The following is a 57671-nucleotide window of genomic DNA, read 5'->3' on the forward strand; positions in this document are numbered from 1 at the left end:
TAAAATGACGACCAGGTAGTGTTACCCATGTCTCTAGACATGTGTTACCTATGTCTCTGTGCTATACACACCCCGTGCCCACCATGTAGGTGGCCCGCGTGCAATCGTGGGCACGGAGTGCCCACCCTACGAATCAGCGGCGGCCGAACATCATCAGTTCCGCCAGCAGCATCCTTGCGGGCTTGACCGTATCCAGCGCCGCCAGCGCCAGCCCGAACAGCGGCTGCAGCGGGCCTTTGTCGGCGAACACGCGCGCCATCGTGTCGGTGGCGCGGATCACCATGCCGCGGTCGCCTTCGCGTTCGCTCGCGAAGCGGTCGATGGCGGCCGGCGTCATCTCGCGCGCCAGCAGTCTGGCCAGCACGGCCGCATCGCGCAGGCCCAGGTTCAGGCCCTGGCCCGCCACCGGGTGCAGGGTCTGGGCCGCGTTTCCGATCGCCACCGTGCGGCTGCTTGCGCGCGGGTCGGCGTTCAGGCCGAGCGGGAAGGCGAGGCGCGGCGACACTTTCGTGAAACGTCCCAGGCGCTCGCCGAAGGCCTCGCCCAGTTCGTGCAGGAAGGCGTCCTCGCCCAGCTCCAGCAGGTGCTGGGCGCGTTCGGGCTGCACGCACCACACCAGCGCATATTGGTGGCCGTCGGCGCCATCCTGCGGCAGCAGGGCCAGCGGGCCTTCGTCCGTGAAGCGTTCGAAGGCGCGGTGCGCGAGCGGGCTGCTTGCGGAGACGCGGGCAATGACCGCGGTCTGGCCGTAGTCGCGCGTGGTGGTCTTGTCGGCCTGTTCGCCGAACACGCCGCCTTCGGCCTGCACGGCGACTTGCGCGTGCACGCTGCGGCCGTCGTCGAGCTGCAGCTGCACGCCGTCGGCGCGCTCGATCATGTCCGTCACGCGCAGCGGGCGCAGCACCTGCACGCCGGCGCGCTCGCAGGCGCGGGCGAGGGCGTCGACCACGTCGCCGTAGCGCGCCACATGGCCCAGCGCTTCCAGGCCGTGTTCGGCGCGGTCCATCATGCTGCGGCCAAGGTGGCCGCGGCGCGAGACGTGGATCTGGTGGATGGCGGTGGCCGGCAGCGGCCAGGCTTTCACCTCTTCCAGCAGCAGGCGGCTGCCCCAGGCCAGCGCGATCGAGCGCGGGTCGGAGATGGCCTGGCCCAGCGACTTGCCGTCGATGAGGACAATGCGCTTGCCTGCTACGCCACGCCGCGCCAGCAGGGCGGCCAGCGCCATGCCCACCGGGCCGGCGCCGCAGATGGCGACGTCGGCTTCCAGCGTTTCTTCCCTCTTCGGCACCTCGCTCATACGCCCTTTCCAACCAATGCTTCGATCTCGTCCACCGTCTTCGGTGCGCTGGACGTCAGGAGCCGGTAGCCGTCTTCGGTGACGACCACGTCGTCCTCGATGCGGATGCCGATGTGCCAGTATGCTTCCGGCACCCCTTCCGCCGGGCGCACGTAGATGCCCGGTTCCACCGTCAGCACCATCCCCGGCTGCAGCGCACGCGAAGGTTTGTCAAGCTGCGTCAGGTCGCGGTAGGCGCCGACGTCGTGCACGTCCATCCCGAGCCAGTGGCCGGTGCCGTGCATGTAGAAGGGCACATGGGCTTTCGCGGCGATGGCGTCCTCGACATCGGCGTACCGGCCGGCCGGGATCAGGCCGAGGTCCAGCATTCCTTGCACCAGCACGCGCAGGGCCGCTTCGTGGAAGGCGCTGTAGGGACGTCCCGGGGCGATGGCTTCGAGCGCCGCTTCCTGGGCCGCCAGCACCAGTTCATACAGGCTGCGCTGGGGCGGCGTAAAGCGGCCGTTCACCGGAAAGGTGCGGGTGATGTCGGAGGCGTAGCCATCGAGCTCGCAGCCGGCGTCGATCAGCACCAGGTCACCGTCCTGCATGACGCGGTCGTTGACGTTGTAGTGCAGGACGCAGGCGTTCGGGCCGGAAGCGACGATGGGCGTGTAGGCCGGGAACTGCGCGCCCTTGCGGCGGAAGTCGTAGAGCAGCTCCGCTTCCAGCGCGTATTCGTGCAGGCCGGGACGGGCGGCGCGCATCGCGCGGGCGTGGGCGTTACCGGAGATCTCGCCGGCGCGCAGCATGGTCGCCTGTTCGCTTTCGTCCTTGATCAGGCGCATCTCGTCCAGCAGCGGCAGCAGGTCAACGAACGTGGAAGGCGCCGTCACACCGCTGCGCGAACGGGCGCGCACGGCCTTGATCCAGCGTTGCACTTGCGCGTCCAGCACGGCATTCGAGGCGGTGGCGTAGTACAGCGCCGGCGCATCGGCCAGCAGGTCCGGCAGGCGGGTATCGAGTTCGGAGACAGGCCAGGCTTCGTCCACGCCGAAGGCTGAACGCGCGGCTTCGGGGCCGTAGCGGTAGCCGTCCCAGATTTCGCGCTCGGGGTTTTTCTCGCGGCAGAACAGGATCGAACGGGCCGGCCGCTCACCGTTGGCGGCGTATAGAACCAGCATGCTTTCCGGCTCCGTGAAGCCGCTCAGATAATAAAAATAGCTGTCGTGCCGGTAGGGATAGTCGCTGTCGCCGTTGCGCGCGGCTTCCGGCGCCGTAGGCAGCACGGCCACCGCGCCCGGCAGCATCTGCGCGGCCAGGCGCGCACGGCGTGCTGCAAAATTGCTCATGATTTCACTTTGGCTTTGGCGCCGTAAGGGGCGTTGAGTTCTTCGAGCTGGCCGATGGTGCCGACGTTGACCCACTCGCCGTCGTAGATTTCGCCGCCGACCCGGCCTTCATCGATGAACTTGCGCATGAGTGGGCCGAATTTCAGGAACTCGCCGGCCTTGATGCCGTCGAACATTTCAGGACGGTAGACGCCGATGCCCGCGAAATTCCACTTCGGCGAACCTTCGTTCGTCAGCGTGTACATGGTCAGGCCGAAGTCGCCTTCCGGGTTGTGCCAGGGGTTGGGCGTCAGGTACAGCCAGGCGATGTCGCGCTTGTCGGTGGGTATCTTACGGCCAACGGCGTCATTGTCCGGCAGCGCGTCCAGCACCTGCTCGAAGTCGAAGTAGGGCGCGTAGATGTCGCCGGACACCGCCAGGAAGGGTTCGTCGCCCAGCAGGTGCAGGGCGTTGGCGATGCCGCCGGCGGTTTCCAGCGGGGTCGGCTCGTGCGAGTAGACGATGCGCGCGCCATAGCGGCTGCCGTCGCCCAGCTCCGCCTCGATCATGTGGCCGAGGTGGGAGTGGTTGATGACGATGTCCCTGATGCCGGCGCGGACCAGGTTCATCACGTGGTAGGTGATGAGCGGGCGGCCGCGTACCTTGAGCAGGGGCTTGGGGCAGGCGTCCGTCAGCGGACGCATACGTTCGCCGCGGCCGGCGGCGAAGATCATGGCTTTCATGCGTTCGGTCCGGGAATCAGAAGGTGTAGCCGACCGAAGGCGCCTTGTCCTCGAAGGCATCGAGGAGGCGCAGCAGCGGTTTGAGTTCGGTGTAGCGGTTGGCGGTCTTGCGCACGTAGTCCATCACGGTCGGCAGGTCGCCCAGGTAGTTCGGCTTGCCGTCGCGGTAGTTCAGGCGGCAGAAGATGCCGAGGATCTTCAGGTGGCGCTGCAGGGCCATGTATTCGAAGTCGCGATAGAAGGCGTCGATGTCCGGGTTGACCGGCAGGCCGACCTGCTTGGCGCTTTGCCAGTAGCGCACCACCCAGTCGAGCACGAATTCCTCGTCCCACTGGATATAGGCGTCGCGCATCAGCGAGCCCAGGTCGTAGGTGATCGGGCCGTACACGGCGTCCTGGAAGTCCAGCACGCCCGGGTTGCCCTGATCGAGGAACATCAGGTTGCGGGAATGGAAATCGCGGTGCATGAACACCTGCTGCTGGGCCAGCACGTTGGCGCAGATGGCCTCGAACACTTTATCGAGCTGGGCCTGCTGCTTGTCGTCCATCGTGACGCCCAGGTGGCGGCCGATGAACCATTCCGGGAACAGGTTCAGTTCGCGCAGCACGAAGGCGCGGTCGAACTCGGGCAGCACGCCGGGCTGGCTGGAGAGCTGGAACTTGATCAGGGCGTCGACGGCGTCCGAATACATGAAGGAGGCGTTGTCGGCGTTCAGGCGCTGCAGGTAGGTGGTGGTGCCGAGGTCGGACAGCAGCAGGAAGCCGTCCTCGACCTTGCGGGCGACGATGGCCGGCACGGTCACGCCGGCGTCGAACAGCAGGCCGTCCACGTGAATGTAGGCCGGCACGTTTTCGCGCTCCGGCGGGGCGTCCATGGCGACCAGGGTGTCGCCCAGTTTGGCGCGTAGCGCCGGCACAACATCGAGCCGGAAGTAGCGGCGGAAGCTGGCATCGGCGGAGGCCGGGCGCATGCTCCCGACGTCGACGATGTCGAGACTGCCCAGCCATGCGGTCAGCTGGGCCAGGCGGGCATCCTTGTCGATGGGGGCGGGAGTTTGTTGATGCAGAGAAGACATGAAGCGTCCCGGTGAATCCGGTTGAGGTAAGGAATTCCCATATAATAAGGGATTCAGTGCGACACGTAGTCGCTAATTTGCCGCTCTGCGGCACGCAAGTCAAAGTAGTTCATACCGCAAACATGCGCTAAGTCCTTGATTTTCAGAGGATGTTAGCGTGGGCTGTATAGGTTCGTCCAACGAATTCGATACTTCCCGGCCTTCAAGCACCCAACCAAACAATTCTAGATCGGCAAAGATCGCGTACAGGTCATCCCTGTTTCGTGAGCTTTATTGCATCTAAATTGGCTTCACAAACGGTCAAGTGTTGTCGAACAACAACGAACGAGAAAGTTTCCTCGTGAGTCCACGATTGGCAAGCCCATCAGGGCAATGAAGATGAACTATCAGACCCGAGCGCAAGCTCTCAGATGTCTTGTCGTACCCGCAATTTTGGTGCTACGACCGGACGTACGACCGTCCGTCACCTACTTGGACATGCGTCACTGGCAACGGTGGGGTGTGAAGCTCCAATGACAATGTACCCCTGCGTTCGCAGCGTCGGCGCCACGCGAGTGGTCCAGCGGAAGATCTCAGCAGAAGGGATCGAGGGGCTAGGTGAGTGCTGCAAGGGTAACGGAAGTGAACCGTCGGGTGAACCCTCGTAAATATTGACAGGCCAAATCTGCTGACAGGCCTCAACCAAAAGGTAACGTGGTCGGATATCCCTGTTGAATCTGGGGATACGTCGTCACTAAGACCACCGGGGGATAGACGGACCCTAACCAGCTAAGTGTAATGCAGTCAGTTGCATTGGCATCTGAGGGAACGTGGTAAGCCTGATTTCTCGCCCATGATTAAGCGGCATCGGTCATGGGCAGGTAACTCGTGAGGGGAACTGATGGGGAAGCAGGTATGGGAGGATGGAAAAAGCGAAGGCCCCACTGTAATGGCGGGGATAGGGATTCAGAATTTGTCCTACCGTGAAAGCGGGCAGACTTCCATCTGGTGAAATAGTCGCCAAACGGCCGCATAGACAACAACGCCTCGAAGGGACGTAGCCTACCCCTTCGGGGGCAAGTTGCGTCCTCGACGGGAACAATCTGACGAGGTTCAGCAATGATAGAAACCAAGCAACACGGTTCTGCGTCCTCGCACCTTCCTGACGAATGGAGCGCCATCAACTGGCGTCAAGTTCACAAGAATGTGAGAGTCATGCAGCATCGTATAGCGAAGGCAACAATGGACGGCGACTGGCGCAGAGTGAAATCTCTGCAAAGGTGGCTGACCCGCTCGTTCTGCGCCAAAGCACTGGCCGTAAGACGGGTGACGGAAAACGAAGGCAAACGCACGTCAGGGGTGGACCGGCAACTATGGGACTCCCCGCAACTGAAACACGCGGCTATAGCCGGCCTCAAGAAACAACGGTATCGACCTCTGCCATTAAGGAGAGTAAATATCCCCAAACCGAATGGAAAGATGCGCCCGTTGGGCATCCCAACCATGAAGGACAGGGCCATGCAGGCACTTCACCTGCTGGCACTTGACCCGGTCTTGGAGACGGTCAGCGACCATAACTCTTACGGGTTCCGGAAAAGTCGCTGTACTGCCGACGCGATGCAACAGCTATTCATAAGGCTGTCCCGCCAGGGATCGGCTACGTGGGTGCTGGATGCGGACATCGAGGGGTTTTTCGACAACATCAACCATAACTGGATGATCGACAAAGTCATGATGGACAAGTCGATACTAAAGAAGTGGCTGAAGTCTGGTGTGGTCGAGGGCAAGCAACTGCAGGCAACCAAGGCCGGAACGCCGCAGGGTGGCATCATCAGCCCTGCGTTGGCAAACTGGACGCTGAACGGGCTCGAAGCCGAACTCATAGCGCATCTCGATGCCAAATGGGGAGTGGCCAAAGCAAAGAAACTGAAAGTCGGGGTTGTGCGGTACGCGGACGACTTCGTCATAACAGGAGCCTCGAAAGAGATCTTGTGCGACGAGATCCAACCGTGGGTGGAAGCATTCCTTGCAGAGAGGGGGCTGAAACTGGCCAGTGCCAAAACCAAGATCGTTCACATCGACGAGGGTTTCGACTTCCTTGGGTGGAACTTCCGAAAGTACGTAGCAAAGGACTCTAGGAAACTGCTCATCAAGCCAAGTAAGAAGAATGTGAAAACGTTCTATGAAAAGCTCAGGAATGTCATCAGCGACAACCTCACGGTGACTCAGGAGGAACTGATCCGCATGCTGAACCCGATGTTGGGGGGATGGGCGCGGTATCACACCTCAGCCGTGGCAAAGCAAACGTTCTCGCGCATGGACTCGCTGCTGTACTGGCGGTTGATGCGCTGGGCCAAGCGCAGGCATCCAAACAAGAACGCCAGCTGGGTCAGCCAGAAGTACTGGCGGTCAAGTGGCGATCGAACTTGGGTGTTCGCATGTGACGTTGCAAAGGAGGATGGTACAAAGGGCACGAGGGCGTTGTACTCGCTTGCGAGCACAGCCATCGAACGGCACATCAAGATCAAGGGGGAATTCAATCCCTACGATCCAGTCTGGGAGAAGTACGGAGAGTCCTTACGTCAGGGACGCATGAAGAAAAACATGCGCTACCGGAAGGAGTGGACTCGTCTTTACGCCGACCAAGGCGGCAAGTGTGCACTGTGCGGAATCGAGATGGACCTCGACACTGGCTGGCACGACCACCATATAGAGTACCGTATGGTTGGCGGATCAGATAGCTTGGGAAATCGAGTATTATTGCACCCTGTTTGCCATGCTCAAGTGCATAGCCGAAAGTTACAAGTAGTTAAGCCGGTTCCTGAATAGGAACTTTTATTTTGCTCGAGCCGTGTGCGGTGAAAGTCGCACGCACGGTTCCAAGGGGAGGGGGTTTCAGTAATGGAACCTCCTTACCCTCCATCCAAAAAATCGCCTTCTATGGTGCAACGCGTTCTTTCATGAGCTGGATTACGGCCCTTCCTTTCCCGCCGCGGCGCGCCGCTGCCTTCTCCGCCCTCGTCGCCGTGGCCGCGGGGCCGTTGTATGCGCAGACCGCGCCCGCCGGCTCGCGCGTGGACGACCAGGACCAGCCCACGACCATGAGCGCCGAGGAATTCACCGGCCGCCCCGACCGTGAGCTGAACATGTTCCGCAAGGTGGAAGTCACACGCGGCGCCACCGGCATCACCGCCGACACCGCCTGCTACCGCCAGGTCGAAGACGAAGTCACGGCCCAGGGGCACATCACGATGTGGCGCTTCGGCGACCGCTACAAGGGCGACGCCCTGCAGCTGAACCTGGAAACCGGCAAGGGCTGGGTGCTGAACCCGGCCTACCATTTGCAGATGAATAATGGCCAGGGCAAGGCCAGGCGCATCGATTTCCTGGGCGAGAACCAGGCCCTGGTGCTGGACGGCACCTACAGCACCTGCGAAGGCCCGGACCCGGACTGGTACCTGAAATCCAGCACCCTGAACCTGGACAGCGGGCGCGACGTCGGCACCGCCGGCAAGACGATCATCTACTTCAAGGACGTGCCCATCCTCGGTACCCCGGCGCTGTCGTTCTCGCTGTCCGGCGCGCGCCGTTCGGGCTGGCTGCCGCCGTCGATCGGCACCGGCTCCAAGGGCGCGGCCGAAATCATGGTGCCGTACTACGTCAACATCGCGCCGAACCGCGACCTGACCCTGTACCCGCGCTATATCTTCAACCGCGGCCTGCAGATGGGCGCGACCGGCCGCTACCTCGGCGAGACCTCGCGCGGCCCCTACAGCGGCGAGACCCACCTCGAGGTGCTGCCGAACGACCGCGTGGCCAAGCGCGACCGCTGGTGGGTCGACACCCTGCACAGCCAGGTGCTGGCGCCGGGCTGGAGCTTCGGCTGGAACGCGCATGCGGCCTCCGACAACGAATACCCGTCCGACTTTTCGCGCACGGTGGCGGCCAGCGCCGAGCGCCAGCTGCTGCGCGAGCTGCGCACCGATTATTCCGGCCACTACTGGAGCCTGAACGCGCGCGTCCAGAGCTACCAGGTGCTGCAGGACCCGGCGTCGCAGGACCCGAACAACCCGAACGCGGCCCTGCTGACGGTGGCGCGTCCCTACGACCGCCTGCCGCAGATTAACTTCCACGCCGGCCGCTACGACGTGCTGGGCGGTTTCGACTGGGCCGTGGATGCCGAGCTGGTGCGCTTCTCGCACCCGAACGAGACCTTCGTGCAGGGCAACCGCGCCAACCTGGTGGGCCAGGTGAGTTACCCCGTGGTGCGCCCGGGCTGGTTCGTCACGCCCAAGGCGATCCTGCATGCGACCCAGTACGACCTCGACAACAACATCGATCCGGCGACGAACCTGCAGCGCAACAAGATCTCGCGCGTGCTGCCGACCGTGTCCCTGGACAGCGGCCTGATCTTCGAGCGCGCCAGCTCCCTGTTCGGCGGGAATTCGACCCAGACCCTGGAGCCGCGCCTGTTCTACGTGCGCACGCCGTACAAGGACCAGGGCGCGATCCCGAACTTCGACACCGCGGTGGCTGGCTTCAACTACGCCCAGCTGTTCACGGAAAACCGCTTCGTCGGCGCCGACCGGGTGTCGGACGCCAACCAGCTGACGGCGGCCGTGGTCTCGCGCTTCATCGAGTCCAACGGCGCCGAGCGCCTGCGCCTGGTGGTGGGCAGCCGCTACTACTTCAGCGACCCGCAGGTCGACCCGCGCGTGCGCCTGAACCCCTCGGAAGCGCCGGAAGTGACCCGCTCGGACGCGCTGTTGGCCGCCTCCGGCCGCATTTCCGAGACCTGGGCCTTCGACAGCGGCGTACAATACGATGCGCAGAGCCGCAGCCTGTACAGCATGAACTACGGAGTGCAGTGGAATCCGGCGCCGATGAAGGTGCTGAATCTCGAGTACCGTTACCAGCGCGACGCCCTCGGCTTTGCCAGCGGTTTCCGGAATGCCGACGTGTCGGGCCAGTGGCCGCTGTCGCGCCGCTGGTATGGGGTGGCGCGGGCCAGCTATTCGGTGCGCGACCGCAAGCTGCTCGAGGGCCTCGTCGGCCTCGAGTACAAGGCGGATTGCTGGATCTTCCGGCTGGGCGCGCAGCGCTTCGTGACCGCGCTGCAGACCACCTCGACGCCGATCTTCTTCCAGCTCGAGCTGAACGGCCTGTCGCGACTGGGCTTCGGCAACCCGCTGGAAACCTTTAACAAGAGCATCCCGGGCTACACCCGGCTGAACACCAACGTCGGACGCCCTTGAGCGGTCTGGCCATGGACAACTAGAAACCCTGAAATGAGTGCTTCCCTGAATATGCGTACTACCCGTTTGCATCAAGTCAAGCTGGCCGCAGTGCTCCTGTGCGCCATCGCAGCCGGCGACGTCCTGGCCCAACGGTCCGGCGATCCGGCCGCCGCTCCTGCCGCCGCGCCTGCTCCTGCCGCGGCGAAGCCATCCACCGGTTTCCTGCCGCCCGCATCCAGCAGCGCCAAGGTCATCGACTCCGTCTACGTCATCGTCAACGACGAGGTCATCACCAAGCGCGAAGTCGACAACCGCGTCAACGAGATCACGCAGCGCCTGAAAGCGCAGAGCGCCCAGCTGCCCGACCCGGACGACCTGCGCCGCCAGGTGGTCGAAGCGATGATCACCGAGCGCGCCCAGCTCCAGCTCGGCAAGGAATACGGCATTCGCGTCTCCGACATCGAACTCGACCGCGCCATCGGCCGTATCGCCGAATCGCAGAAGATGAGCGTGCAGGACATGCGCAACCAGATGGAAAAAGAAGGCATGACCTTCGCCCAGTTCCGCGAGCAGATCCGCAACGAGATCATCATGCAGCGCCTGATCGACCACGAAGTCGACGCCAAGATCCAGGTCTCGGATGCCGAGATCGACACCTACCTGGCCGCCGAGAAAGCCGCCGCCGCCGACCGCGTCGAAGTCGACCTGTCGCAGATCCTGGTGCGTATCCCGGAAAACGCCTCGCCCGAGCAGATCGCGGCGCGCAAGGCGCGTGCCGACGAGGTCGCGCGCCAGCTGCGCACCGGCGCCGATTTCGCCAAGATGGCCACCACCTATTCCGATTCGCCGGACGCCCTGCAGGGCGGCGCGGTGGGCTGGCGTGACCCGAACCGCCTGCCGGTCACCTTCGCCAGCGAGCTGGTGAAGCTGAAGCCGGGCCAGGTGACGCCGGTGCTGCGCACCAACGTCGGCTTCCACATCCTGAAGGTCAACAACGTGCGCAAGCCGGAAGCCGCGCAGGAAGCCGCAGCCGGCGCCGCCGTGACGCAAACCCACGCCCGCCACATCGTGCTGAAGATCACCCCGACCCAGAGCGAGGAAGAGGACCGCAAGAAGCTGCTCGACCTGAAGGCGAAGATCGACAGCAAGCAGGCGAGCTTCGAAGACCTGGCGCGCCAGAATTCGCAGGACACCTATGCCTCCAAGGGCGGCGACATGGGCTGGGTCGAACCCGGCGACATCCCGGATGAACTGGCGACCGTGATCAATGGCTTGCAGCCGGGCCAGGTCTCGGATCCGGTCAAGTCGCCGTTCGGCATGCACATCGTGCAAGTGGTCGAGCGCAAGACCCAGGACACCTCGAAGGACAAGGAACGTGCAACGGCGCGCCAGGTGCTGACCGAGCGCAAGCGCCAGGAAGCGATGGAAGACTGGGCCCGCCAGACCCGCGACCGCGCCTACGTCGAGTTCCGCGAGGACAAGTAAGCAATGAATCATCCGGGCCCACGTCCCACGCTGGCGGTCACGGTCGGTGAGCCGGCCGGGATCGGCCCGGAGATCGCGATCCGCGCCGCCTGGGCCCTGCGCGAGCAGGCCCGCTGCGTGCTGGTCGGCGACGCCGCCTTCCTCTCGCTGACGGCCAGCCTGATCGACCCGGCGATCCGCCTGTCGGCGCTGTCCACCATGGCGCTGCGCCACAGCGGGCTGCCGCACTTCGGCCCCACGACCATTCCCGTGATCGACGTGCCGCTCGAGGCCCACGTGGCGCCGGGCCGGCTCGACGCCGCCAACGGCCGCGCTGTGCTGGCCACGCTCGACCTGGCGATCGAAGGCTGCCAGGCCGGCTGGTTCGACGCCATCGTCACCGCGCCGCTGCAGAAAAGCACCATCAACGATGCCGGCATCGCGTTTTCCGGCCACACGGAATACCTGGCCGAGAAGACCGGCACGTCCAGAGTGGTGATGATGCTGGCCGGCTCGCCGGGCGCCGGTCAGCCGTATTTGCGGGTGGCGCTGGCCACCACCCATCTGCCCCTGAAAGACGTGCCGGCCGCGCTTACGCGCGAGACCCTGGACCAGGTGCTGGACATCCTGCACGCCGACCTGCGCGGCAAGTTCGGGCTCAAAGCGCCGCGCATCCTGGTGACCGGCCTGAATCCGCACGCCGGCGAGAACGGCTACCTGGGCCGCGAAGAGATCGACGTGATCGAACCGGCGCTGGCGGCGGCGCAGGCGCGCGGCATCGATGCCCGCGGGCCGTATCCGGCCGACACCCTGTTCCAGCCCAAGTACCTGCAGGACGCCGACGCCGTGCTGGCCATGTACCACGACCAGGGCCTGCCGGTCCTCAAGCACGCCACCTTCGGGCGCGGCGTCAATATCACGCTGGGCCTGCCCCTGATCCGCACCTCGGTCGACCACGGCACCGCGCTGGACCTGGCCGCCCAGGGGCTAGGCCTGGCCGATTGCGGCAGCATGGAAGAGGCGATCCGCGTCGCCCTGTCCATGGTCCGCTCCCGAGCAACAACCTAAGAAGAATTCATGAAACACGTAGCCCGCAAGCGCTTCGGCCAGAACTTCCTGACCGACGCCCACGTCCTCAGCGACATCATCGACGCCATCGGCCCGCGCAAGGGCGAAACCATGGTCGAAATCGGTCCCGGCCTGGCGGCGATGACCGCACTGCTGCTCAAGGAACTCGACCACATGCACGTGGTCGAACTGGACCGCGACCTGGTGGCGCGCCTGGAAAAGGCCTATCCGCGCGAGCGCCTGACGGTGCACTCCGGCGACGCCCTGAAATTCGATTTCGGTTCGATTCCGGTCCCGGAAGGGAAGAAGCTGCGCGTGGTCGGCAACCTGCCGTACAACATCTCGAGCCCGCTGCTGTTCCACCTGGCGGACTTCGCCCACCTGGTCGAGGACCAGCACTTCATGCTGCAGAAGGAAGTGGTGGAGCGCATGGTGGCCGAACCGGGCACCAAGGCCTACAGCCGCCTGTCCGTGATGCTGCAGTGGCGCTACGACATGGCGATGCTGTTCGTGGTGCCGCCCACCGCCTTCGATCCGCCGCCGCAAGTCGATTCGGCGATCGTGCGCATGGTGCCGACCAAACGCCAGCTGCCGGCCGATGCCAAGACCCTGGAAGCGGTGGTGGCCAAGGCCTTCTCGCAGCGCCGCAAGGTCATCAAGAACTGCGTGGCGGGCATGTTTACCGAAGCCCAGCTGGTCGAAGCCGGCATCGATCCGGGCGCGCGCCCGGAAGCGGTGGGGCTGGAGCAGTATGTGGCGCTGGCCAATATCCTCAAGCCAGCCAACTAAGGTCGTTCCGGGCACTGCCCGAAACGACTCCCCGCGAAGGCCGGGGATCCAAGTTTCCAGCGACACCCCAAACTTAGGTTCCCGCCTGCGCGGGAACGACGATGTCAGCTTGATCTAAAGCCTCCCTTCCCAGTACCGGCGCGCGCCCTCGAAAGCCCGCGCCCCGGCCTTCCTCCCCAGTTCCTGCCCGGCCGAGCCGGCGACCCCGAAGCGGCTGTCGCCCGTAAAGCGGCGGATCACCTCGCTCGCCGCCGCGCCAAGGCCGCCCTGGATGGCCAGGGTCCCGGCCTCGGCCAGCGCGTTGGCGAGCGCGAAGAACAGGCGCACGTCCTGGTCGTCGCTGTAGCCCTCGTGTTCGGACAGCAGGTGGGCCGGCAGGAACCAGCGGCCCGGCGCCGGCTCGATCACCGGCGGCAAGTCCTGTGGCGCCTCGAGGCCTGCATTGCCGACCAGCGCGCCTGACCAGCCTGCGCCTTCGCGCCGGCAGAACGCACGCATGGCGGCGGCCTGGCCGCGGCCGATGCCGGCCGGGCTCAACGGTCCACCGCCCGCCGTCGGATCCAGGCCCAGGCCGGCCATCCTGGCGTCGAAGGCCGCTTGTTGCGCCGGGAACAGGTCGCCGAGGACGCGCCAGGCCGCGTGGCTCATGGCGGCCGCACGGCTGTCCGCGCGCCGTTCGGCAGCCGGGAGCCGCACCGCGACGCCGTGCGCGGTCTGGCGCGCCAGGTCGTCATAGGCGGCCCAGGCGTTGTACATGCAGGTGTGCAAGGCCGCCAGCGTGCGCGCCGCCGGCGCCGGGCCGGGCTGCGCCTTGCGAACCGCCTGCAAGGCCAGCCGGTTCCAGCCGAGCACGGTACCGGCCATGCCGGCGGCCGCATCCTCACCCACGGATTCAAGTTTTAGAAAGTTCTCCCGCCTCATTTCGCCTCCGCATTTGTGCCGCCGTCGAGTATGGCGAGCACGGGCGTGCAGGCTGTTGATCGTGCTCGGTTTTTGGCGATCCATGACGCGTTTTTTGCAGTTCGTCGCAGTGCGCTGGAATGCAAGGGCGCGGGCGCCTACAGTGACACCATCGAAAGACAAAACGCAACGCCTTCACCCGAGGAGAACCGAAATGAACGTCATGAAAAACATGGAAGCGATCTTCCTGGCAGCCGCCTTCCTGACCGGTGTCACCAGCGTCGCCAGCGCCGCCAGCGAGAGCGCACGCGTGCGCCAGGAAGCCCAACTGTCGGTCCAGGGGCAGAAGATGGCAGTGGTGGTGGTGACGGCCAAGCGCCTGACCGCCGCCGAGAAGGCAGCGCTGTAATTGCTGCGCCTGCATGAGGCGAAAAAAAAGCCCGCTGTTGAGGCGGGCTTAAATCCAATTCTTTTCTGAGGAGAGTTGGAGGAGACAGGAGGCAGTATGCTGCGTTACAGCATAAGTGTCCAATTTTCGTTTCAAATATTTGATATAAGAAACAAATATATCTCCTCATAAACTACAACTCTGTTGCTCAGGCGTTCTTGACGCAGGTGACGGCGATGTCGTTGACGCCCTTGTTTGCTTCCTGGGCGTCGAGCATCACGCCGGTGCCGTTGGCGACGGAGCAGGTATAACCCGCCGGCTGGGTCAGCACAGTGACGCCGTAGCTGGTGCCGTAGGCAACCGGCGCCAACGAGAAGTTCAGCGCGGTGGTCGTGGTGGCCGTGCTGGTTACGGTGATCTGGCTATTGCTGCCGTTGATCAGCGTGACGCTGGCGTCGGCGGATTCCAGACCCTTTACCGTGCCGCCCAGTGCATACGTCAGGATCGCGCAGGTGTAAAACACCTCGATCGCCGGCGTACGCGCTGATTCGAGCGAAGCAGTCTGGCCGGCCGTACCGTATTCACGCGGATAGCCGTTGGTCTGGCAGGTCTGGTGCGCCGGCTGCGCGCCGCCGCCCGACGCCGTACCGCCCTTCGGCACCACGTTGTAGTAAGTGCCGTAGTCGAGACCGTTGGGGAAGCTCAGGACGACGTTGTCACCGGCCTTGGCGGGCGGGTTCACGGCCAGCTCCTGGCCGTTGGTGCTCAGGACCAGGCCCGGATACTGCACGTTCGCGACCGTCACCTTGACCGGGTAGGTCTCCTTGCCGCCGCCGCCGCAGGACGCCAGGACCAGGGAGGAAGCCAGGACCAGGGCCGGGCGCACGAGGTGGAACTTCATACTTTACTCTCCAGATGATTAGGTCTTGGGACCGCAGGTGACGACCGGCGCGGTGCTCGGGCCGGTGGCGGTCATGGTGCCGCTGCCGCCGCTGATGGCGCAGGTTTGCGTATCCGGCTGGGTCAGGATGGTGACGCCGTAAGGGCCGTCTTCCGGCACCTTGGCCATCGGCACGGTCACTGCTGCGCCGGCATTCGCCGTCACCGCCTGTTTGTCGGAGCCGTTCACCAGCACCAGGCCGGCGCCGGTCAGGCCATTGACGGTCACGCCCAGGTCGTGGGTCTTGATGGTGCAGAACACCGACGGCACGGTGGTATAGACCGTGTAGTAGTTGGCGCGCGCCTTGCCGTTGCTGACAGTGCACTTTTCCACGTTCGACGGCGTGGTCTTGACTTCGATGTTGAATTCGTCGTCGGTCGACAGGTATTTCGTGAACAGCACGCTGGCGGTGTTGGCCGGGACGGCGACTTCCTCGCCATTGCCCCGGTTGACCAGTACCAGGCCGTCTTTGGTCACGCCGCCGGCAATCGACACGGTCAGGGGCAGGTCGCCATCGCCGCCGCCGCAGGCGGACAGGCCAAGCGCGCATGCCAGCGCAGCGCCGGCATACAGGATCGAACTCTTCATAGAATCTCCGTTGGACGGGATGGCGCAGGAAAGACCGGCGGCACCGCTGAGTAGAATATAACCCGACATTTTAGAGCATTTGCCAAGCCGCAGCGTCATTTGCCTTTGTATCACGGTGTAACCACGTCTGCATATCGTTGATTTTCATGGCCGGCCTCGCTATCCTTGGCTATGCCCACGAACCGCCCTGCATGGCCCAAAGCCATTCTTTTCGACCTGGACGACACCCTGTGGCCGATCGCCCCGGTGATCCTGCAGGCCGAGGAAACCCTGTTCGCCTGGCTGCGCGAGCATGCGCCGCGCGTGGCCCAGCAGTTCACCATCGACGGCCTGCGCCAGGCGCGCCTGGAGCTGCTGGCGCGGCGTCCCGAATTCCAGCTCGACCTGGGCAAGCTGCGCCGCGCCGGCCTGCTGGACGCCTTCGAGGCAGCCGGCGAGGATGCCGCCAAGGTCGAACTGGCGATGGCCGAGTTCTTCGCCGCGCGCAATGCGGTGGTGCCCTACGACGACGTGCTACCCGGCCTGCTGCGCCTGAAGGGGCGGGTGCTGCTGGGCGCGATCACGAACGGCAACGCCGACCTGCGCACCATCGGCCTGGAGCACCATTTCAAGGCCTGGGTGTCGGCGCCCCAGCTGGGCGTGGCCAAGCCCGACCCGGCGATCTTCCTGGCCGGCTGCAAGGCGCTGGACGTGGCGCCATGGGACGCCGTGTATGTCGGCGACGACGTCCTGCTCGACGTCCAGGGCGCCCAGGCCGTCGGCATGCGCGGCGTGTGGATGAACCGGAACGGCAGCCACAAGCACCTCGAGCACGGCGTCGAGCCGGATGCGATCGTCGGCAACTTCGACGAACTGCTGGATTGGCTCAAGCGCGAGCACGCATGATGACTCCCCAGCTGCCTAGCGAACGTGCATAATGTGAACCATGCAACTCGATAACCGTGCACAAACCCTGCTGAAAGCCCTGGTCGAGCGCTACATCGCCGACGGCCAGCCTGTCGGCTCGCGCGCGCTGTCGAAGATTTCCGGCCTCGACCTGTCGCCGGCCACGATCCGCAACATCATGGCCGACCTCGAAGAAATGGGCTATGTCGCCAGCCCGCACACCTCGGCCGGCCGGATCCCGACGCCGCGCGGCTACCGCATCTTCGTGGACACGCTCCTCACCGTGCAGCAGATCGACGAGGGCGCCGTGGGCGCCGGCATGCGCCTGCCCGCGCACCAGCCGCAAAAGGTGATCGCCAACGCCGCCCAGATGCTGTCCTCGCTGTCGCAGTTCGCCGGCGTGGTGCAGAGCCCGCGGCGCGAATCGGCGTTCCAGCAGATCGAATTCCTGCGCCTGTCGGAAAAGCGCATCCTGCTGGTGATCGTCGACCCGCGCGGCGACGTGCAAAACCGCCTGCTGCTGACCGACGTCGACTACAGCCCCTCCGAGCTGATCCAGTCGGCCAATTACCTGAACCAGAATTTCGCCGGCCTGTCCTTCGACCAGGTGCGCGCGCGCCTGACCGGGGAATTGCGCAAGCTGAGCGACGACATGGCGCGCCTGATGCAGTCCGCGGTGGATGCGGGCAGCGAAGCGCTGCAGGAAACCGACGACATGATCATTTCGGGCGAGCGCAACCTGCTGTCGGTGGCCGACCTCTCGTCGAATATGAGCTCGCTGCGCCAGATGTTCGAGATGTTCGAGCAGAAGACCGGCCTGATGCAGCTGCTGGACGTCTCCAGCAAGGCCGGCGGCGTGCAGATCTTCATCGGCGGCGAATCCAATCTGGTGCCGATGGACGAGATGAGCGTGGTCACCGCGCCCTACGAGGTGAACGGCAAGATCGTCGGCACCCTGGGCGTGATCGGCCCGACCCGCATGGCTTACGAGCGCGTGATTCCGATCGTGGACATCACCGCCAAGCTGCTCTCGAACGCGCTCAGCCACTCCTGAGGTTTCTTACAGTTTCGGCGGTCCCTGTGTGACGGCTATAGTCGGTTCATTGCGCCTGCGGGCGCGTTTTCCGTCCAGGTGTGCCGTGATCCGATTCAAACGAACCCATATTCTCGCCGCCATCGTGCTGGCATGCTGCGCCGTTGTCCGCCCCGGCGCCTCGGCGCCGGAGGAGCGCATCGCCGTCGGCGCCTGGCAGGTGCAGGCGGCGGAGCAGGGCAGCGGACGTTATACCGTGATCTTCGAATCCGGCTTCGGCACCGGCCTGGAGTCCTGGCGCAAGGTGGCGCCGGAGGTGGCGAAATCGGCGCACGTCGTGAGCTACTCGCGCGCCGGCCATGGCAGCTCCGACCCGCGTCCTGAACCGCGCAGCATCCTGGAAAGCAGCCGCGAACTCGATCAGCTGATGGCCGCGGCGGGCTTGACCCCGCCCTTCATCCTGGTCGGCCATTCCTATGGCGGCCTGCTGGCGCGCGCCTTCGCGCTGCGTCATCCGGAGCAGGTGGCCGGCATGGTGCTGGTCGACCCGGCCGACGAACGCTTCAATCCGGCCCTGCGCAGGCTCGATGCCGCACGCGCGGCCGACGACGACCGCCGCTTCAACGCCCTCGTGCCGGCCAGATTCAGGGCCGAGTACGATGCGCTGAAGCCGGTCCTCGACCAGGGTGCGCTGCCGCCGCCCTTGAACGGCAAGCTGCCGGACGTGCCGGTGGTCGTCCTGACCTCGGTGCAGCAGGTGCAAAAGCCGGAGTTCTTCCTGCAAAGCGTGGAGGCGGTGGCGGTCAAGCGCGAACTGCACGCCGATTTCCTGCGCCAGTTCAGCGAAGGCTCCCAGGTGCTGACCATGAGGAGCGGCCACAACATCCAGCTGGAGGAGCCGGAACTGGTGATCGAGGCGGTAAGAAAGGTGATCGCCGCGGCCGATGGGCGCGCGGCGCAAAACAAGCTGTGATTAGCGGTGGCGGTGCGGGCAGTCGGTCTTGACGCAGTTGCCGTAGATGGCGAGGGCGTGCTCGGCGATCTTGAAGCCGCGCTCGAGGGCGATCTTCTGCTGGCGGCTTTCGATCTCTTCGTCGTAGAACTCCTCGACGTGGCCGCAATCGAGGCAGACCAGGTGGTCGTGGTGCGAGCCGGCGTTCAGCTCGTAGATCGCCTTGCCGGTTTCAAAGTGATTGCGGTTCAGGAGGCCGGCCTGCTCGAACTGGGTCAGCACGCGGTACACCGTCGCCAGGCCCACGTCCATATTCTCGTTCAACAGTGTCTTGTACACGTCTTCCGCAGTCAAATGCCGCACCGTACTGTTCTGGAAGATCTCCAGGATTTTCAGCCGCGGCAGTGTCGCTTTGAGGCCGCTGGCCTTCAGGTCGGTTGGGTTATTGCTCATGTTTTGTTACTCTTAAATGGGCTGAGATGTGCGGAGTGCTTTATGATATAGCGTTTTACAGCTCCGCCCAATCAAAAGTCGTTCGATTTTAAGGTTAGATATGCGCGTCATGAATGCCGTTTTCCATCGTTCCCACGCCCGGGCCGCGCTCGTGGCCGGCCTTGCCGTCACGGCCATGGCGGTCTCCGGCTGCGCGTCCTGGCGTAACCAGACCAAGCCGGCAGCGCCGGTGAGCACCGCTCCGGAAGCGGTCGCCGCCGATGCCGACAAGGCCGCGGCAGCCGCGAATTCGGGCGCGCAGACGACCAAAGTCACCAAGCTGCAGAAATTCCTGTGGGTGTTCTCGCCCTACCGCCCGGACATCCAGCAGGGTAACTTCGTGTCCCAGGAAATGCTGGGCCAGCTGAAGCTCGGCCAGAGCCGCGACCAGGTCAAGTTCATCCTCGGCACCCCGCTGCTGACCGACGCCTTCCACGCCGACCGCTGGGACTACCCCTTCTATCTCGCGCGCGGCAACGGCGAGCTGACCACCAGCCGCGTCACCGTCTACTTCAAGGACAACCTGGTCGCCAAGATCGACGGCGGCAACCTGCCGAGCGAGCGCGAATACATCTCGCGCCTGATCGGTATCTCGAAGTACGAGACCAAGACCGAGCAGGAGTCGCTGGACGAGCTGAAGCGCAAGCGCGAAGAATCGGCCAAGCGCGGCGGGGAGTAAGCGCATGACCCAGCGCAGTAATCCTTTGCACATCGCTGTCGCCGGCGCCAGCGGACGCATGGGCCGCATGCTGATCGAGACCATCGCCGCCGCCGATGACGCGACCCTGGCCGGCGCGCTCGACCGCGAAGGCAATCCCTTTATCGGCTCGGACGCGGGCGCCTTCTCGGGCCAGTTGAGCGGCGTGACGATCCGCTCGAGCCTGGCCGAGGGCCTGGCCGGCGCCCAATACCTGATCGACTTCACCCGCCCGGAAGGCACGCTCGAGCACCTGGCTTATTGTGCGGGACACGGCATCAAGATGATCATCGGCACCACCGGCTTCGACGAAGCCGGCAAGGCCGCGATCCGCGCCGCCGCCGAAAAGACCGCGATCGTGTTCGCCCCGAACATGAGCATCGGCGTGAACGTCACCCTGAAGCTGCTGGAAATGGCGGCGAAGAATTTCTCGGAGGGCTATGACATCGAGATCGTCGAAGCCCACCACCGCCACAAGGTCGACGCCCCCTCCGGCACCGCGCTGAAGATGGGTGAAGTGATCGCCGACGCCCTGGGACGCGATTTGAAAGCGTGCGCCGTCTACGGCCGCGAAGGCGTGACCGGCGAGCGCGACCCCTCGACCATCGGCTTCGCCACCGTGCGCGGCGGCGACATCGTCGGCGACCACACCGTACTGTTCGCCGGCATCGGCGAGCGCATCGAGATCAGCCACAAGTCGAGCAGCCGCGTCAGCTACGCGCAAGGAGCCCTGCGCGCCGCGCGCTTCCTGGCCGACAAGCAGACCGGCTTGTACGACATGCAGGATGTGCTGGGCCTGAACGCGCTGAAGGCCTGAAGCCGAACTGTACGGCTTTGCCGGCGTTCTGCTGGCATACTGGCCACATCACTAAAAACACTGTCATTCCCGCGGAGGCGGGAATCCAAGTTCGTAGCTAAGCCGCGAAACTTGGGTTCCCGCCTGCGCGGGAACGACGATGAATCGGAGAATCCCTATGGCCACCGTCGAACTGAACGGCGCCGCAATCGTCGACACCGAAAGCTTCCACGCCGAGAGCCAGCGCGCCTTCGGCTTCCCGGATTCCTATCCGCACACCATGGATTCCTGGGTCGACTGCCTCAGCTACCTGCGCGACGAGGACGGCATGAGCAGCATCCGCCTCGGCCCGGACGAGACCCTGCACATCGTCGTGCTGCATTCCGAGGCCATGCGCGAGCGCGCCGAGGACGTGCTGGAGGAAATGGCCTTCTGCATCATCGGCATCAACGAGCGCTACGAGGACTACGGCGAAAAGCCGGCTTTGGAATTGGAATTACGGTAAATCGCGTGGGCTCGTTCGTGTTGAGGCCCCCGGCCTCAACACCCCACCCTACGTCGACGTGTAGGGTGGGCACCCCGTGCCCACGGTGCGACCAAGCATCCGGCCACCGTGCCCGCTAGACGAATCAACCAGTATAATGTTCTGCTCACCTCCCTTTAGTCCGCAGAACATCATGCAAGATAAATATAGTCCAGCCGAAGTCGAACAGGCCGCCCAGGCCTACTGGAAGTCGATCGACGCCTATAAAGCGGTCGAACATGACCCGCGTTTCCCAAAAGGCAAGTATTACGCTTGCTCGATGCTGCCTTACCCGTCCGGCAAGCTGCACATGGGTCACGTCCGCAACTATACGATCAACGACGTGATGTACCGCTACCTGCGGATGAACGGCTACAACGTGCTGATGCCGATGGGCTGGGACGCCTTCGGCATGCCGGCCGAGAATGCGGCGATGGCCAACAACGTGCCGCCGGCCGAATGGACTTATTCGAACATCGCCCACATGCGCGGCCAGATGGAGTCGATGGGCCTGGCGATCGACTGGTCGCGCGAGATGACCGCCTGCAAGCCGGACTACTACAAGTGGAACCAGTGGATGTTCCTGAAGATGCTCGAGAAGGGCATCATCTACCAGAAGACCGGTACCGTGAACTGGGACCCGGTCGACCAGACCGTGCTGGCAAACGAGCAGGTGGTCGACGGCCGCGGCTGGCGTTCGGGCGCCTTGGTCGAAAAGCGCGAGATCCCGATGTACTACGTGCGCATCACGGACTACGCCGACGAGCTGCTGGACTACGTCGACAACAAGCTGCCGGGCTGGCCGGAGCGCGTGCGCATCATGCAGGCCAACTGGATCGGCAAGTCGACCGGCGTGCGCTTCGCCTTCCCGCACGTGATCATGGACGACGCCGGTGAGCTGATCAACGAGGGCAAGCTGTACGTCTTCACCACCCGCGCCGACACCATCATGGGCGTGACCTTCTGCGCGGTCGCCGCCGAGCACCCGCTGGCCACGCAGGCAGCCAAGAACAACCCCGAGCTGCAGGCCTTCATCGCCGAGTGCAAGCAGGGCTCCGTGATCGAAGCCGACATGGCGACGATGGAAAAGAAGGGCATGCCGACCGGCCTCACGGTCCAGCACCCGGTGACCGGCGAGCAGGTGCCGGTCTGGGTCGGCAACTATGTGTTGATGACCTACGGCGACGGCGCCGTGATGGGCGTGCCGGCGCATGACGAGCGCGATTTCGCGTTCGCGCAAAAATACGATCTGCCGATCAAGCAGGTGGTGGCGGTCGAGGGCGAGACGTTCTCGCTGGACGGCTGGCAGGAGTGGTACGGCGATAAAGAGAAGGGCGTGCTGATCGACTCCGGCAAGTACGACGGCCTCGATTACAACGCCGCCGTGAACGCGGTGGCCGGCGACCTGGCCAACCAGGGCCTGGGCGACAAGAAGGTCACCTTCCGCCTGCGCGACTGGGGCATCTCGCGCCAGCGCTACTGGGGCACGCCGATCCCGATGATCCACTGCGATAAGTGCGGTACGGTGCCGGTCCCGGAAAAGGACCTGCCGGTCGTGCTGCCGGAAGACTGCGTCCCGGACGGCACCGGCAACCCGCTCAAGAAGCACGAAGCCTTCCTGAAGGTCGATTGCCCTTGCTGCGGTGCGCCTGCCCGCCGCGAAACCGACACCATGGACACCTTCATCGACTCGTCCTGGTACTACATGCGCTATACCTCGCCGGGCTCGAACGACGCGATGGTCGACCCGGCCCGCAACGATTACTGGATGCCGATGGACCAGTACATCGGCGGCATCGAGCACGCCGTGCTGCACCTGCTGTACGCGCGCTTCTGGACCAAGGTGATGCGCGACTTCGGCCTCGTCAAATTCGACGAGCCCTTCGTCAACCTGCTCACCCAGGGCATGGTGCTGAACGAGACCTATTATCGCGAAGACGAATCCGGCAAGAAGACCTGGTTCAACCCGGCCGACGTCGACCTGGTGTTCGACGACCGCGGCCGCCCGCAAGCCGCGGCATCGAAGCTGGACGGCGCCCCGGTCATCATCGGCGGCACCGAGAAGATGTCGAAGTCGAAGAACAACGGCATCGACCCGGCCGCCCAGATCGAGCAGTACGGCGCGGACACCGCCCGCCTGTTCACCATGTTCGCGGCGCCGCCGGAACAGACCCTGGAGTGGTCGGAGTCGGGCGTGGAAGGCGCGAGCCGCTTCCTGCGCCGCGTCTGGGCCTTCGCCTTTGCGCAGCGCGAGCGCATCGCCAGTGCCCTGGCCGGCCAGCAGCAAGGTTCGCTCGATGACGAGCAGAAGACGCTGCGCCGCGAAGTCCACAAGATCCTGCAGCAGGCGGACTACGACTTCAAGCGCATCCAGTACAACACCGTGGTCTCGGCCTGCATGAAGATGCTGAATACCCTGGAATCGGCCAAGCTGGCGGATGGCGTGGCATCGAACGCCGTCATCGCCGAAGGCCTGTCGATCTTCCTGCGCATGCTGAACCCGGTGGCGCCCCACATCACCCACGCGCTGTGGCAGGAACTCGGCTACGCCGGCGTGTACGGCGACATCCTCAACGTGCAGTGGCCGGAAGTCGACCCTGCGGCGCTGGAGCAGTCCGAGATCGAGATGATGATCCAGGTGAACGGCAAGCTGCGCGGCTCGGTCAAGGTGCCGAAGGATGCCGACAAGGCCGCCATCGAGGCCGCCGCACTGGCTTCGGAATCGGCCCGGAAGTTCATCGAAGGCACGCCGAAGAAGGTCATCGTCGTCCCCGGTAAACTCATCAACATCGTGGTGTAATCCATGCGCGCCTTCTACCCGAAAGTCGTGGTGCGCACCGTCGCGACGCTGGTAATCGCAGCGTCGCTGGCGGCTTGCGGTTTCCAGCTGCGCGGCTCGAACGGCAGCTACACGATGCCCTTCCACAGCCTGTACCTGACCTTCCCGGACACCTCGCCGCTGGGCACTGAACTCAAGCGCAACCTGCGCGCGGGCGACGTGACCATCGTCGACAAGCCGGCCGAGGCGGAAGCGCAGTTCGTGGTGCTGGGCGAAAGCCGCGGCAAATCGATCCTGTCGCTGAACAGCCTGGGCCGCGTGCGCGAATACCTGCTGACCTACACGCTGACCTTCACGGTCCGCGACAGCAAGGGCGTCGAGCTGCTGCCGGCCACCGAGATCACGCTGCGCCGGAACATGGCCTTCGACGAGACCCAGGTGCTGGCCAAGGAATCCGAGGAAGCGCTGCTGTACCGCGACATGTCGGCCGACCTGGTGCAGCAGATCATGCGCCGCCTGGCGGCATTACGTCCGGCGAAATAAGGAAAAGACCATGCAGTTGCGGCCTGAGGCGCTCGACGGGCAGCTCGCCAAGGGGCTTTCTCCCCTGTACGTGATCACCAGCGACGAACACCTGCTGGCGCTGGAAGCGGCGGACAAGATCCGCCGCGCCGCGCGTGCGCAAGGCTATTCCGAGCGCGACGTGCTGACGGTCGAGCGCAGCTTCAAATGGGGCGAGCTGCTGGCCGCGAACCAGGCGATGTCGCTGTTCGGCGACAAGAAGCTGATCGAGCTGCGCATCCCCGGCGGCAAGCCCGGCAAGGACGGCAGCGCGGCCCTGCAGAACTACGCGAAAGACCTGAACCCGGACAACCTGACCCTGATCACCCTGCCGAAGCTGGACTGGCAGACGGCGAAGGCGGCCTGGGTCGGCAGCCTGCAGCAGGCCGCGGTCTACATCGAGATCCCGAACGTCGAGCGCCCCGCATTGCCGGCCTGGATCGGCATGCGTCTCTCGGCGCAGCAGCAAAGCGCGGACCGCCAGAGCCTGGACTTCATCGCCGATCGCGTCGAGGGCAACCTGCTGGCCGCGCACCAGGAGATCCAGAAGCTGGGCCTGTTGCACGAGCCGGGCAAGCTGAGCTTCGAGCAGGTGCAGGACGCGGTGCTGAACGTGGCGCGCTACGATGTCTTTAAACTGTCGGAAGCGATGCTGGCCGGCGACCCGGCGCGCCTGGTGCGCATGCTGGAGGGCCTGAAAGGCGAGGGCGAGGCGCTGCCGCTGGTCTTGTGGGCGGTCAGTGAAGAAATCCGCACGCTGCTAAAATTGAAATCCGGGATGGCGCAGGGACGCCCGCTGGGCGCGCTGCTGAAGGAATACCGGATCTGGGGGCCGCGCGAGCGCATGATGGAACCGGCGTTGCGCCGCGTCTCGCTGCCGACCCTGGAAGCGGCCATGCGGGAAGCGGCCCAGGTCGACCGCATGGTCAAGGGCTTGCGCGCGAAGCAGTTCGCGGGCGATGCGTGGGATGCGATGTTGCAGCTGGCGTTGAGGGTAGCTTCGTAAGGTACGCGCGTGGGCACGTAATTCAGGCCACTGGCCTGAATTACCCCACCCTACCGGATAATGTAGGGTGGGCACCCCGTGCCCACGTTGAACGGACGACGACGCATCATGGACATTACTAATTACATGCAAACCATCGGCCGCCAGGCACGCGCCGCCTCGCGCGCGATGGCGCGGGCCGACAGCGCCACCCGCAACCGCGCGCTGCTCCTGATCGCCGAGGCCATCGAACGCGACGCCGGCAAGCTGCGCGATGCGAACGCGCGCGACATGGAGGCGGCGGCCGCCGCCGGCCTGGCGCCGGCCATGCTGGACCGCCTGGCACTGTCGGACAAAGCGATCGCCACCATGGTCGAAGGCCTGCGCCAGATCGTCGCGCTGCCCGACCCGATCGGCGAAATCTCGAACATGAAGTTTCGCCCGAGCGGCATCCAGGTCGGCCAGATGCGCGTGCCGCTGGGCGTGATCGGCATCATCTACGAAGCGCGCCCGAACGTGACGGTGGACGCGGCCGGCCTGTGCATCAAGAGCGGCAACGCCGCGATCCTGCGCGGCGGCTCGGAAGCCATCCACTGCAACCGCGCGCTGGCCGCGCTGGTGGCGGAAGGCTTGCGCGGCGCCTCCCTGCCCGAGCAGGGCGTGCAGGTGGTCGAGACCACCGACCGCGCCGCCGTCGGCGCCCTCATCACCATGCCGGAATACGTGGACGTGATCGTGCCGCGCGGCGGCAAGGGTTTGATCGCGCGCCTGATGCAGGAAGCGACGGTCCCGATGATCAAGCACCTGGACGGCATCTGCCACGTCTACATCGACGCCAAGGCCGATATCGCCAAGGCGCTGCCGATCGCGATGAACGCCAAGACCCACCGCTACGGTACCTGCAACACCATGGAAACCCTGCTGGTGGCGCGCGCGATCGCCCCAAGCGTGCTGCCGCAGCTCGCCGCGCTGTACCAGACCAGGGAAGTCGAGCTGCGCGCCGATCCGGAGGCTTTGGGCATCCTGCAGGGCTATCCGCACCTGGTCGCCGCTGTTGAAGAAGACTGGCGCACCGAATACCTGGCGCCGATCCTGGCGGTGAAGATCGTCGCCGGCATCGACGAGGCGATCGAGCATATCAACCAGTATTCGTCGAAGCACACCGAAGCCATCGTCACCGAGGATTACACCGACGCCATGCGCTTCCTGCGCGAAGTCGATTCGGCCTCGGTGATGGTGAATGCGTCGACGCGCTTTGCCGACGGCTTCGAATATGGCCTGGGCGCCGAGATCGGGATCTCGAACGACAAGCTGCATGCGCGCGGGCCGGTGGGGCTGGAAGGTTTGACTTCGCTGAAGTACATCGTGTTCGGTCACGGCGAGATACGTAACTAATCGGGGTCAGAGCCCGGTTTACTCGGGTGGGCTCTGACCCCGACTGACTATAACAATTAAGGTTTTCATGTACCTCTGGATCAAAGCCTTCCACATCGTCTTCATCGCCTCCTGGTTCGCGGGCCTGTTCTACCTGCCGCGCATCTTCGTGAACCTGGCCCAGGAAACCAATCCCGCCGTGCTCGAACGCCTGCTGGGCATGGGCCGCCGCCTGTACCGCTTCACCACGATGCTGATGATTCCGGCCCTGCTGCTGGGCCTCTGGCTATGGCTGGGTTTCGGCATCAAGGGCGGCTGGCTGCATGCGAAACTGGCGCTTGTCATCCTCGTGATCGGCTACCATCACGCCTGCGGATCGCTGCTGAAAAAGTTCGAGCGCGGCGCGAACACGCGCAGCCATAAATGGTTCCGCGTGTTCAATGAAGTACCGGTTTTGCTGCTGATCGCGATTGTGATCCTGGTGGTCGTGAAGCCGTTTTAAGCAACAGACCGAGAAACCGTCATTCCCGCGCAGGCGGGAATCCAAGTTGCAGGCAGATCGCAAAACTTGGATTCCCGCCTGCGCGGGAATGGCGTTTACGAGCCAACAAAAGAATTGATTTTTTAACTACGGATAAAGGGTTCCCCTATCATGGCCTCATACTTTTGCCCCTGCCCGCGCGGCATGGAAGCGGCACTCGCCGAAGAACTCGCCGAGATCGCCGAACACACCAACAGCCCCACGCTGAAGGTCCACAACCAGGTCCCCGGCGGCGTGCACGCCTCCGGCACCATGCAGGACGCCTACCGCATGAACCTGCATTCGCGCATCGCCTCGCGCGTGCTGATGCGCATGGCGAACAAGACCTACACCAACGAAAACGACATCTACGACCTGGTGCTCGAGCAGCCCTGGGAAGACTGGTTCGACGTCGACCACACGATCCGGGTCGACATCACGGCCGTGAAATCGCCGCTGAAGAGCCTCGAGTTCACGACCCTGAAAATCAAGGACGCCGTCTGCGACCGCTTCCGCGACCAGTTCGGCAAGCGTCCGTCGGTCGACACGCGCGAGCCGGACATGCGCATCCTGGGCTTTCTCGACCAGCGCAATTTCACGGTCTACCTCGACACCTCCGGCGAGGCGCTGTTCAAGCGCGGCTGGCGCGAAGAGACCGGTGACGCGCCGCTGCGCGAGAACCTGGCCGCCGGCCTGCTGCGCGTGGCGGGCTGGAAGCCGGGCGTGCCGCTGTTCGATCCGATGTGCGGCTCTGGCACCATCCTGATCGAAGCGGCCCAGATGGTGCAGGGCATTCCGGCCGGCGCGCGGCGCCGCTTCGCCTTCGAAAAATTCAAGAACTTCGAGCGCGCGGCCTGGCAGGACATGAAGACGGCGATCAAGCCGAACCCGCTGCCGCTTGAACCGACCATCTTCGGCTCCGACATCTCGGGCGACATGGTGGCGATGACCCGCCATAACCTCAAGATTGCCGGCGTGATGTTCGAGGTCCCGCTCAAGCAGATCGAGGCGCAGCAGGTGCAGCCGCCCACCAGCCAGCCGGGCATCCTGCTGACCAACCCGCCCTACGGCGAGCGTATCGGCGTGCGCGGCGACTCGACGATTCCGGCGGACGAAATGGCGGTCGGCTTCTACCAGGACCTCTCCAGCACCCTGAAGCAGCGCTTCGCCGGCTGGACCGTGTACCTGTTCACCGCCGACCTCTCGCTGCCGAAGATGCTGCGCCTGAAGGAATCGCGCAAGACCCCGTTCTTCAACGGCGCGCTCGAATGCCGCCTGTTCCGCTTCGACATGGTCGCCGGCTTCAACCGCAGAGACGCGGCGAAGCCCGATGCGGCCAAGTCCCAACCCGAGTAAACGATGCTGCCCGAACCCGAACCAGACAATCTACCCAAAGACCCCGTCATCCCCGTTCCGCTGCCGGAACCGCACAAGGTCACCATGCTGACCGCCGGCGGCCTGGCATCGCTGCTGGCGGCCTTGTCGATGCTCGGGCCGTTCTCGGTCGACGCCTACCTGCCCGCCTTCCCGCGCATCCAGGAGACCCTGCATGCGACCCCGCTGGAAGTGCAGCAGACCCTGACGGCCTACATGCTGTCCTTCGCCGTCATGTCGCTGTGGCACGGCGCGCTGTCGGACGCCTTCGGGCGCCGCAACGTGGTGCTGGTCGGATTGATCGTGTTCGCGGTCGGCACCCTTGGCTGCGCGTCGGCGCATTCGGTGCACTACCTGTGGATCTTCCGCATCATGCAGGGCTTCTCGGCCGGGGCCGGCGTGGTGGTGGGGCGGGCGATCATCCGCGACCTGTACTCGGACGCGCCGGCCGCGCGCCTGCTGTCGATGGTGACGATGATCTTCTCGATCGCGCCGGCCATCGCGCCGGTGCTGGGCGGCTGGATCGTGACCCTGCTCGACTGGCGCGCGATCTTCCTTGCGCTGCTGGTGTTCAGCCTGGGGCTGTGGTGGGTCTGCTGGCAGCACCTGCCAGAGACCATGCCGGTGGAGCGGCGCCAGCCCTTCAACCCGCGCTTCCTGGCGAAGAGCTACTGGGCCATCTTCAGCTCCGTGCTGTTCCAGATGAAGTCGGCGGTGGTCGCCTTCAATTTCGGCGGCATGTTCCTGTTCATTGCCGGCGCCCCGGTGCTGCTGCCGGTCCACCTGCACCTGGGACCCTCGGATTTCGCCTGGCTGTTCGTGCCGGCGGTGGCCGGTATCTTCCTGGGCGCGCTGGCCGCCAACCGCCTGGCCGGCAAGATGCATTACGGGCGCCAGATCGGCATCGGCTACGCCTTCATGCTGACCGCGGTGACGGGCAGCGTGCTGTATCACAGCTTCCTGCCGCCGGCGCTGCCCTGGACCGTGCTGCCGATGTTCTTCTATAACTTCGGCAGCTCGATCATCAACCCCAGCGCGACCCTGCTGACGCTCGACCTGTTTCCGCACATCCGCGGCACGGTGGCGTCCTGCCAGTCCTTCGTCACCACGCTGATGGGGGCGATCGTGGCCGGCATCATCGTGCCGGCGGTGGACTACTCGGTGCTGGCGATGGCGATCGGGCAGGCGGCGTTTGCGCTGGCCTCGCTGGGGTGCTGGATGGTGTCGCGCCATTACCGGCGCAAGCAGACGCTGGCCTGACCCAACGAAAATTTGATGTATGTCAGTACCTGCAGTTGAGTTCTGACTCTAAAACACATCACTTTCTGAGGAAAATGTTGTTCCCGTTCAGAAATGTATATATGCTAAGATAAGTTTTTCACGTTCGGAACAGTGGCCAAAAACCAGCCTTGTTCCGGGTACCACTAGAAGAATTATCGTGGCAGCTTTAGCCGGGGAAAGCGCCACTTACTATCCAGAACAGCAGTGGCGGCCGTGCTTGAGACTAACTACCAACCAGACCAGGATATCCGCAATCGCTTGCTGATCGCGCGGCTGCCGGCCATGCCGCAGATCCTCATCAAGCTGCTGGCCCACTTGCAGGCCGACGACCTCGGCATGCCCGAGCTGGCCGCGCTGGTGGCCAAGGATGCCGGCATGACCGGCAAGATCCTCACTGTCGCCAACAGCTCGGCCTATCACCGCGGCGGACGCCAGCCGAATCTCGAGCAGGCCATGGTCTCGCTGGGCACCGACATGATCAAGACCCTGGTGATCAGCGATTCGGTGTTCCAGACCTTTAACAGCTTCCCGAATTCCAGCGCAACCGACCTGCGCGCGTTCTGGAAGAATTCGCTCACCGCCGCCGTGCTGGCGCGCGACCTGGCGCGCCACCTGAATTATTCGCAGCCGGAGGAGGCCTACCTGGCCGGCCTGCTGCACAACGTCGGCCGCCTGGCCCTGCTGGCCACCGCGCCCAAGGAATACGGCTTCAATTTCACCGCCCGCGACGACGAAGACCTGTGCGCGGTCGAGCAGCGCACCCTGCAGATCACCCACGCCGAAGCCGGCGCCTGGCTGATCGAACGCTGGCAGCTCGATTCCTTCCTGTCCGACGCCGTGCTGTACCACCATGAGCCGGGCGAGCGACTGGAGGGCGCGCATCCGCTGATCCGCATCGTGCGCGCCGCCCACCTGCTGGCCGGCCATGCCGAGGATCCGAACCGGGTGGTCGAAGCGGCCGGGCTGTGCGACCTCGAACCGGAAGCCGCCGACGAACTGCTGGCCCAGGCCGCGCGCCAGGTCGAGCGCGCCGCGGTCCACCTCGGCATCGACCTGGCCGGCGCCGACGATATCCCGGCGCTGCCGGCCTTCGCGCCGCCGCCGCCCGTCGATCCGGTGCAGCAGCGCCTGACCGAGGAAATGCGCAATCTGGTGCTGGTCTCGGAAATCGGCCAGGCCTTCGCGCGCCAGCAGGGAGAAAGCGGCCTGCTCGAATCGATGACGCGCTCGGCGCGCGTGCTGTTCGACTTCGAGAACGCCGCCGTGCTGCTGGAGAATCCGACCGGCCACGCGCTGGTGGGCGCGCCGACGCCGACCCAGCAGCGCATCGCCGAATTTTCGATCCCGCTGTCGAAGGGCGGCGCCGTGGCCAAGGCCGCGCTGGAGCGCCGCATGGCCTTCGTGCGCCGCGAGGGCGCGCCGCTCGGCCTGCCCGAGGAGCAGCTTCTGCGCATGCTGGGCACCGAATCGCTGGTCTGCGTGCCGCTGGTGAGCGGCGCGCGCTGCATCGGCGTCCTGATCGGCGGCATCTCGAGCTGGCAGGTGCCGTCCTGCCAGAAGCGCGAGCGCTTCATGCAGTCCTTCGGCGCCCAGGCCGCGAGCGCGCTGGAAAACGCGATGTCGGAACGCGGCCACGCGCGCCGCCAGCTGGCCCACGTGGCCGAGGAATACAGGGAGGCTTCGCGGCGCGTGGTGCACGAAGTGAACAACCCGCTGGCGATCATCAAGAACTACCTGTCCGTCCTCGACAGCAAGCTGGAACGCCAGGAACCGGTGGGCGGCGAGCTGTCGATCCTGAACGAAGAGATCGACCGCGTCGGCCAGCTGGTCAACAGCCTGACCGAGGTGCAGCCCGGGGCTCAAGCGATCCTTGAAAGCGGCGCCAGCGCCGACGTGGCGAAAGTGGTCGAAGACGTGCTGCGCCTGTTCCGCGCCACCGACTTCGTGCCGCCGAACGTCGAGATCGTGGTCAGCACGCTCGATGAAGCCGGCCGCATCGAAGGCGACCCCGACATCCTCAAGCAAATCCTGGTGAACCTGGTCAAGAACGCGATCGAGGCCCTGTCCGCCACCGGCGGCCGGATCGAGATCGCCAACCGCGGCCATGTCAACCGCGAGCGCAGGCTCTACCTGGAGCTGGTCGTCTCCGACACCGGCCCGGGCCTGTCGCGCGAGGTGCTGGCCAATCTGTTCTCCGCCGTGAAGAGCACGAAGGAGGGCCCGCACCATGGGCTCGGCCTGTCGATCGTGCATAGCCTGGTCAAGAAGCTGAACGGGCACATCGCCTGCCGCAGCGGCAAGACCGGCACCAGTTTCGAAATCCTGCTGCCGGCGCATGCCGGCGCCAGCGCCCCGGCTGGATTGCCGGTGCGCGCGCTTGGATCCGTATAAGGTAACAATGAATCCATTGCCCCACGAAGCGCTCGCGCCGCAAGCATCGCACTCTTCGCTTTCCTCGGTACTGGAGCAGCCGCGCCTGCTGCTGGTCGACGACGAGCCGCGCCTGCTGTCCTCGCTGTACGAACTGCTGCAAGGCCGCGGCTACCAGCTGGTCACCGCATCGACCGGCGCCGAAGCCCTGAACCACCTGTCGAAGCTGCGTTTCGACATGGTCCTGCTCGACCTGCGCCTGCCCGACATCGGCGGCCACGAGATCATGGACTTCATCAACCAGAAGGGCATCGACGCCGACGTGATCGTGATGAGCGGCGAGATCGGGATCGACGCCGCGATCGGCGCCCTGAAGCGCGGCGCCTACGACTACCTGCGCAAGCCCTACAGCCGCGAAGAGCTGCTCAAGACCGTCGGCAATGCGCTCAAGGCCCGTCGCCTGGAGGAAGCCAACCGCCGCATCGCGAACCAGCTGGAAAACTCCGAGAAGATGTACCGCTACCTGGTGGACTCCTCGCCGGACATCATCTATACCCTGAACCACGAAGGCCGCTTCACCTTCGTCAACGACCGCGCCTACCAGCTGCTCGGCTACCGCCGCGAAGAGCTGATCGGCCAGCATTACTCGGTGCTGGTGCACGATGAAGACCTGGAGCGCGCGCGCTACTCCTTCAACGAGCGCCGCGTCGACGAACGCGCCTCGCGCAACGTCGAACTGCGCCTGAAGTGCCACGCCGGCTCGAACCAGGAACGCACCTTCAACAACACCCTGATGACGATCTCGCTGAACGCGATCGGCATGCACGTGCCCGACCAGGAAGTCAAAAAACTGGAGTTCTTCGGCACCTACGGCGTGGCGCGCGACATCACCGACCGCAAGCGCGCGGAAGAGGTCATCTCCTACCAGGCCTACCACGACATCCTGACCGACCTGCCGAACCGCATCCTGTTCAAGGACAGGCTGGGACTGGCCGTCATCCAGGCCAAGCGCAAGCATACCGAGCTCGCGGTGATGTTCATCGACCTGGACCGCTTCAAGCTGGTCAACGACACCCTCGGCCACGTCAAGGGCGACGAGCTGCTGCAGCAGGTTTCGGTGCGCCTGAAGGAATGCCTGCGCAAGGGCGATACCCTGGCGCGCCAGGGCGGCGACGAATTCACCATCGTGCTGCCCGAGCTGCGCGACCGCAGCGACGCCAGCCACGTGGCCGACAAATTCCTCGAGTGCCTGCAGCTGCCCTTTGACCTCGATGGACACCAGGTCCACATCTCGGCCTCGATCGGCATCGCGATCTATCCGGGCCACGGCGAGTCGATCGACGAGCTGCTGCGCCACGCCGACATCGCCATGTACCAGGTCAAGGGCCAGGGCAAGAACGGCCACGCCTTCTACGACGCCTCGATGCAGGACGTGTCGCACCAGAAGATCGCGCTGGGCCAGAGCCTGCGCCGCGCGCTGGAAAACGATGAGCTCGAGATGTACTACCAGCCGCAGATCGACGCCGCCAGCGGCCGCATCGTCGGCGCCGAGGCGCTGATGCGCTGGAACCACCCGACCCGTGGCATCGTCTCGCCGGGCGAGTTCCTGCCGTTCGCCGAGGAGAACGGGCTGATGATCCCGATCTCGGACTGGATGATCGGCGCCCTGTGCCGCGACATGCTGCAGTGGAAGAACATCTGCGCCAACCACGTGCGCCTGTCGCTGAACCTGTCCCCGCAATACCTGGACCGCGGCGACTTCTTCGAGAAGATGCGCGGCGCCCTGGTGCGCTACGGGATCGCGCCGAGCCAGATCGAAGTCGAGATCACCGAGAACATCTGCATCCGCAACCCGCAGCATGCGATCGAACAGCTCAACAAGCTGGGCCAGCTGGGCGTGTCGGTTGCCATCGACGATTTCGGCACCGGCTATTCGAGTCTGGCCTACCTGCACCGCTTCCCGGTCCACACGATCAAGATCGACCAGTCCTTCGTCAAGGAGATCCACGACGAGTACGGCCACTATCCGGTGGTGCTGGCGATTATCTCGATCGCGCGCGGCCTGGGCCTGAACCTGATCGCGGAAGGGGTGGAGACCGAGTCGCAGGCGCGCTACCTGCGCGCCAACGGCTGCATGACGATGCAGGGCTACCTGTACCACCGCCCGATGCCGCTGCCGCGCTTCACGGACGTGCTGCGCTCGCAGGGCATGCCGGCCAACGCCGGCAATGTGCTGGCCTTCCAGGCTTGATCGCAGGATTGCGTCATGCCCGATACCGCCGCCACTCATACCGCTGCTCATCACACGGCTGCTCATCACACGGCTGAATTCCTGCGCGTCAAAGCGCTGGCCGAGCGCGGGGTGGCGAGCGCCCAGCACAGCCTGGGCTTCATGTACGTGAACGGCCAGGGCGTGCCGAAGAACGACGAGCTGGCCGTGGCCTGGTACCGCATGGCCGCCAGCGCCGGCCTCGAACAGGCCCAGTACAACCTCGGCGTGATGTACCAGAAGGGCCAGGGCGTGCCGCAGGACCTGGCGCAGGCCGTCTACTGGTACACCCAGGCGGCAAGCCAAGGCTATGCGGCGGCCCAGTACAACCTGGGCTGGCTGTACGCAAAAGGCCAGGGCATTCCGGCCGACGTCCACCAGGCCATGCACTGGTTCGGCAAGGCGGCCGGGCAGGGCGATCCCGGCGCCCAGCACAACCTCGGCATGATGTACGAAGGCGGCAAGGGCGTGGCCCAGGACATCGGGCAAGCCATCGAATGGTACCGCCGCGCCGCCGAGCAGAATTACGCGCGCTCGCAATTCAACCTCGCGCTGCGCTATGACAGCGGCCAGGGCATCGCCCGCGACGTGCAGCAGGCCATCCACTGGTTCCGCAAGGCCGCCGAGCAGGGTTATGCGCCGGCCCAGTTCAACCTCGGGTTGCGCTACGATAAGGGCCAGGACCTGCCGCAGGACAGCGAGAAGGCGATCCTGTGGTACGGCCGCGCCGGCGAGCAGGGGCATGCCAGCTCGCAGTTCAACCTGGCGCTGATCCACGACAGCGGCCACGGCGTCGAACGTAATCCGGAGCTGGCGCTGCACTGGTTCCGCAAGGCGGCCGAGCAGGACCACGCCGGCGCCCAGGACAACCTCGGCCTGCGCTACGAGCACGGCCAGGGCGTGGACCAGGATTACGGCCTGGCCGCGCACTGGTACCGCAAGGCCGCCGAGCAGGGTTCGGCCGGCGCCCAGTATCACCTGGGCCAGCTGGTCGATGCCGGCCACGGTGTGCCGCAAGATGCGCAGGAGGCGATCTCCTGGTACCGCAAGGCCGCCGAGCAGGGCCACCTGCGCGCCCAGTTCGACCTCGCGCTGCGCATCGAAGACGAAGCCATGCACTGGTACCGCAAGGCCGCGGACCAGGATTACGCGCCGGCCCAGTACATGCTGGGCCAGCTGCTGGACCGCGACGAGTCCGGCGCCATCGATCCGCGCCAGGCCTGGGAGTGGTACCGCAAGGCCGCCGACCAGGGCCATGCGCTGGCCCAGTTCGCGCTCGGCCTGCGCTACGACAGCGGCCACGGCGTCGAACGCGATTACGAAGCGGCCCACTTCTGGTACCTGTGCGCCGCGCGCCAGGGCCACGCACGCGCCCAGTTCAACCTCGGCGTCATGTACGCCAGCGGCCAGGGCGTAGGCAAGGACCTGGTCGAGGCCTATGCCTGGCTGCACCGCGCCGGCGCCGCTGGCGTCATCCCCGCCACCACTTATATTCAGCGCATCGCCGCGCGCATGGAACCCCACCTGCTCGCGCAAGCCAACGGTTACGTCGGCGTCGCGTGATGGGGCCTTGAAGAAGCTACTGCGCGTCGGATTTTCGCCCTGCGATGCTCCGCTACGGCGGACCGGCCGTACCGGAAGTACGGCTGCGCTTCTCGGACGAAACTCCTTCCGCTCGCGACGCTTCTTCAAGGCCCCGTGACGCCGCGGGTACGCAGCTTTTCATTCACTTATAACGACTAATTAGAACCCGATGAAACTTAAACAAATCGTGCTCGCGCTCGGCCTGGCCGCCGCCGCATCCGCGCCGGCGTTCGCCGCCAACGCCACCGCTTTGAAAGCCGCAGCGCCGGCCTTCGACCGCAAGGCGTATTCCATCGCGTACAAGAAATTCGTGCTGCCGAATGGCCTGACCCTGCTGGTGCATGAAGACCACAGCGTGCCGGTGGTGGGCGTGAACGTCTGGTACCACGTCGGTTCGCGCAACGAGAAGCGCGGCAAGACCGGCTTCGCGCACCTGTTCGAGCACTTCTTCTTCAACGGCTCCGAAAATTACCCGCACGGCTTCCGCGAGGCGATGGACGACCTCGGCGCCAACAACCGCAACGGCACCACGAATACGGACCGCACCAACTTCTTCGAGGACGTCCCGACCTCGGCGCTGGAACGCACGCTGTTCCTGGAGTCGGACCGCATGGGCTTCCTCGGCAATTACATCTCGCAGGCGATGCTGGAGCGCGAGCGCGGGGTGGTGCAGAACGAGAAGCGGCAAGGCGACAACCAGCCCTACGGCAAGGTGCGCTATGAATTCGCGGCCAAGATGTACCCGTACTCGCACCCGTATTCGTGGACCACGATCGGCAGCATGGACGACCTGAACGCCGCTTCGCTGGAAGACATCCGCGAGTGGTACCGCACCTATTACGGCCCGAACAACGCGGTGCTGTCGCTGGCCGGCGACATCACCCCGGAGCGCGCGCTCGAATTGGTGAACAAGTACTTCGGCGCGCTGCCGCCGGGGCCGCCGCTGCCGCGTACCGAGACCTGGATTCCGGTGCTGGACCGCGATATTCGCGACGAGATGGAAGACCAGGTGCCGCAGGTGCGCGTCTACCGCCGCTGGCATGCAGCCGCCTGGAAGGATGCCGATGTGGCGCGCCTGCAGCTGCTGGGCGACGTGCTGGCCGGCTCGAAGAGCGCGCGCCTGGACAAGCGCCTGGTGTACGAAAAGGGCCTCGCCACCAGCGTGTCCGCCGGCGTGGGGGACAGCGAATTGGGCGGCAGCTTCGGCATCACCGTCACCTTGAAAAACGGCGCCGACCAGGCTGAAGTCGAACGTGAAGTCGACCGCATCGTGAATGAACTGCTGGAGAAGGGCCCGACCGCCGAGGAACTGGCGCGCGTGAAAACCCGCGAGCTGGCCGACTTCTCGCGCGGTCTCGAGCGCCTGGGCGGCTTCGGCGGCCGCGCCGACGTGCTGGCCGAGAGCATGACCTATGGCGGCAGCCCAGACGCCTACCTGACCCGCCTGGAGCAGATGGCGAACGCCACCCCGGCCGAAGTCAAGGCCGCCGGCAACCGTTGGCTGCGCGCCCATCATTACACGATGACGGTGAAGCCGTTCGCGAAACTGGCCGGCGTGAAGTCGAGCTTCGACCGCAAGCAGTTGCCAGCCCTGGGCCAGGCGCCCGACGTCAGTTTCCCGGCCATGCAGCGCGCGCAGCTGAAGAACGGCCTGAAGGTCGTGCTGCTGGAACGCCATGGCGCGCCGATCGTCAACGCCGCGCTGGTGCTGGACGCCGGCGCCGCCGCCGACCCGGCCGGCAAGGAAGGCCTGGCTTCGCTGTCGCTGGGCCTGATCGACAAGGGCACCCGGACCCGCAACGCGTTCCAGCTGTCGGATGCATTGGAGTCGCTGGGCGCCGACCTCAGCACCGGCACCTCGCAGGACCAGTCGGTGGTGCGCCTGAAGGCGACCAGCGCCAGGCTGGCGCCCTCGCTGGCGCTGATGGCTGACGCCGCCCTGAACGCCACCTTCCCGCAAGACCAGGTCGAGCTGGCCAAGCAGCGCCGCCTGGCCCAGGTGGGGCAGGAAAAGGCCCAGCCGAGCGCCCTCGCGGTGCGCGTGATCCCGGGCATCCTGTACGGCGCGAATCACGCCTACGGCCGCCCGGCGACCGGCACCGAAGCCAGCACCCAGGCCCTCAGCCGCGACGACGTCGCGCGCTGGCATGACGCCTGGTTCCGTCCGGGCAGCGCGACCCTGGTCGTGGCCGGCGACACCACCCTGGACAAGCTGATGCCGGCGCTGGAGTCGAGCTTCGGCAAGTGGCAGGCCGGCAGCGCGCCCGCCAAGCAGGTGCCGAGCGTGCCGGCCACCGCGGGCAAGCGCGTCTACCTGATCGACAAGCCGGAAGCGCCGCAGTCGACCATCGTCGCCGCCCACGTCTCGCTGCCTTCGGGCCAGCCGGACGAGCTGGCGATCCAGGCCGTGATGCACAACTTCGGCGGCATGGCGACCTCGCGCCTGAACCGCAACCTGCGCCTGGATAAACACTGGAGCTACGGCACCACCGCGCGCATGATCGACATGCGCGGCCAGCGCAGCTTCCTGGCGCTGGCGCCGGTGCAGACCGACAAGACCGTCGAAGCGATGCAGGAAGTGGCGAAAGAGATCCGCGACATCGCCGGCCAGCGTCCGATCGCCGGCGAAGAGTTCGACAGCGTGATGCGCAACGTGACCTCGCGCCTGCCGGGCCGCTTCGCCACGCTGGATGCGCTGGAAGGCGCGGCCATCACCAGCATCAACCTCGGCCTGCCGGACGATTACTGGAGCCGCTACGCCGGCGGCATGCGCTCGCTGGATGACAAGCAGCTGGCCGGCGCCGCCACGCGCTACGTGCACCCGGACGAAGTCGTATGGCTGGTGATCGGCGACCTGCGGAAGGTCGAGCCGGGCATCCGCAAGCTGGGCTGGGGCGAGGTGACGGTGCTGGACGCGGACGGCAAGCCGGTCCGCTAAGCCGGCTCAGGCCGGGCTCGAGGTCCGGTGCAGGAAAGCGTCGATCGCCCGTGAAGTGGCGCTCGACGCGCTGACGTGCGGACAGTGGCCTTCGTCGTCGATGACGCGCAGGCTGCTGTTCGGCAGGTGGCGCAGCATGTAGTCGCCGACTTCGCGCGGGACGATCAGGTCGTCGCTGCATTGCAGGATCAGCGACGGCACGGTCGTGTGCAGCAGGTCGGCGCGGTGATCGGACAGGAAGGTCGCGCGCCCGAAATGGCGTGCGATACCCTGGTCGTTGCGCATGAAGCTGGCCAGCAGCTCCTTGGTCAGTTCGGGGCGCAAGCCGCCCATCAGGATCGGGGCCATGCGCTGCGACCAGCTCGGGAAGTCGGCTTCCATCAAGCCCAGCATGGCTTCCATGTCCTCGCGATTGAAGCCGCCCACGTAATCGCCGTCGTTGATATAGCAGGGCGACGGACCCACCATCACCTGCGCCGCGAAGCGCTCGGGCGCCTTGTTCGCCGCCAGCAGGCCGATCATGGCGCTGACCGAATGGCCGACGAAGACCACCGGCCCGGCCGAGCAGGCCTCAAGGATCTCCAGCAGATCGTCGGCATGGCCATGCAGGCTGGCGTGGCGCGTGCGATCGTAGGCCGAGCGGTCGGAGGCGCCGCTGCCGGTCAGGTCGTACAGGATGGTGCGAAAGCGGTCCTGGTAGGCCGGGGCGAGGAAACGCCACATGGTCTGGTCGCAGCCGAGGCCATGCGCGAACACCATGGTCGCGTCGCCGGTGCCCCCAATGTGGAGGTTATTGCGGTATTGGACAGACATCGTTCATCAAATTCGTCAAAAAGAGACATTGCAAACTCGCATATTCTCGCACATTGCATACGTGCGTCCACGCACCGCCGCGCGAATCGGAACTGCGTTATACTGTTCATCCATACAGTATTTGCTGAAAAATGGAACTCAAAGACAAGCTCGAGATCCTCGCCGACGCCGCCAAATATGACGCTTCCTGCGCCAGCAGCGGGGCGCCGAAGCGCGATTCGTTCGACAAGGATGGCCTGGGCGCCACCAATGGCATGGGCATCTGCCACAGCTACACGCCGGACGGCCGCTGCGTATCGCTGCTGAAAATCCTGCTGACCAATTTCTGCATCTACGATTGCCAGTATTGCGTCAACCGCCGGACCTCGAACGTGCCGCGCGCGCGCTTCTCGGTCGACGAAGTGGTCAAGCTGACCCAGGATTTTTACCTGCGCAACTACATCGACGGGCTCTTCCTCAGTTCCGGCATTATCCAGTCCAGCGACTACACGATGGAGCAGCTGGTCGAGGTGGCGCGGCGCCTGCGCGAAGAGCACAAATTCCGCGGCTACATCCACCTCAAAACCATCCCGGATGCCGATCCGCGCCTGATCGAACTGGCCGGCAAGTACGCCGACCGGCTGTCGGTGAACATCGAGCTGCCGACCCAGGACAGCGTGGCGCGCCTGGCGCCCGAAAAGAACGTCCACACCATCAAGCTGGCGATGGGCTCGATCCGCACCAGGCTGGATGAAAAGGACGAGCACCCGAAAGCGCCTGTGTTCGCGCCGGCCGGGCAGAGCACCCAGATGATCGTCGGCGCCGACGCCAGCGACGACCAGACCATCCTGAATACGGCCCAGACCCTGTACGGCTCGTACAAGTTAAAAAGGGTTTACTACTCGGCCTTCAGCCCGATCCCGCAGAGTCCCAGCAGCGTGCCCTCGGCGCCGCCGCCGCTGCTGCGCGAGCATCGCCTCTACCAGGCCGATTTCCTCTTGCGCGGCTACGGTTTTACCGCCGGCGAACTGATGCCGGCCGCCGGCAACCTGGCGCTCGACATCGACCCCAAGCTGGCTTGGGCGCTCGCCAATCGCGATCACTTCCCGCTCGACCTGAACCGCGCGGACGAGAGCATGATCGCGCGCGTGCCCGGCATCGGCCTACGCTCGGCCAAGCGCCTCATCGACCTGCGCCGGCTGCGCCGCATCCGCTGGGAAGACCTGTCGCGCCTGCGCTGCAGCCTGAAAAAGCTGGCGCCCTTCGTGGTCACCGCCGACTACAAGCCGGCGCAAGGCGCGGCATCCTCCGAACTGCTGCGGCGGAACATGGCCGACGCGCCGCAGCAGATGAATCTGTGGCCGGAGTTGCAGGCGGCATGAGCGCCATCGACCAGCTGCGCGCAGGCCAGCCGCTGCTGGTCGAGACTTTCGCCGAATGGCGCGAGGCGGCGCGCGAGCTGCTGGTCCACGACGTGCCGCCGGAAGCGGTCACCTGGAGCACGCCGTATGCGGGCGGCGACCTGTTCTCGGGTGCGCCGCCCACGGCTGGGCAGCCGCATACTCCAGCCGGCATACCGCCTGCCGCGTCAAGCAAACCCCGCCACGCGCCGCCAAGCATTCCGCGCTCGCTGATGGACATGCTGCAAAGCGCCGCCTGCTGCCGCGTGCCGGACCGCTGGGCCTTCCTGTACCGCGTCATCTGGCGCTGGCAGCAGGGCGAGCATGACGTGCAGTCGCCGGCCGACGAAGACGGCGCGCGCCTGAATGCGATGGTGAAGGCGGTACGGCGCGAGGAGCACGACATGCATGCCTACATCCGATTCCGCGAACGCGCGCCCGAAGCCGGGCCGCCGCGCTTCGTCGCCTGGTACGAACCGCAGCACGACGTGCTGCCGCAGGTGGCGGAACACTTCGTCTCGCGCATGGGCAAGGTCAGCTGGATGATCGCCACGCCCGAAGCCAGCGTGCTGTGGGATGGACAGACGCTGCACAACACCGGCCCGCTGGTAAAAAATTCCGAGGATCTCGAAGATACGGGGGAGGCCTTGTGGCTGACCTACTACCGCAGCGTGTTCAACCCGGCGCGCCTGAACCAAGCGGTGATGCAGCAGCACATCCCCTCGCATCGCTGGAAAAATTTGCCAGAAGGCAAAATCGTGACCCACATGATTTCCGAAGCGGCGCGTGGCGCGCGCAAGGTCGGCCAGTATGAGGCGGTCGGCCAGCGCAAGGGCACCACCATCCCGATCGCCCCCGAGGATGCGCAGCCGGAGCGCCAGCAGCCTTCGAAGCTGGACGAATGCCGCCGCTGCGAGCTATGGCAGTTCGCGACCCAGGCGGTGGGCGGCGAGGGACCGAAGAAGGCGAAGATCATGTTCGTCGGCGAGCAGCCGGGCGACCAGGAGGACCTGGCCGGCCAGCCCTTCGTCGGGCCGGCCGGCAAGCTGCTCGACCAGGTCTGCGAACAGGCCGGCGTCGACCGCGACACCATCTACGTGACCAACGCCGTCAAGCATTTCAAATGGGAGCCGCGCGGCAAGCGCCGCATCCATAAAACGCCGGCGCAGAAGGAGATCGAGGCCTGCCACTACTGGCTGGACAAGGAGCTGGCCCACGTACAGCCGACCGTGATCGTGGCGCTGGGCGCGACCGCGCTGAAGTCCGTGATGCGCACCGCGAACGTGACCCTGAAGAATTCGATCGGCCACCCGGTCTTCCATGAGGGGCACTGGATCGTCACCACTTACCACCCCTCGTATGTGCTGCGGGTGCCGGGCGAGGAGGCCAAGCGTGCAGCCTTCCAGACCATGGTGGACAGCCTGAAGCTGGCCCAGGACCTGCTGGACCGGCAGCCGGAAGAGCCGCCGGCCTGAGGCTATCCCTGGACGATGCCGAAGGGCAGGGCGCGCGTGGCAGCCATGCGCCAGCGGGAGCGCAGCCAGAGCAGCATAAGCGCGATGACGACGAAGCGGAACAGGATGCCGACCAGGCCTGCTTCCGGGCCGTAGGCGCCGCCGGTCAGCCAGGCCGGCCCGAGGTCCTGGACCTGTTGCAGGCCGCCGGCCGCCATGCCGCTCACCGGGAATCCCAGTACCGGACCCTGGACGAAATTCCAGGCGAAGTGCAGGCCGATCGCCAGCCACAGGCTGCCGCCGAGCAGGAAGGCGGCGCCGTAGATGACGCCGCCGAGCGCATTGCCGAGCACGGACAGGGGCGTCGCACCGGGATTGCTCAGATGGATGCAGCCGAAGGCCAGCGCCGACAGCAGGATGGCGAGCGTGCGGCGTCCGCGCAGCGCCAGCACCAGGCCGGACAGGAGCAGGCTGCGCATCAGGATTTCCTCCTTCAGGCAGGCGGCTGCCTTGCCGGCGAACCAGATGCCGAGCTCGCCGAACGCCAGCTGCGGCAAGGGGAGAATGCGCACGCCGCCCAGCGCGTATTCGGCGCCGAGGATGCCCAGCATGGCCAGGCTCGCGATCGCGGTCCCGGCGCCGAGGTCGCGTCCGGCGCCGGCTCCCCAGCGCAGGCCGAGTCCACGCAGCACCGGGTGGCCGCGCGCGCGCCAATAACGGATGGCGTAGGCGCCGAAGCCGAGGGCCGCCACCAGCATCATCACTTCCACTGCCATTCCCAGCGTCATCAAGCTCTCCTTCTTGAACGAAGGGCCGACTCTACAAAAGGCAAAACCCATTGTCAAAAAGTAATTCTTGAGTATTGAAGGATGTCACAATGCCCATGCAAGCTGGATATGCACAGCTTGTAACATCCTGTTGCGCAGGTATCTACGCCGATGCCATTTCGGTAATCTTTGCTCACACAACAATAAAGGGGTCCTCGATGCTTGCTACGCGTATTGCCTGTGTTTTTTCCCTGGGTCTACTGAGCGCCGCGGCGCTGGCGCAGACCGATCCGCCATCCGCGCCCGTGGAGCAAGCCGCCGCACAGGCGCTTGAAGAGGCGCCGTCGCAGGTCCTCGTCTCCGGCAAGCGCCCCGGCCCCGGCCTGTGGAAGGTATCGAAGGACGGCCACGTGATGTGGGTGTTCGGCATGTATTCGCCGCTGCCTTTGGGTATGGAATGGGACGACAGCCGGGTCGACCGCCTGATCGGGCAGTCGCAGGAAGTGCTGGCGCCGCCTTCGACCGGCGTCGGCATCGGCTGGCTGGGCGGGCTGAAGCTCGTCGCCGCGCTGCCTTCGGCGATCGGCGTGGTGAAGAACCCCGACGGCGCCGAATTGCACGACGTGCTGCCGGCCGACGTCTATGCCCGCTGGAGCGTGCTGAAACAGAAATACATCGGCGACGACGACGGCATCGAGCGCTACCGGCCCTTTTTCGCCGCGCAAAAACTGCAGGACGCGGGGATGCAGAAGAGCGGCCTGTCCGGCGGCATCGAGGTGCGCAAGCAGATCGAGTCCCTCGCCAAAAAGCGCGACGTGAAGCTGACCCAGACCGGCTTCTCGGTGAATCTCGACGATCCGGGGCGCCTGCTGAAGGACTTCAAGCAGTCTCAGTTGGAAGACACGTCCTGCTTCACCAAGACCTTGGCCCGCTTCGAAGGCGACATCGATGCGATGCGGATGCGCGCCAACGCCTGGGCCAAGGGCAACATCGCCGAGATCAGCAATCTCGATTACGCCGAGCGCGAGGATGCCTGCAACGACGCCATCCTGAACAGCCCGGCGGCCCAGAAACACCCGGCCTTCCAGAACCTGCGCGAGCGGCGCCTCGCATCCTGGCTGAAGGCGGCCGAACGTTCGCTGGCCAACAACACGTCCACGGTCGCCCTGCTGCCGATGAGCGACATCCTGGGGCCGAAGAGCTACCTGACCGTGCTGCAGGCCAAGGGTTATACCGTCGAGAGCCCGAAGTAAGCGTTTTCAGGACGGATCGCCCGGCGCCCCGAACGCTTCCTCGCGCGAGGCCGCCTGGGCCACGCGCGCGCCCGGCGCCACGTCGTGGGTCAGCCACACGTTGCCGCCGATGACCGCGCCCTTGCCGATCGTGATGCGGCCCAGCACGGTGGCGCCGGCATAGATGACGACGTCATCTTCGAGGATCGGATGGCGCGGCAGGCCTTTCTGCAGGCTGCCGTCGGCATTCGTCGGGAAGCGCTTGGCGCCCAGGGTGACGGCCTGGTACAGGCGCACGCGCTGGCCGATGACGGCGGTCTCGCCGATCACGACGCCGGTGCCGTGGTCGATGAAGAAACCCGCGCCGATCTTCGCGCCCGGGTGGATGTCGATGCCGGTGGCGGCGTGCGCCAGCTCGGAGATGATGCGCGCCAGCAGCGGCAGGCCGAGTTCGTACAGGCGGTGCGCAAGCCGGTAATGGATCATCGCCAGCACGCCGGGGTAGCACAGCAGCACTTCGTCGACGCTGCGCGCGGCCGGGTCGCCCTGGTAGGCGGCCAGCACGTCGCTGTCGACCTGCACGCGCACGTCCGGCAGCGCGGCGCCGAAGGCCTGGGTGGCCGCCAGGGCCTGGCTGGCGATGTCGCCGTCAGTGCGCTGCTGCAGCGCGGCGCTGTAGTGCAGCTCGATCTGCACCTGACGCAGCAGCGCGTGCAGGGCGGAATCGAGGGCGTGGGCCACGTGGATGTCTTCGCTTTCGCGGCGCAGGCCGGGCGGCCCCAGGCGCATCGGGAACAGCACGCCCTTCAGCTGGGCGACGATCTCCGCCAGCGCATCGCGCGAGGGAAACTCGATGCCGCGCACCTCGCCGGCGGGACGGTGGGCCTGGCGCCATTGCTGGCGGGCGTCGTGCAGGTCGCGCACGATACCCTGGATGTCGAAATCAGCCATCGGCAAAGTTCCTTGTGGAGTGGGTTGCTGCCTACTATACGGCGCCGCTACGTCAGTGCGAACGATTTCAAAGTTTCAACCATATTAAAAAAACATCTAAAAAAGGATGAGCTTGCGCAAGGCGGGCACGTTCATTTCAGGCGCAGGCGATAGGGCGTTGTTGGATTTTTACAATCAAGTGTTGCATTTCATCACGCTGAGTCGAGATATGTGCAAAGTGCAGCACGACAAGAATTTATGGTTGATACAATGCAACATTGTTACGGAATACCATTTTCATCGCCATGCTCATCAAAAGCGCGGATAAGCGGGAATCGGACATCGCGATTCTCCAGAAACTGCTTTCACACGAACGCATTCCACATGAAAAAAAGCAGCGGATCGAACGGGAGCTGCGAAGCTTGTCGATCGGTGCTGAAACCGAGCGGCAAGCGGCCTACGAAATCGACTTCTATGCTGCCCGAAGCAAGAATCTGTTCGTGATACACGATCTTCGACTGGAAATCGGTGGGCGCGTGGCGCAAATCGATCATCTGTTGATGAACCGGGCGTTCGAGGTTTTCGTGCTCGAGACAAAGACTTACGGTTCAGGGCTGTCGATTAATGAACGAGGCGAATTTTCGACCGTCTATGAAGGCAGGACAATCGGCATCCCATCTCCCGTAGAGCAGAATGCGCGACACATTTCGGTATTGAAGGATGCGTTCAAGGAAATCGGCTTGCCAAAAAGGCTGGGCATCACCATGCAACCATCGTTTAATTCCGTGGTGCTGGTGTCGCCAAAGGCCGTGATCAGCCGCCCGAAAGCCGCGGTACTGGATGCCTCCATCATCAAGCTCGACCAGTTTTTTTCCTGGTACCACCAGAAGATGGATAAAGTCAGGCTGAAGGACATACCAGGCATCTTCAAGGTTTGTTCAAGCAGAACGGTGCGAGACCTCGGTGAAAAACTGCTTACTCTGCATACTCCGGCGCGCATCGACTACATCAAGAAATTCGAGCTTGAATCGGCTCTACTGGGGAAGGAGGCGGAATCCGCTTTCCACGCTGGCGAAGCGGTCGAAATGCCGGCGGCTGCCCCCTTCAACGCCAAGGAAGTGCAGTATTTTTGCGCGAGCTGCAAGGCGAGCATCGCCGCTGTCGTCGCCAAGTTCTGTTGGAATAACAAGGCCCGTTTTCATGGCAGGGCTTATTGCCGGGTGTGCCAATCGAAATTCGCGCTTGCCAAGCCTGCGGCATCGTGAGAGGTGCAATGGCGTCGTCGCTCTAGCCGCGCCCAATGTACTTCCGCGTGCCACATTGTCAATCTGCGGCAAACCCGCGTAGAATGCGGCCAACGCGGGTGTAGTTCAATGGTAGAACGGCAGCTTCCCAAGCTTCATACGAGGGTTCGATTCCCTTCACCCGCTCCAGTCTTTCCCGCCTTCACACCCGCCCAGTGCGGCTCCCATCTTGAAACTATGGCAAACTCTGGTCTTCCTCCGACCTGACTTGACCATGCAACAACACGCCTCCCGGCCCGAAGATCCATCGCACGATGCTGACAGCCTTGCCGGCTCGCTCATGTTCCTGAGCGGAGGCGGCGAGGTCGGCGCGATGATGCGCAGCCAGGACTGGAGCGCGTCGCCGCTCGGGCATCCCCGCACCTGGCCGCAGGCGCTGCGCATCGTGGTCGGGCTGATGCTGAATTCGACGTTTCCGATGTTCGTCGCCTGGGGCAAGGAGCTGGGCTTCCTGTACAACGACCCCTACCGCGAAGTTCTCGGCGACAAGCACCCGCGCGCGCTGGGCCGGCGCTTTTACGACATCTGGTCCGAGATCTGGCACGACATCAGCCCGCTGATCGACCGCGCGCTGAAGGGCGAGGCCACCTATGCCGACCGCCTGCTGCTGGTGATGAACCGCCACGGCTACGACGAGCCGACCTGGTTCACCTTCTCGTACTCGCCGGTGCGCGACGAGCATGGCGCGATCCAGGGCATGCACTGCGCCTGCGTCGAGGTCACCGAGCAGGTGCTGGCCGAAAAATACCGCGACGAGGAGAACGAGCGCTTCCGCGCGCTGTTCGAGCAGGCCCCCGGCATCATGGCCGTGCTGCGCGGCCCCGACCACGTGTTCGAACTGACCAACCAGTCCTACCTGCAGCTGATCGGCCATCGCCAGATCGTCGGCAGGGCCGCGCGCGACGCGCTGCCGGAAGTGACCGGGCAGGGCTTCTTCGAATTGCTCGACCGCGTCTACACCACCGGCGAACCCTTCGTCGGCCATGCGCTGCCGCTGCGCGTGCAGCGCGAACCGGACGGGCCGCTGGTCGAGCGCTTCGTCGACTTCGTCTACCAGCCGATCCGCGATGCCAATGGCGCCGTCTCCGGCATCTTCGTCGAAGGCAGCGACGTCACCCAGCGCAAGCAGGTCGAGGACGAGCTGCGCGCCGCCAACCGCCAGAAGGACCAGTTCCTCGCCATGCTGGCCCACGAGCTGCGCAATCCGCTGGCGCCGATCATGACCGCGGCCCAGTTGCTGAAGGTCGGCAGCCTCGATGCGCGCAGCGTGGCCAACGCCAGCGAGATCATCGGGCGCCAGGCCGCCCACATGACCGACCTGGTGAACGACCTGCTGGACGTCTCGCGCGTCACCCGCGGCCTGGTCACGCTCGAGAAGGAAGAGCTGGACCTGAACGTGATCGTGTCCGCCGCGGTGGAGCAGGTGCGTCCGCTGGTCGACGCGCGGCGCCACTCGCTGACCCTGCAGCTGTCTGGCCGCAGCGCCCACGTGATCGGCGACCGCACCCGCCTGGTGCAGGTGATCTCGAATATCCTCAACAACGCCGCCAAGTACACCGCGCCGGGCGGGCGCATCGTGCTGTCGGTGACGGTGGACGAGAAGCGCGTGCATGTGGCGGTGCGCGACAACGGCGTCGGCATCGCGCCCGACATCCTGCCTTACATCTTCGACCTCTTCACCCAGGCCGAGCGCACTCCCGACCGCTCGCAGGGCGGCCTCGGGATCGGCCTGGCGCTGGTGAAAAGCCTGGTGGCCCTGCATGGCGGCACCGTGCACGCATCCAGCGACGGCATCGGCGAGGGCAGCGAATTCTGCATCTGCCTGCCGCGCCTGGCGACGCCCGGCGGCATCGACGACGAATCGCCGTCCGCCGGCATGCAGGCGCCGGGCGCATTGCGCGTGATGGTCGTGGACGACAACGTCGATGCGGCCCAGATGCTGGCCGCGCTGCTGGAAGTACAGGGCCATGTCGTCAGCGTGGAATACGATGCCAGGGGCGCGCTCGAACGTGCCCGGCGCGAGCACCATGAGGTGCTGCTGCTCGACATCGGCCTGCCCGACCTGGATGGCCATGAACTGGCGCGGCGCCTGCGCAGCCAGCCCGAAAGCGCGGATGCCACCCTGGTCGCACTGACCGGCTACGGGCAGAGCCAGGACCGCAAGGAGGCCGAGCAGGCGGGCTTCGACCACTACCTCGTCAAGCCGGCCGACATGGACCAGGTCAACGCGGTGCTGGCGGCGGCCGCCAAGGCGCACGGGCGTTAGCGCGCGTCTTCGGGCGCCGTCTTCAAACGGTAACCTGCGCTGCTGTGGCGGGCGCCGGCCCGGCACGACCTGCTGAAGCTAGTTGCCCAGCAGGCTCCCGGTACGCCAGGCCGTACCTCCGGCAATCTTACAGACATGCATCCCGCGCAGCAGGTGCCGGTGCGCCGTGCTGGCAAACAGGACACCGGACTGCGTGCAGCGCAGCGTGCTCACCTTGCCGCTGACCGGGTTGACGATGTCGGCGACGGCATCGCCGGCCTGCACCCGCTCGCCCAGCTTTTTCAAAAACACCAGCACGCCCGAATGCGGCGCCGCGATCGGCTCCACGCCCTCCAGCGGCGTCGGCTCGGCGAGCAGGGCCGGCAGCGGCGCCAGGGCGATGTCGAGCACGCCCTGGTGCGCCAGGTATTGCAGCAGGCCCTGCGCGTCCTTCTCGGCCAGGTCGTAGCGCACGTCCATCTCGCCGCGCAGCTCGACGGTCACGGCGACGCAGCCCATCGGGATCGGCGTGTCCGGCCCGAAGTGGTCGGCCAGCTCCCACCACAGGCGGCTGCAGGCTTCGTCGAAGGGTTCGCCGCCGGACTCGCGCGCCAGCAGGGTCGCGTGCGCGCCCAGCAGCGCGGCCAGCGGCTTGACCCGCTCGGCCAGCGGCGTGCCGCAATACAGGTGCAGCACGGCCTCGTTATCGCAGTGCAGGTCGAGCATGATGTCGGCGTCGATGGCCATGCCCAGCAGGGTCTTCTTGAGGTCCTGGGTCGGGCTCTCGGTGGTCCAGGCGGCGATCGAGCGGCGCGCATGCTCGCGCACCAGGGCCGCGTTGGCCTGCGCGTCCGGACCCAGCGCGTCCTTCAGCGATGCCTTCAGGTCGGCGGCGACGTGCTTGTAGAAGCGGTTGAAATTCAGGCCGGTGGACAGGTCGTAGCGGCCGAAGGGCGCCCCATGCACCACCTGCGACAGGCCGATCGGATTCGCGGCCGGCACCAGGATGATCTCGCCCTTGATCCGGCCCTCGGCTTCCAGGCGTTCCAGCTCGCGCCGCAGCACGTGGGCGACCAGCATGGCCGGCACCTCGTCGGCGTGCAGCGAGGCCTGGATGTAGACCTTCTTGCCGGCGCCCGGGATACCGAAGCGGTAGGAAGTCAGCTGGAAGGTAGCGACATTGTCTTCCATTGCGATGGGGTGGAACGTGGGCTGCATGCGGTTCTCTTTCATTCGGCGGCGAAGCGCCATTATGTCCGAGATCGGCGCAGGGCCACGTTCCGATGCGGATGCCTCAGGCCTTGCGGCGGCGGGCGGCGGCCAGGCCCAGCACGCCCATGCCCAGCAGGGCCAGCGAGGCCGGTTCCGGCACGTCCGCCGGCGTGTTGGGCGTGGCCGGATCGGTGATGGTGATGGCGCCCCACACCGGGCCACTGTAGGCGAGACGATCGCCGATGCTGCCGCTGACGGCCAGGAAGCCCCAGTCCTGGCCGGCCTGCAGGTCCAGGGTGACGGTCTGGTGCTCGGTCAGGCCATCGGTGTCGTCGGCCAGCAGGGTCCTGGTGGCGGTGCTGCCCTGCCAGATGTACAGGCTGGCCGCCGAGCCGTCCCACAGCGGATTGGTGACCAGGTCGAGGCCCAGGGTCAGCGAGCCGGCCGCGGCGGCGGTGGTCTTGAAGACATAGGTCTGGGTCGGGGTGCCCATCCAGGCGCCCGCGCCCCAGTAATCGTAGGACAGCGTGTTGCCGCTGACCGACACGTCGCTGACGTATTCGGCGACGTTCCAGCTGTGCGCCTGGTCCCAGACGCCGGTCCAGCTCTGTCCCAGCGGACCCCGGGCGGTAACCGGCACGTCGGTCCAGACCGGTTCTGCCAGGGCCGGCAGGGCAAAGGCGGTGAGGCAGGCGGCCAGCGCCAGGGTGCTTGCGTTGAAGTTTTTCATGATGGATCCTGTGACGATAGAAACGTTGTTTGCATATAAGCAATTTCTATGCCTCCTGGGAAAATCTCAGGAAAAACAAGCGCTTGCGTCTGCGAAGGAGTCGGCACTGTAAAGTCTGCCGACAGGCGCTGCTATAATGTCGCCCTTTCTCTTGTCACGCGACCGATCATGTCCTCCGATACGCCCACCAACAGCCAAGGCCGTCCGATGCTCTACGACCCGACCGAGCACCGCATCCGCAGCTTCGTCACCCGCGCGGGACGGCTGTCGACCGGGCAGGCGCGCGCGCTCGAGGAATTCGGGCCGAAGTTCATGATCGAGTACCGCAAGGAAGCCTTCGACTTCCACGCACCCTTCGGCCGCAGCGCGCCGCTGGTGCTGGAAATCGGCTTCGGCATGGGCGACACCACGGCCCACATCGCGAAGGCGATGCCGGACACGGATTTCGTCGGCGTCGAAGTGCACACCCCGGGCGTGGGCAGCCTGCTCAAGCAGATCGGCGAGCAGGGCATAGCGAACCTGCGCCTGATCCAGCACGATGCGGTCGAGGTGCTGAACAACATGATCGCCGACGGCTCGCTGGCCGGCGTGCACATCTTCTTCCCGGACCCCTGGCACAAGGCGCGCCACAACAAGCGCCGCCTGATCCAGCCGCCTTTCGTCAAGCTGCTGTGCGAGAAGCTGGCGCCGGGCGGCTACATCCACTGCGCCACCGACTGGGAAGACTACGCGGTGCAGATGCTGGAAGTGCTGGGCGCCGAGCCGATGCTGGCCAACACGGCCGAAACCTATGCGGAAAAGCCGTCCTACCGCCCGCTGACCAAGTTCGAGAACCGCGGCCTGAAGCTGGGCCACGGCGTGTGGGACCTGGTGTTCAAGAAGAAGTAGTCATTCGCCGCTGGCGGTCGGCAGGCTCGCGCCGAGCCAGCCTGCGATCCCTGCGGACATGACCCGGACGTTGCTGTAGCCCAGGCTTTTTGCCCGCCGCGCGGCGTTCGGCGCTTTCCGGCACAAGGGATTGGAGCAGTAGAAAACAAGCAGCCTTCCAGGCTCGGGAGGCAGCGCGCCGGCGTCGAAATCCGGCGGCAGATTGAGGGCGCCGGGCACCCTGGCCTTCAGCCACGACTGGCGTGCATTGACGTCGACGACGGTGGCCCCATCGCGATCCATCAGTTGCTGCAGCTCGCGCGGCGCGATGCCCTTCAATCCCATCAGCATGGCAAACATGGTGTGTCCTTTTCGGGTTGGCGGTGCGTCAATTATCTCTCCGCGAAGGCCGGAACGGATCGTCGTTCGTCCACCCGGAATCGTGCTTCATCCCCTTTCGCTGTCCGCAGACACATGATCTCCCTAGACTGTAATCGTTGCTATATATTAACGATTACAGGAGGGCAGCATGTGGCGCAGATTGTCGAATTGGTACCATGAACTCGAAGAGGAGCAACTGGCCGTGCTCGCGCAGCCGGAACGGGCGGCCCAGGCGCCCGCAGGCTGGCGGCGCCGCTTTGCGCACAAGCTGGCCGAGATGCCGGCGCTCCAGCGCAAGCAGTTGCGCGATTTTTCGCTGACCTACCGCGGCCGCCGCCTGCACTGCGCGCTTGCCGGACTGGCGCTGGCCTTCAGCCTGTGCGCCGTTCCGCTGCACTACGCGCTGGGAGCCGAGCGCTGGATGGTCAGCATCCTCGCCGCCAACATGTTCGGGTTTTCCATTGCGGCCGCCCTGATCAGCGCCTGGTTCGACTACCACCGCATCGTGCGGGAAAAATGGAAGATGCTGCTGACGGTGCTTGGCTTTGCCGTCTTCGGCGCCGTCCTCGGGATTGGAACGGCCATGTGGACCAGGCCCAAGCCCCTGGCGGACGTCATTGCCAAATTGCCTCACTCGTTTGCGCTGATCGTCGGCGCCGGGCTGGCCATGCTGGTGCCGCTGCTGGCGATCAGCATGCTGCGCAATCGCCAGGCCGAGGCCATCAACGCCGGACTGCAGCGCGAAGCCGAGCAGGCGCGCGTGGCGCGCGAACTGTCCGAATCCCAGTTGCGCCTGCTGCGCGCCCAGATCGAGCCGCACTTCCTGTTCAATACACTGGGCGCCGTGCAGCAGCTGGCCCAGCATGGCGCGCCGCGCGCCGCCGAATTGACCGGCAATCTGATCGACTTCCTGCGCTCCAGCATGCGCGACATGCGCAGCGAGCAGGTGTGCCTGAGCGCCGAATTCGGCCTGGTCGAGTCCTACCTGAAGGTGATGCAGGTGCGCCTGGGCGAGCGCCTGCGTTTCAGCCTGCAGCTGCCGCGCGCACTGGAACCGGTCCAGCTGCCGACCATGATCCTGCTGACCCTCGTCGAAAACGCGATCAAGCACGGCATCGAGCCGGCCCTGCGCGGCGGCGAGGTCACGCTGTCGGCCGAGGCGATCGGCGGCGCGGTGCGGATCCGCGTGCAGGATGGCGGCGTCGGCATGAGCACGCTCCCCGAGCCGGACGGCGGGGGCGGTACCGGTCTCGATAACGTACGCCACCGCCTGCGCCTGGCCTACGGCGACGCGGCCTGCCTCGAACTACGCGACGGCGAGCCCGGCCTGATCGCCGACCTGAGCATCCCCCTGAAAGACGCCTGCGCATGAACCCGAGCATCCTGGTGGCCGAAGACGAACCCCTGATGCGCGAGCGCCTGCTGGAGATGCTGGCGCAGGCCTGGCCGGAAGCGAAGGTCGTCATGGTGGCGGAAAACGGCAACGATGCCTGGGACGGCTTCCTCGAGCACGAGCCGGACGTGGCCTTCCTCGACATCCGCATGCCCGGCCTGTCGGGTCTCGAGGTGGCCGAGCGCATCGGCGCCATGGCCCACGTGGTGTTCGTCACCGCCTACGACCAGTATGCGGTGGATGCCTTCGACGCCGGCGCGGTCGATTATCTCCTGAAGCCGGTGCAGAAGGATCGCCTGGAGCGGGCAGTGACGCGGCTGCGTTCCAAGCTGGCGCAGCCGCCCGCGGACGGCGCCGCGTTTGAAGCGCTGCTGCGCCAGTTGAAAACCGCGCTGCCGGGCGTGCGCCAGGAACGCACCAAATGGATCAAGGCCAGCGTCGGCCGCCAGGTGCGCGTGATCGACGTCGACGAGGTGCTGTTCTTCCAGTCCGATACCCGCTACACCCGCATCGTGCTGCGCGATTACGAGGCGCTGGTGCGCACGCCGCTGAAGGATCTGTTGAGCACCCTGGATCCGGACCGCTTCTGGCAGATCCACCGCGCCACCGTGGTGAACGCGAACGCGATTGCCGCGGCGGAGCGGATCGACGCCGAGCGCATGCAGGTGCTGGTGAAGGGAAGCGAGGAGAAGCTGGCGGTGAGCCGGACCTTTGTTCACCTGTTCCGGGAATGATTTGCGTGGGCACGGGGTGCCCACCCTGCGTCCAACGGGTAGGGTGGGCTCCCCGAGCCCACGCGCTTTGCTCACACCATCTCGGTGATCATGGCCACGATCTCGTCGCCGTAGGAGCTCAGCTTCTTGGCCCCCACGCCGGACACCACGCGCAATTCGTCCAGCGAGGTCGGCTTGACCTTGGCGATCTCGCGCAGGGTGGCGTCGCCGAAGATGATGAAGGCGGCCACGCTGTGCGCCTTGGCGGTTTCCAGGCGCCACCAGCGCAGCTTCTCGAAGATCTTCTGCTCGGCCGGCGACAGGTCCATCTCGACATAGCCCTTGGTCGGGCCGGCCTGGCGCTTCTGCTTGACCGGCTTCTGGTACTGGCGCAGCTCCACCTTGCGCTCGCCCTTCAGCACCGCGCGCGCGCTTTCCGTCAGCTTGAGGGAGCTGAAGGCGTCGTGGTCGACCGTGATCAGGCCCAGCGCGATCACCTGGCGCACGATGGCGCGCCATTCGTGCTCGCTGCGGTCGGCGCCGACGCCGTACACGGTCAGTTTGTCGTGGTGCCACTGCGAGATGCGTTCGGTCTGCACGCCGCGCAGCACGTCGACCACGTGGCCGGCGGCGAAGCGCTGGTCGACGCGGTAAATGGCGGACAGCAGCTTCTGCACGGGCACCGTGGCGTCGAAAGAAACCGGCGGGATCAGGCAGGTATCGCAGTTGCCGCAGGGGCCGGAGCGTTCGCCGAAGTATTCCAGCAGGCGCATGCGGCGGCAGCTGAGCGTTTCGCACAGGCCCAGCATGGCGTCGAGTTTCGAGCCCAGCACGCGCTTGAAATTCTCGTCGGCTTCGGATTCGTCGATCATCCGGCGCTGCAGCACCACGTCCTGCAGGCCGTAGGCCATCCAGGCGTTCGAGGGCAGGCCGTCGCGGCCGGCGCGTCCGGTCTCCTGGTAATAGCCTTCCAGGGACTTCGGCAGGTCGAGGTGGCAGACGAAGCGCACGTCCGGCTTGTCGATGCCCATGCCGAAGGCGATGGTCGCCACCATCACGATGCCGTCTTCGCGCAGGAAGCGCGCCTGGTTATTCGAGCGCAGCGCGTAGTCCATGCCGGCGTGATAGGGCAGGGCGTGGATGCCGTTCTCGTTGAGGAATTCGGCGGTCTCCTCGACCTTTTTCCTCGACAGGCAGTAGACGATGCCGGCATCGCCGGGGTGTTCGGCGCTGATGAAGTCCAGCAGCTGCTTGCGGCCGTTGGTCTTCTCGACGATGGAGTAGCGGATGTTCGGCCGGTCGAACGAGGACACGAACTGGCGCGCCTCGTCGAGCTGCAGGCGCTGCGCGATCTCGGCGCGCGTGAGCTGGTCGGCGGTGGCGGTCAGCGCGATGCGCGGCACGTGCGGGAAGCGCTCGTGCAGGATCGACAGGCGGATGTACTCGGGACGGAAATCGTGGCCCCATTGCGAGACGCAGTGCGCCTCGTCGATCGCGAACAGCGCGATGTGCGAGTCCTCGAACAGGTCCAGGCAGCGCTGCGTCATCAGGCGCTCGGGCGCCACGTAGACCAGGTCGATCTCGCCGGTGCGCACCAGGCGCTCGATGCGCAGCGTCTCTTCGAAGGTTTGCGTGGAATTCAGGAAGGCCGCGCGCACGCCGACTTCGGCGAGGGCGTCGACCTGGTCCTGCATCAGCGCGATCAGCGGCGAAACGACCACGCCGACGCCGTCGCGCACCAGCGCCGGAATCTGGTAGCACAGGGACTTGCCGCCGCCGGTGGGCATGAGGACGAGCGCGTCGCCGCCGCCGGCCACGTGCTCGACGATCTCGGCCTGTTGCCCGCGGAAGGCGGGATAGCCGAAGACCGTCTGCAGGATGTGCAGGGCGCTTTGCTGGATGTCGCTCGTCATGGTCTTGCTTTTAGTCCGCCCAGATTACCCAACCGAAGTGTGCCGAAACCAGCACGACGATACCGAACACGATACGGTACCAGGCGAAGCCCGTGAAGTCGTGCGTGCTGATGAAGCGCAAGAGCCAACGGACGCAAAGGAAGGCGGAAATGAAGGCCGCCACGCCGCCGACCAGGAACAGCGGCAGGTCGCTCATGTGCAGGTCGTGGCGGGCCTTGACGACCGAATACACGGTGGCCGCCAGCAGGGTCGGGATCGCCAGGAAGAAGGAGAATTCGGTGGCCGCCTTGCGCGACAGGCCGAACAGCATGCCGCCGATGATGGTGGCGCCGGAACGGCTGGTGCCCGGGACCAGCGCGAAGCACTGGGCGCAGCCGACCTTGAAGGCGTCGAGCATGTTCATGTCGTCGACGGTCTCGACGCGGTGCGAGCCCGGCAGCACTTTATGGCGGCGTTCCGCCCACAGGATCACGAAGGCGCCGACGATGAAGGCCAGCGCCACCGGAACCGGGGCGAACAGGTGGGCCTTGATCGCCTTGCTGAACAGGAAGCCGAGCACGGCCGCCGGCAGGAAGGCGACGACCAGGTTGAGCACGAACTTCTGCTGGCGCGCATCCGAGGTCAAACCGCCCAGCACGGTGCCGATGCGCGCGCGGTATTCCCACATCACGGCCAGGATCGCGCCGGCCTGGATGGCGATCTCGAACACCTTGGCGACTTCGCCCGTGAAGTTGATCAGGCTGCCCGCCAGGATCAGGTGGCCGGTGGAGGAAATCGGCAGGAACTCGGTGAAGCCCTCGACGAGGCCCATGATGATCGCTTTCAGGGCGAGAATAATGTCCATGAAGTTTTATTAAGGATGTTATTGTGGTCGGAACGGGGAAGGGGCTGCGCGGTACGACGGAACGGCGGCAGGCCGCAAGCTTACCATGCCGGGGCCGCCTGCCGTCGAGTTACCCGGTATCATTTTTCCGCCTTGTCAGGCGGTCAATCGCTCCAGCTCGCTCAGGAAGAACATCGCCTGCCCGCTTGAATCGCCGCACATTTCGTGCGAAGGCTGCAGGCCGCCGCAAACCCTGGGCCGCGCCGGCTGCCCGAAGATCCTGCAGCCGTTGCGCTCGTCGAGCTGCACGCAGCGCACGCCGGC

General features: G+C 65.2%; 48 protein-coding genes and 1 tRNA gene (1 of these 49 running past the window's edge). 32 read left to right on the forward strand and 17 right to left on the reverse strand.

The genetic code is table 11. The features are described from left to right. Nucleotides 1-133: 133 nt before the first annotated feature. The 4 genes from ACFPO9_RS22980 to ACFPO9_RS22995 are packed head-to-tail and all read right to left on the reverse strand — an operon-like array spanning nt 134 to nt 4425. The gene (locus ACFPO9_RS22980) at nt 134-1297 is read right to left on the reverse strand and encodes a UbiH/UbiF/VisC/COQ6 family ubiquinone biosynthesis hydroxylase (RefSeq protein WP_379775420.1); all 1164 of its coding nucleotides are present in this window, start codon (nt 1295-1297) and stop codon (nt 134-136) included. Then, a complete protein-coding gene (pepP, locus tag ACFPO9_RS22985) occupies nt 1294-2628 on the reverse strand; it encodes a Xaa-Pro aminopeptidase (RefSeq protein WP_379775423.1) in 1335 nt (444 codons plus the stop codon). The genes ACFPO9_RS22980 and pepP overlap by 4 nt, the downstream gene beginning before the upstream one ends. Beyond that, complete coding sequence (murU, locus tag ACFPO9_RS22990) at nt 2625-3350, reverse strand: N-acetylmuramate alpha-1-phosphate uridylyltransferase MurU (RefSeq protein ID WP_379775425.1); 726 nt, start codon at nt 3348-3350, stop codon at nt 2625-2627. Before murU ends, pepP begins: the two co-directional genes overlap by 4 nt. 16 nt (nt 3351-3366) lie before the next feature. Then, nucleotides 3367-4425, reverse strand: a complete 1059-nt coding sequence (locus tag ACFPO9_RS22995) for an aminoglycoside phosphotransferase family protein (protein WP_379775427.1) — start codon at nt 4423-4425, stop codon at nt 3367-3369. A gap of 1098 nt (nt 4426-5523) precedes the next feature. Between ACFPO9_RS22995 and ltrA the strand changes: the two genes are divergently transcribed. From ltrA to rsmA, 5 genes are all read left to right on the forward strand, one after another. Beyond that, complete coding sequence (gene ltrA, locus ACFPO9_RS23000) at nt 5524-7233, forward strand: group II intron reverse transcriptase/maturase (RefSeq protein ID WP_379775430.1); 1710 nt, start codon at nt 5524-5526, stop codon at nt 7231-7233. A 131-nt stretch (nt 7234-7364) separates the two neighbouring features. Further along, nucleotides 7365-9659 carry an LPS-assembly protein LptD gene (locus tag ACFPO9_RS23005; protein ID WP_379775433.1) on the forward strand — a complete coding sequence of 765 codons (2295 nt, stop codon included), beginning with the start codon at nt 7365-7367 and terminating at the stop codon, nt 9657-9659. A gap of 51 nt (nt 9660-9710) precedes the next feature. Then, nucleotides 9711-11126 (forward strand): peptidylprolyl isomerase, encoded by a 1416-nt coding sequence (locus tag ACFPO9_RS23010; RefSeq protein WP_379775435.1) that lies wholly within the window; start codon nt 9711-9713, stop codon nt 11124-11126. Between the two features lie 3 nt (nt 11127-11129). Then, entirely contained in the window at nt 11130-12173 is a 1044-nt protein-coding gene (gene pdxA, locus ACFPO9_RS23015) for a 4-hydroxythreonine-4-phosphate dehydrogenase PdxA (RefSeq protein ID WP_379775438.1), read from the forward strand. Between the two features lie 9 nt (nt 12174-12182). After that, complete coding sequence (rsmA, locus tag ACFPO9_RS23020; RefSeq protein WP_379775441.1) at nt 12183-12962, forward strand: 16S rRNA (adenine(1518)-N(6)/adenine(1519)-N(6))-dimethyltransferase RsmA; 780 nt, start codon at nt 12183-12185, stop codon at nt 12960-12962. A 114-nt stretch (nt 12963-13076) separates the two neighbouring features. On the opposite strand, the gene ACFPO9_RS23025 is transcribed toward rsmA, so the two are convergent. Next, a complete protein-coding gene (locus tag ACFPO9_RS23025) occupies nt 13077-13883 on the reverse strand; it encodes a DUF6851 domain-containing protein (RefSeq protein WP_379775444.1) in 807 nt (268 codons plus the stop codon). A 193-nt stretch (nt 13884-14076) separates the two neighbouring features. On the opposite strand from ACFPO9_RS23025, the gene ACFPO9_RS23030 reads away from it, so the two are divergent. Then, nucleotides 14077-14271, forward strand: coding sequence for a hypothetical protein (locus tag ACFPO9_RS23030; RefSeq protein ID WP_230026237.1), 195 nt, complete (start codon nt 14077-14079; stop codon nt 14269-14271). A 187-nt stretch (nt 14272-14458) separates the two neighbouring features. On the opposite strand, the gene ACFPO9_RS23035 is transcribed toward ACFPO9_RS23030, so the two are convergent. Both ACFPO9_RS23035 and ACFPO9_RS23040 read right to left on the reverse strand, forming a co-directional pair. Further along, nucleotides 14459-15151 (reverse strand): hypothetical protein, encoded by a 693-nt coding sequence (locus ACFPO9_RS23035; protein WP_379775447.1) that lies wholly within the window; start codon nt 15149-15151, stop codon nt 14459-14461. A gap of 18 nt (nt 15152-15169) precedes the next feature. Further along, on the reverse strand, nt 15170-15778 hold the full coding sequence (locus tag ACFPO9_RS23040) for a hypothetical protein (RefSeq protein WP_379775450.1): 609 nt from the start codon (nt 15776-15778) through the stop codon (nt 15170-15172). Nucleotides 15779-15949: 171 nt separating this feature from the next. Between ACFPO9_RS23040 and ACFPO9_RS23045 the strand changes: the two genes are divergently transcribed. The 3 genes from ACFPO9_RS23045 to ACFPO9_RS23055 all read left to right on the forward strand — a co-directional run bounded on the left by ACFPO9_RS23045 (nt 15950) and on the right by ACFPO9_RS23055 (nt 18669). Then, nucleotides 15950-16663: an HAD family hydrolase gene (locus ACFPO9_RS23045; RefSeq protein WP_379775452.1), complete on the forward strand. Its 714-nt coding sequence runs from the start codon at nt 15950-15952 to the stop codon at nt 16661-16663. Between the two features lie 40 nt (nt 16664-16703). Then, nucleotides 16704-17717: a heat-inducible transcriptional repressor HrcA gene (gene hrcA / locus ACFPO9_RS23050; protein ID WP_379775454.1), complete on the forward strand. Its 1014-nt coding sequence runs from the start codon at nt 16704-16706 to the stop codon at nt 17715-17717. A gap of 85 nt (nt 17718-17802) precedes the next feature. Next, the gene (locus ACFPO9_RS23055; RefSeq protein ID WP_379775456.1) at nt 17803-18669 is read left to right on the forward strand and encodes an alpha/beta fold hydrolase; all 867 of its coding nucleotides are present in this window, start codon (nt 17803-17805) and stop codon (nt 18667-18669) included. On the opposite strand, the gene fur is transcribed toward ACFPO9_RS23055, so the two are convergent. After that, complete coding sequence (gene fur / locus ACFPO9_RS23060) at nt 18670-19101, reverse strand: ferric iron uptake transcriptional regulator (protein WP_379775458.1); 432 nt, start codon at nt 19099-19101, stop codon at nt 18670-18672. Nucleotides 19102-19201: 100 nt separating this feature from the next. On the opposite strand from fur, the gene ACFPO9_RS23065 reads away from it, so the two are divergent. From ACFPO9_RS23065 to ACFPO9_RS23130, 14 genes are all read left to right on the forward strand, one after another. After that, a complete protein-coding gene (locus ACFPO9_RS23065) occupies nt 19202-19819 on the forward strand; it encodes an outer membrane protein assembly factor BamE (RefSeq protein WP_379775461.1) in 618 nt (205 codons plus the stop codon). A gap of 4 nt (nt 19820-19823) precedes the next feature. Continuing rightward, nucleotides 19824-20654 carry a 4-hydroxy-tetrahydrodipicolinate reductase gene (dapB, locus tag ACFPO9_RS23070; RefSeq protein ID WP_379775464.1) on the forward strand — a complete coding sequence of 277 codons (831 nt, stop codon included), beginning with the start codon at nt 19824-19826 and terminating at the stop codon, nt 20652-20654. A gap of 157 nt (nt 20655-20811) precedes the next feature. Further along, on the forward strand, nt 20812-21138 hold the full coding sequence (locus ACFPO9_RS23075) for a barstar family protein (RefSeq protein ID WP_379775467.1): 327 nt from the start codon (nt 20812-20814) through the stop codon (nt 21136-21138). A gap of 172 nt (nt 21139-21310) precedes the next feature. Beyond that, the gene (gene leuS / locus ACFPO9_RS23080) at nt 21311-23956 is read left to right on the forward strand and encodes a leucine--tRNA ligase (RefSeq protein ID WP_379775470.1); all 2646 of its coding nucleotides are present in this window, start codon (nt 21311-21313) and stop codon (nt 23954-23956) included. A 3-nt stretch (nt 23957-23959) separates the two neighbouring features. After that, nucleotides 23960-24478 carry an LPS-assembly lipoprotein LptE gene (locus tag ACFPO9_RS23085; RefSeq protein ID WP_379775473.1) on the forward strand — a complete coding sequence of 173 codons (519 nt, stop codon included), beginning with the start codon at nt 23960-23962 and terminating at the stop codon, nt 24476-24478. 10 nt (nt 24479-24488) lie between these two features. Next, nucleotides 24489-25502 (forward strand): DNA polymerase III subunit delta, encoded by a 1014-nt coding sequence (holA, locus tag ACFPO9_RS23090; RefSeq protein WP_379775476.1) that lies wholly within the window; start codon nt 24489-24491, stop codon nt 25500-25502. A gap of 108 nt (nt 25503-25610) precedes the next feature. Next, entirely contained in the window at nt 25611-26876 is a 1266-nt protein-coding gene (locus ACFPO9_RS23095; RefSeq protein WP_379775479.1) for a glutamate-5-semialdehyde dehydrogenase, read from the forward strand. Nucleotides 26877-26943: 67 nt separating this feature from the next. Then, nucleotides 26944-27357 carry a CopD family protein gene (locus tag ACFPO9_RS23100; RefSeq protein ID WP_379775481.1) on the forward strand — a complete coding sequence of 138 codons (414 nt, stop codon included), beginning with the start codon at nt 26944-26946 and terminating at the stop codon, nt 27355-27357. 150 nt (nt 27358-27507) lie between these two features. Further along, entirely contained in the window at nt 27508-28731 is a 1224-nt protein-coding gene (locus tag ACFPO9_RS23105) for a THUMP domain-containing class I SAM-dependent RNA methyltransferase (protein ID WP_379775484.1), read from the forward strand. 3 nt (nt 28732-28734) lie between these two features. After that, the gene (locus ACFPO9_RS23110; protein WP_379775487.1) at nt 28735-30009 is read left to right on the forward strand and encodes a multidrug effflux MFS transporter; all 1275 of its coding nucleotides are present in this window, start codon (nt 28735-28737) and stop codon (nt 30007-30009) included. 303 nt (nt 30010-30312) lie between these two features. Next, on the forward strand, nt 30313-32421 hold the full coding sequence (locus tag ACFPO9_RS23115; protein WP_379775592.1) for an HDOD domain-containing protein: 2109 nt from the start codon (nt 30313-30315) through the stop codon (nt 32419-32421). A 7-nt stretch (nt 32422-32428) separates the two neighbouring features. After that, nucleotides 32429-34651, forward strand: a complete 2223-nt coding sequence (locus ACFPO9_RS23120) for a putative bifunctional diguanylate cyclase/phosphodiesterase (RefSeq protein WP_379775489.1) — start codon at nt 32429-32431, stop codon at nt 34649-34651. A 15-nt stretch (nt 34652-34666) separates the two neighbouring features. Beyond that, nucleotides 34667-36232 (forward strand): SEL1-like repeat protein, encoded by a 1566-nt coding sequence (locus tag ACFPO9_RS23125; RefSeq protein ID WP_379775492.1) that lies wholly within the window; start codon nt 34667-34669, stop codon nt 36230-36232. Nucleotides 36233-36422: 190 nt separating this feature from the next. Then, nucleotides 36423-39191, forward strand: coding sequence for a M16 family metallopeptidase (locus ACFPO9_RS23130; protein ID WP_379775494.1), 2769 nt, complete (start codon nt 36423-36425; stop codon nt 39189-39191). Between the two features lie 6 nt (nt 39192-39197). On the opposite strand, the gene ACFPO9_RS23135 is transcribed toward ACFPO9_RS23130, so the two are convergent. Beyond that, complete coding sequence (locus ACFPO9_RS23135; protein ID WP_379775496.1) at nt 39198-40004, reverse strand: alpha/beta fold hydrolase; 807 nt, start codon at nt 40002-40004, stop codon at nt 39198-39200. A gap of 131 nt (nt 40005-40135) precedes the next feature. Here ACFPO9_RS23135 and ACFPO9_RS23140 point away from each other — a divergent pair, with 131 nt between their 5' ends. Further along, the gene (locus ACFPO9_RS23140; protein WP_379775498.1) at nt 40136-41365 is read left to right on the forward strand and encodes a putative DNA modification/repair radical SAM protein; all 1230 of its coding nucleotides are present in this window, start codon (nt 40136-40138) and stop codon (nt 41363-41365) included. After that, nucleotides 41362-42858 carry a UdgX family uracil-DNA binding protein gene (locus ACFPO9_RS23145; protein ID WP_379775501.1) on the forward strand — a complete coding sequence of 499 codons (1497 nt, stop codon included), beginning with the start codon at nt 41362-41364 and terminating at the stop codon, nt 42856-42858. The genes ACFPO9_RS23140 and ACFPO9_RS23145 overlap by 4 nt, the downstream gene beginning before the upstream one ends. A 2-nt stretch (nt 42859-42860) precedes the next feature. Here ACFPO9_RS23145 and ACFPO9_RS23150 read toward each other — a convergent pair whose 3' ends face one another. Then, entirely contained in the window at nt 42861-43625 is a 765-nt protein-coding gene (locus ACFPO9_RS23150) for a CPBP family intramembrane glutamic endopeptidase (protein WP_379775503.1), read from the reverse strand. A 197-nt stretch (nt 43626-43822) separates the two neighbouring features. Here ACFPO9_RS23150 and ACFPO9_RS23155 point away from each other — a divergent pair, with 197 nt between their 5' ends. After that, nucleotides 43823-44857 (forward strand): TraB/GumN family protein, encoded by a 1035-nt coding sequence (locus tag ACFPO9_RS23155; RefSeq protein ID WP_379775506.1) that lies wholly within the window; start codon nt 43823-43825, stop codon nt 44855-44857. 6 nt (nt 44858-44863) lie between these two features. Here ACFPO9_RS23155 and epsC read toward each other — a convergent pair whose 3' ends face one another. Continuing rightward, nucleotides 44864-45787 carry a serine O-acetyltransferase EpsC gene (gene epsC / locus ACFPO9_RS23160; protein ID WP_379775507.1) on the reverse strand — a complete coding sequence of 308 codons (924 nt, stop codon included), beginning with the start codon at nt 45785-45787 and terminating at the stop codon, nt 44864-44866. A gap of 284 nt (nt 45788-46071) precedes the next feature. On the opposite strand from epsC, the gene ACFPO9_RS23165 reads away from it, so the two are divergent. The 3 genes from ACFPO9_RS23165 (at nt 46072) to ACFPO9_RS23175 (ending at nt 49336) form a co-directional block, all read left to right on the forward strand. After that, complete coding sequence (locus tag ACFPO9_RS23165) at nt 46072-47031, forward strand: nuclease-related domain-containing protein (RefSeq protein WP_379775509.1); 960 nt, start codon at nt 46072-46074, stop codon at nt 47029-47031. Between the two features lie 94 nt (nt 47032-47125). Next, a tRNA-Gly gene (locus tag ACFPO9_RS23170) sits at nt 47126-47199 on the forward strand. 85 nt (nt 47200-47284) lie between these two features. Further along, complete coding sequence (locus ACFPO9_RS23175) at nt 47285-49336, forward strand: hybrid sensor histidine kinase/response regulator (protein WP_379775511.1); 2052 nt, start codon at nt 47285-47287, stop codon at nt 49334-49336. 78 nt (nt 49337-49414) lie between these two features. Here ACFPO9_RS23175 and ACFPO9_RS23180 read toward each other — a convergent pair whose 3' ends face one another. Together ACFPO9_RS23180 and ACFPO9_RS23185 are read right to left on the reverse strand one after the other, a co-directional pair. Beyond that, nucleotides 49415-50533 carry a succinylglutamate desuccinylase/aspartoacylase family protein gene (locus tag ACFPO9_RS23180; RefSeq protein WP_379775513.1) on the reverse strand — a complete coding sequence of 373 codons (1119 nt, stop codon included), beginning with the start codon at nt 50531-50533 and terminating at the stop codon, nt 49415-49417. A gap of 76 nt (nt 50534-50609) precedes the next feature. Then, nucleotides 50610-51257, reverse strand: coding sequence for a PEP-CTERM sorting domain-containing protein (locus tag ACFPO9_RS23185; RefSeq protein WP_379775515.1), 648 nt, complete (start codon nt 51255-51257; stop codon nt 50610-50612). 207 nt (nt 51258-51464) lie between these two features. Between ACFPO9_RS23185 and trmB the strand changes: the two genes are divergently transcribed. Beyond that, a complete protein-coding gene (trmB, locus tag ACFPO9_RS23190) occupies nt 51465-52145 on the forward strand; it encodes a tRNA (guanosine(46)-N7)-methyltransferase TrmB (RefSeq protein WP_379775593.1) in 681 nt (226 codons plus the stop codon). Here trmB and ACFPO9_RS23195 read toward each other — a convergent pair whose 3' ends face one another. After that, nucleotides 52146-52484 (reverse strand): rhodanese-like domain-containing protein, encoded by a 339-nt coding sequence (locus ACFPO9_RS23195; RefSeq protein WP_379775517.1) that lies wholly within the window; start codon nt 52482-52484, stop codon nt 52146-52148. A gap of 169 nt (nt 52485-52653) precedes the next feature. Between ACFPO9_RS23195 and ACFPO9_RS23200 the strand changes: the two genes are divergently transcribed. Both ACFPO9_RS23200 and ACFPO9_RS23205 read left to right on the forward strand, forming a co-directional pair. Continuing rightward, nucleotides 52654-53877, forward strand: a complete 1224-nt coding sequence (locus ACFPO9_RS23200) for a sensor histidine kinase (protein ID WP_379775519.1) — start codon at nt 52654-52656, stop codon at nt 53875-53877. Further along, nucleotides 53874-54632, forward strand: coding sequence for a LytR/AlgR family response regulator transcription factor (locus ACFPO9_RS23205; RefSeq protein ID WP_379775522.1), 759 nt, complete (start codon nt 53874-53876; stop codon nt 54630-54632). Before ACFPO9_RS23200 ends, ACFPO9_RS23205 begins: the two co-directional genes overlap by 4 nt. A gap of 71 nt (nt 54633-54703) precedes the next feature. Here the strand turns inward: ACFPO9_RS23205 and recQ are convergent, their stop codons facing one another. From recQ to ACFPO9_RS23220, 3 genes are all read right to left on the reverse strand, one after another. Continuing rightward, a complete protein-coding gene (gene recQ / locus ACFPO9_RS23210; RefSeq protein ID WP_379775525.1) occupies nt 54704-56524 on the reverse strand; it encodes a DNA helicase RecQ in 1821 nt (606 codons plus the stop codon). Nucleotides 56525-56534: 10 nt separating this feature from the next. Then, a complete protein-coding gene (locus ACFPO9_RS23215; RefSeq protein WP_379775528.1) occupies nt 56535-57368 on the reverse strand; it encodes an undecaprenyl-diphosphate phosphatase in 834 nt (277 codons plus the stop codon). A gap of 135 nt (nt 57369-57503) precedes the next feature. Then, nucleotides 57504-57671, reverse strand: partial view of a YkgJ family cysteine cluster protein gene (locus tag ACFPO9_RS23220; RefSeq protein WP_379775530.1) — the 3' portion only. 105 nt of this gene lie beyond the right edge of the window; the window shows 168 of its 273 coding nt (coding positions 106-273); the start codon falls outside the window, past its right edge; the stop codon is at nt 57504-57506.

Source organism: Massilia aerilata, assembly GCF_042656905.1.
GTDB classification, from domain to species: Bacteria; Pseudomonadota; Gammaproteobacteria; order Burkholderiales; family Burkholderiaceae_D; genus Telluria; species Telluria aerilata.

Coding starts and splice junctions, on each gene's coding strand:
- ACFPO9_RS22980 (WP_379775420.1), bottom strand. CDS start 1,297: ATGAGCGAGGTGCCGAAGAGGGAAGAAACGCTGGAAGCCGACGTCGCC.
- pepP (WP_379775423.1), bottom strand. CDS start 2,628: ATGAGCAATTTTGCAGCACGCCGTGCGCGCCTGGCCGCGCAGATGCTG.
- murU (WP_379775425.1), bottom strand. CDS start 3,350: ATGAAAGCCATGATCTTCGCCGCCGGCCGCGGCGAACGTATGCGTCCG.
- ACFPO9_RS22995 (WP_379775427.1), bottom strand. CDS start 4,425: ATGTCTTCTCTGCATCAACAAACTCCCGCCCCCATCGACAAGGATGCC.
- ltrA (WP_379775430.1), top strand. CDS start 5,524: ATGATAGAAACCAAGCAACACGGTTCTGCGTCCTCGCACCTTCCTGAC.
- ACFPO9_RS23005 (WP_379775433.1), top strand. CDS start 7,365: ATGAGCTGGATTACGGCCCTTCCTTTCCCGCCGCGGCGCGCCGCTGCC.
- ACFPO9_RS23010 (WP_379775435.1), top strand. CDS start 9,711: ATGCGTACTACCCGTTTGCATCAAGTCAAGCTGGCCGCAGTGCTCCTG.
- pdxA (WP_379775438.1), top strand. CDS start 11,130: ATGAATCATCCGGGCCCACGTCCCACGCTGGCGGTCACGGTCGGTGAG.
- rsmA (WP_379775441.1), top strand. CDS start 12,183: ATGAAACACGTAGCCCGCAAGCGCTTCGGCCAGAACTTCCTGACCGAC.
- ACFPO9_RS23025 (WP_379775444.1), bottom strand. CDS start 13,883: ATGAGGCGGGAGAACTTTCTAAAACTTGAATCCGTGGGTGAGGATGCG.
- ACFPO9_RS23030 (WP_230026237.1), top strand. CDS start 14,077: ATGAACGTCATGAAAAACATGGAAGCGATCTTCCTGGCAGCCGCCTTC.
- ACFPO9_RS23035 (WP_379775447.1), bottom strand. CDS start 15,151: ATGAAGTTCCACCTCGTGCGCCCGGCCCTGGTCCTGGCTTCCTCCCTG.
- ACFPO9_RS23040 (WP_379775450.1), bottom strand. CDS start 15,778: ATGAAGAGTTCGATCCTGTATGCCGGCGCTGCGCTGGCATGCGCGCTT.
- ACFPO9_RS23045 (WP_379775452.1), top strand. CDS start 15,950: ATGCCCACGAACCGCCCTGCATGGCCCAAAGCCATTCTTTTCGACCTG.
- hrcA (WP_379775454.1), top strand. CDS start 16,704: ATGCAACTCGATAACCGTGCACAAACCCTGCTGAAAGCCCTGGTCGAG.
- fur (WP_379775458.1), bottom strand. CDS start 19,101: ATGAGCAATAACCCAACCGACCTGAAGGCCAGCGGCCTCAAAGCGACA.
- ACFPO9_RS23065 (WP_379775461.1), top strand. CDS start 19,202: ATGCGCGTCATGAATGCCGTTTTCCATCGTTCCCACGCCCGGGCCGCG.
- dapB (WP_379775464.1), top strand. CDS start 19,824: ATGACCCAGCGCAGTAATCCTTTGCACATCGCTGTCGCCGGCGCCAGC.
- ACFPO9_RS23075 (WP_379775467.1), top strand. CDS start 20,812: ATGGCCACCGTCGAACTGAACGGCGCCGCAATCGTCGACACCGAAAGC.
- leuS (WP_379775470.1), top strand. CDS start 21,311: ATGCAAGATAAATATAGTCCAGCCGAAGTCGAACAGGCCGCCCAGGCC.
- ACFPO9_RS23085 (WP_379775473.1), top strand. CDS start 23,960: ATGCGCGCCTTCTACCCGAAAGTCGTGGTGCGCACCGTCGCGACGCTG.
- holA (WP_379775476.1), top strand. CDS start 24,489: ATGCAGTTGCGGCCTGAGGCGCTCGACGGGCAGCTCGCCAAGGGGCTT.
- ACFPO9_RS23095 (WP_379775479.1), top strand. CDS start 25,611: ATGGACATTACTAATTACATGCAAACCATCGGCCGCCAGGCACGCGCC.
- ACFPO9_RS23100 (WP_379775481.1), top strand. CDS start 26,944: ATGTACCTCTGGATCAAAGCCTTCCACATCGTCTTCATCGCCTCCTGG.
- ACFPO9_RS23105 (WP_379775484.1), top strand. CDS start 27,508: ATGGCCTCATACTTTTGCCCCTGCCCGCGCGGCATGGAAGCGGCACTC.
- ACFPO9_RS23110 (WP_379775487.1), top strand. CDS start 28,735: ATGCTGCCCGAACCCGAACCAGACAATCTACCCAAAGACCCCGTCATC.
- ACFPO9_RS23115 (WP_379775592.1), top strand. CDS start 30,313: ATGCCGCAGATCCTCATCAAGCTGCTGGCCCACTTGCAGGCCGACGAC.
- ACFPO9_RS23120 (WP_379775489.1), top strand. CDS start 32,429: ATGAATCCATTGCCCCACGAAGCGCTCGCGCCGCAAGCATCGCACTCT.
- ACFPO9_RS23125 (WP_379775492.1), top strand. CDS start 34,667: ATGCCCGATACCGCCGCCACTCATACCGCTGCTCATCACACGGCTGCT.
- ACFPO9_RS23130 (WP_379775494.1), top strand. CDS start 36,423: ATGAAACTTAAACAAATCGTGCTCGCGCTCGGCCTGGCCGCCGCCGCA.
- ACFPO9_RS23135 (WP_379775496.1), bottom strand. CDS start 40,004: ATGTCTGTCCAATACCGCAATAACCTCCACATTGGGGGCACCGGCGAC.
- ACFPO9_RS23140 (WP_379775498.1), top strand. CDS start 40,136: ATGGAACTCAAAGACAAGCTCGAGATCCTCGCCGACGCCGCCAAATAT.
- ACFPO9_RS23145 (WP_379775501.1), top strand. CDS start 41,362: ATGAGCGCCATCGACCAGCTGCGCGCAGGCCAGCCGCTGCTGGTCGAG.
- ACFPO9_RS23150 (WP_379775503.1), bottom strand. CDS start 43,625: ATGACGCTGGGAATGGCAGTGGAAGTGATGATGCTGGTGGCGGCCCTC.
- ACFPO9_RS23155 (WP_379775506.1), top strand. CDS start 43,823: ATGCTTGCTACGCGTATTGCCTGTGTTTTTTCCCTGGGTCTACTGAGC.
- epsC (WP_379775507.1), bottom strand. CDS start 45,787: ATGGCTGATTTCGACATCCAGGGTATCGTGCGCGACCTGCACGACGCC.
- ACFPO9_RS23165 (WP_379775509.1), top strand. CDS start 46,072: ATGCTCATCAAAAGCGCGGATAAGCGGGAATCGGACATCGCGATTCTC.
- ACFPO9_RS23175 (WP_379775511.1), top strand. CDS start 47,285: ATGCAACAACACGCCTCCCGGCCCGAAGATCCATCGCACGATGCTGAC.
- ACFPO9_RS23180 (WP_379775513.1), bottom strand. CDS start 50,533: ATGCAGCCCACGTTCCACCCCATCGCAATGGAAGACAATGTCGCTACC.
- ACFPO9_RS23185 (WP_379775515.1), bottom strand. CDS start 51,257: ATGAAAAACTTCAACGCAAGCACCCTGGCGCTGGCCGCCTGCCTCACC.
- trmB (WP_379775593.1), top strand. CDS start 51,465: ATGCTCTACGACCCGACCGAGCACCGCATCCGCAGCTTCGTCACCCGC.
- ACFPO9_RS23195 (WP_379775517.1), bottom strand. CDS start 52,484: ATGTTTGCCATGCTGATGGGATTGAAGGGCATCGCGCCGCGCGAGCTG.
- ACFPO9_RS23200 (WP_379775519.1), top strand. CDS start 52,654: ATGTGGCGCAGATTGTCGAATTGGTACCATGAACTCGAAGAGGAGCAA.
- ACFPO9_RS23205 (WP_379775522.1), top strand. CDS start 53,874: ATGAACCCGAGCATCCTGGTGGCCGAAGACGAACCCCTGATGCGCGAG.
- recQ (WP_379775525.1), bottom strand. CDS start 56,524: ATGACGAGCGACATCCAGCAAAGCGCCCTGCACATCCTGCAGACGGTC.
- ACFPO9_RS23215 (WP_379775528.1), bottom strand. CDS start 57,368: ATGGACATTATTCTCGCCCTGAAAGCGATCATCATGGGCCTCGTCGAG.